Source organism: Idiomarina aquatica (assembly GCF_004362895.1).
Lineage (GTDB): Bacteria > Pseudomonadota > Gammaproteobacteria > Enterobacterales > Alteromonadaceae > Idiomarina.
In genome coordinates this window covers 1-57,671 of the sequence record NZ_SNXI01000012.1, presented here as the reverse complement: position 1 = coordinate 57,671, position 57,671 = coordinate 1, and the positions used below count along the sequence as shown (strand labels likewise).

The window sequence follows — 57,671 nt, the reverse complement described above, 5'->3', positions numbered from 1 at the left end:
CGCTTCTTCGTCATCCTCCTGAGGCGCTTTAGGTAATAGCAAACGACTTTTAATTTCTGCCAGCATTGCCGCCATAACCAAATAATCCGCAGCCAACTCCAGCTTAAGCTCTTTCATCATTTCGACGTATTCGACGTACTGTCGCGTAATAGTCAGTACCGGTATATCGACAATATCCAGTTTTTGCCGACGAATTAAATAAAGCAACAGATCCATGGGCCCGGAAAAGGTTTCCAGGATAACTTCCAGAGCATCCGGTGGAATATAAAGATCCTCCGGTTTTTCAACGACCGGCTCACCACGAACAAAACCCAGCGGCAATGATTGTTGTTCAGCCATGGCTACGCTTAGCGCTCAGGAAGTTAAAAGCTGAAGGGCTCAATGTCACCGGCACCTTCGCGTCGAATAGTGGGTGCACCATCGGATAAATCCACGACGGTAGTCGGATGTTCCGCTTTATTACCGCCATCGATAATCAAATCCACCAATTTTTCTAATTGTTCCCGAATGCGTTGCGGGTCGGCCTCAGCTAACTCGTTATCACCAAGAATTAAACTGGTCGACATCAGCGGCTCATCGAGTTCTTCCAACAAAGCCAACGCAATTTTATTGGTGGGTACACGAATACCGATAGTTTTTCGCTTGGGGTTCAATAATCGCTTAGGTACTTCCTTGGTGCCTTTCAGGATAAAGGTATAAGGCCCCGGCGTATTATTTTTTAACAGTCGAAAAGCATCGTTATCGACTCGCGCATAAATGGATAACTCCGACAAATCACGACACATCAGGGTAAAGTTATGTTCTTTATCGATATCACGGATTTGGCAAATCCTGTCAACGCCCTGTTTGTTGCCTAACTGGCAACCTATCGCGTAACCCGAATCGGTTGGATACACAACCACGCCGCCGCGATGAATAATATCAACGGCTTGTTGCACTAATCGCTTTTGCGGATTATCCGGATGAATGTCAAAGTACTGGCTCATGTAAGCCTCCTGAGTTAGGTGGGCGACCATGCACTCCATATTGGCACACAGTGTTCGGGCAGACAAAGGTTTTTGCCTAAATCGCGCCAGCCATTGGGATGATGAAAATCTGAACCTTGTGATGCTTTTAAATCATAATCGGCGGCAAACTCAGCTAACGCTTTACGATGTCCCTCGGGTTGCTGGCTAATACTCACTTCAATGCCATCCAGCCCCCAGGCTTTGGCTTCCTGACAGAGCTTGCGTAACCACTTATTTGATAGTTTATAAGCATGCGGATGAGCCAGTACCGCACTGCCACCGGCGGCATGGATCGCCGCTATCGCCGTTTCGATATCACACCACTGCGCCTTAACGTAAGCACTATTGCCTTTGCCGATATACCGATCAAAGGCTTGCTGCGGATGCTCGACAATGCCTTTTTCGACCATCGCATCGGCCAGGTGTTTGCGCGTTGGCATACCTGTTATGCGGCATTCTTCTCGGCTTAACATCACTGCACGCTTGGTCAGCTTATCCAGCATTTGTGCAAAGCGCTGTTCGCGCGCCTGCTGTTGCTGTTGCAGCAAGTTATTCAAGCTTGCGTTGTCTAAATCGACGTTTAACGCCACCACGTGAATCTCGAACGCATGCCAACTGCAACTAATTTCGACACCCGTGACCAGTTGCAGAGGCAGCGCATGTTGCTGCAGATATTCAGTCGCAACGCGACTACCACTGAGGGTGTCGTGATCGGTAATAGCGAGCACATCCACCCCCCTCTCAACCGCACGCAACAGCAGTTGCTCAACACTTAACTGGCCATCAGAGTGATTAGTGTGGCAGTGCAAATCGTAGTGTGGCATTACAGCGCAGCAGCCAATTCTGTACCCTGGCGAACCGCACGTTTAGCGTCCAGCTCTGCCGCTACGTCCGCGCCACCAATCAGATGAACCGACTGGCCAGCGTCAACTAACTGCTGTTGCAGATCACGCATTGGCACCTGACCCGCACAAATAACCACGTTATCGACCTCTAGCACCATGGTTTCGCCGTCGCGTTCAATTTCAATGCCATTCTCAACTACGCGTTTGTAACTAACACCATTCCACATATTCACGTTTTTACTCTTTAACTCGGCTCGGTGTACCCAACCCGAAGTTTTACCCAGGCCTTTACCGACTTTGGTTTCTTTGCGTTGTAACAACCACACCTGACGTGCAGACGGTTCCGGCTGCTGCGGTTTTAAGCCACCACGCTGCTGATAATCTTTATCAATACCCCAACGCTCGGACCATTCCTGTTCTGCAACCGTTAGTGACTTATCGGTAGTGAGGTATTCAGACACGTCAAAACCGATTCCGCCGGCGCCAATCACAGCGACTTTTTCGCCGACCGGTTTATGGTCACGCAATACATCTAAGTAGCCCAGTACGTGTGGTAGCTCAATGCCGGGTAAATCCAGTCGTCTTGGCACCACACCGGTTGCCATAACGATCTCGTCGTAGTTACCCGCAACTAATCCGTCGGCCGATTGTGCTTGTCCCAGCTTGACGTTTACACCGGTATCTTTTAAGCGCTCACCAAAGTAGCGTATGGTTTCGTAAAACTCTTCTTTGCCGGGAATTTGTTTCGCATAATTAAACTGCCCGCCAATTTCGCTGGCTTTGTCATAAAGATCGACCTGATGACCGCGTTCAGCGGCGGTACAGGCGAATGCCAAACCCGCTGGACCGGCGCCCACCACGGCAATGCGTTTTTTCTGCTGTGCAGGTTTAACCACTAATTCGGTTTCGAAGCACGCTCGCGGGTTAACCAGGCAGCTTGCACGTTTGTTTTCGAAAACATGATCCAGACAAGCCTGATTACAGGCAATACAGGTATTTATTTTGTCAGCCTGCTGACGCTGTGCTTTGTTAACAAATTCAGGGTCAGCCAATAACGGACGCGCCATCGACACCATATCTGCCTGCCCTGATGACAGAATGGACTCTGCTATTTCCGGTGTATTAATGCGGTTAACCGCCACCACCGGCACCGTCAGTTCTCGCCTAACCCGTTCAGTAATCCAACTGAACGCGGCTCTGGGAACCGAGGTCACAATGGTCGGGACACGCGCTTCATGCCAACCGATACCGGTATTAATAATACTTACACCGGCTTTTTCCAGCGCTTTACCCAACTGCAACACTTCGTCCAGCGTGTGTCCGTCTTCCACCAGATCTAACATCGACAAGCGAAAAACAATAATGAAGTTAGCGCCCACTTTTGCTCTCACTGCGTTGACGATATCCAGCGCAAAGCGCATACGGTTTTCAAAGCTCCCGCCCCAATCATCAGTACGTTGGTTAGTTCGTGGACATAAAAACTGGTTAATCAGGTAACCCTCAGAGCCCATGATTTCGACACCATCATAACCCGCCTTTTGTGCCAGCCGTGCCGCCCGCGCATAGTGCCTAATGGTGGTTTTTATTTGCCCGTCGCTCATGGCCTTAGGCTTAAATGGATTAATCGGTGCCTTTATCGCGCTCGGTGCCAGGCTAAAAGGGTGATAACTATAGCGCCCGGCATGCAGTATTTGCATACAGATTTTTGCACCATGCTGATGGACACGCTCGGTTACCTTGCGGTGCTTCGCTACGTGCCAGGGCTTAGACATTTCGCTGCCAAAGGGCGCTAAGCGGCCGCGCATATTAGGACTAATACCGCCGGTCACGATCAGCCCAACGCCGCCTTTTGCACGTTCTTCATAGAAGGCAGCTAGCTTGTCAAAGCCACCTTTTTCTTCCTCCAGGCCGGTATGCATTGACCCCATTAACACACGGTTGCGAATTTGGGTAAAACCTAAGTCGAGCGGCTCAAAAATATGCGAATACGATGCTTGTGTCACAACAGCCTCTTTTTAAACGGGTGTTTGATTTTATCTACACTTTACGCCGAAAGGCGGGCTCGCTCAAGTTTAAAACGCCAATGCCTCGCGCATCAAAAAACGCGTCAACGCGGGTCCGTCAATCTGAATGTTGTCGGCACCCGATGACTGCCCTTGTCGCCATTGTCGTAACAGCTGTTCGATAATCGGGAAAATGAGCCCATCGACCTGGCCCTCCGTGCTATGTCCCTGATTTAATTCGTTGAGCTCCAGGCTGGGCAGGTGGACGCTGGCAATGGGTTCGCCGCGGTCGAATAAGTTTATGGTGACATCGGTAAAACGTAGCGTCTGTAATTGCCAATCGATTGCATTACCCAGTGATGCCAGTGATGCCGGCTGAAAACGCACCGCCTGCTCTTGTATTTGCTCAATCAGCGTATGCAGGTTTGATTGCCCGGTAGCATAATAAGCCACCGTTAATTGCGCGCCACTCAGGCTGACTTCATTAATGCTGACTTGCCGCTGACCTAACACCTGCCAATTGCCCGACATACGAATGGTATCTGCAATGATCAGCTGATTTAACGGCTCTGACAGAGCCTCCACCCGCGTCGCTAACCTTACGTCATCAGCACTGAGCTCGTCAGTCAATGCGTTTACCTGCAGCTGCCCTAACCATAAATCGGCATTTAACTGCTCTGATGCCGAGCTTTGAAGCTGCTCTGCCAAACGTTGCGATATGCTTTGTTGCGCCGACACCGGCAACGCCCATACCAAAGTCAGGGCCAGCAATAGGTAGACCATGCCCAATAAATTCAAGTTAATTAACCGCATTGCACACTCATTTCCAGCTGTGTTTATTCCACATATCGTAAATCATCCGACAATAATCGCATAATCTTTGACGCCCACCTGTAAAACTTTGTTAATGTTAGACAACAAAAACACAGGAGAAACACCATGAAGACCTCGTTTGCCCTTATTGCCGGGTTGTCTCTGGCCGGTGCCATGTTGACGACGCCCAGCGTTGACGCACAGCAGAATATCAGCGAACACATGCGTCAGATTCCCATTGAAACGACCTCTGTTACCGAACATAGTGTCGAAATTAACGGTGAAACGGTCGATTACACAGCAACGGCCGGAACATTGCCGGTTTGGAATGACGAAGGTCACCCAACCGCGACCCTATTTTATACCTACTATCAACGCGATGATGTTGATAACCGCGAAGAACGTCCAATCGTCTATTCATTTAATGGCGGCCCGGGCTCAGCCTCTGTCTGGATGCACCTGGCCTACACCGGCCCCAAAGTTCTTAACCTTAGCGACGAAGGTTACCCGGTTCAGCCTTACGGCGTGCAGGACAACCCGCACTCTATTCTGGATGTTGCCGACATTGTCTTTATTAACCCGGTCAATACCGGCTACTCACGGGTATTACCTAACGAAGATGGCGAGATGCCCTCTAAAAAACAACAGCAAGAGATGTTTTTTGGCGTTAATGCCGATGTCGAGTACCTGGCAGAATGGATGACGACCTTTACCAGCCGTTACAACCGCTGGCAGTCGCCTAAATTCTTAATTGGCGAAAGTTATGGTACGACCCGTGTTTCGGGGCTGGCCGGTGCTTTGCAAAACCGCCAGTGGATGTATATCAATGGTGTGATTCTGGTATCACCGACAGATATCGGAATTGACCGTGATGGTCCGGTGAAAGAAGCCAATCAATTACCTTATTTTACTGCTGCTGCGTGGTATCACGAGGCGCTGCCGAGCGACTTGCAGGAACGCGAGCTATTAGACGTATTGGCTGAAGTTGAGGACTACACCTTTGACACCTACTTACCGGCACTAGCTCAGGGTACGCGTTTACCGGATGCGGAACGTCAGCAGGTAGCGGCAACGGTTGCCCGCTATTCTGGTTTGTCCGAAGAGGCGGTATTATCCAATAACTTAGCGCCAAGCACCTGGTATTTCTGGAAGGAGCTACTGCGCGACCGTGACCGCACCATTGGTCGCCTGGACTCACGTTACCTCGGTATTGACGCCCGCCGCGCCGGCGACCGCCCAGATTATAATGCAGAGCTAACCTCATGGTTACACTCATTTACACCGGCCATTAATTATTATTTGCGTGAAGAGCTTAACTTTATTACCGACGTTAAATACAACATGTTTGGTCCGGTACATCCCTGGGATCGTTCAAATAACAATACCGGTGAACAGCTACGTGAAGCGATGGCAGCTAACCCATACATGAATGTATTGATTCAGTCGGGCTATTTTGACGGCGCAACCAATTACTTTGATGCCAAATACAATATGTGGCAGTTAGACCGCAGTGGCCTGATGAAAGATCGTATCTCGTTCAAAGGCTATTTTAGTGGCCATATGATGTACCTGCGCCGCGCCGACTTAGAAAAATCCAATGACGACTTGCGTGAGTTCATTGGCAATTCACTGCCGGGTAAAGGCGTACCAGCAGAATATAAGTAAGTGAGACAAATAATCGGCAACACCGACTTGACAAGCCAGCCAGTTCTGGTTAGTTTGTCTTTTATCAAAGGCGCTTAAAGAGCTATACAAGTTTATAGACAAGCGTTGAATTTATTGCAAAACGATGAGAACAACATGTTTACTAAAACTAACGTACAACATTGGTGGTGGCACATCTCGCAAGAGCGGGCTGTGACGTCGTGCGTGTAAAACACTCATCGTAATCGTTCAGAAACCCGCTCCATCGAGCGGGTTTTTTTATGTCTTCTCGATGGTGCGGAATTAATTAAAAGATATAATTTTTCGGGTGGAAGCAAGTTGTGAAGACGATTGATAATTCAAAACTAAGTAACCAAGGCAAAGTCGAAAGTATTCGGGTTCAAATTCCCTATCAAGCCGACACCGACAGCGTGTTTCGCTCGCTGTGCAGGGTCGATGGGCGCCACTTGTTACTCGACTCAGCGGATATCGGCACCAAACGCGCGGTAAAAAGTTTGCTGCTGATTGATTCTGCACTAACCATTACTTGCCGCGGGCAACAGGTGACGGTGCAGGCCGACAGCGATAATGGCCGCCAGTTACTCGATTTTTTAGCGGCTAACCTGCCCGACAGCGTTAACGTGGTCGCTGACACCCAGTCGTTAAACTTGACCTTCACCGCGCCGGCTAACAACTTAACCGAAGATCAGCGCCTTAAAGCCGTATCGAACGTCGAGCCACTGCGCATTTTGCAGCAACGGCTTGGCAAGGATAATGACGAAGCACGCCAGCACCCCTTTGCGGTATTTCTGGGGGGTGTTTTTGGTTACGACTATGTTGCTACTTACGAATCCTTACCTGAGGTACCCGCAGGCGATAACGATTGCCCGGATTACGTTTTTTACCTGGCTGAAACGCTACTGGTTATTGATCACGAACAGCATCGCAGCGAGTTACTCGGCAGCTTTTTTCGTGGCGCCGACGAACAATCCCGCTACCAGCAGTTAACGCAACGTATTGGCGCCATTGCCGCGCAGTGCCAGATGCCGGTCAGAACGGACGCCAGCGAGCGCCCGGCAAGCCAAACCACCGAGTCGGTCGATGCAACGCCGTCGGCACAGCAATTTAAACAACAGGTCGCTCAGCTTAAAGAGCACATTCTGGATGGTGATATTTTTCAGGTGGTACCGTCACGACAATTCAAATTACCGTGCCAGAATGCTGTGGCAGCCTATCAACAACTGAAAGTCAATAACCCGTCCCCCTACATGTTTTTTATGAGTCACCCGGATTTTTGCCTGTTTGGCGCGTCACCCGAGTCAGCGCTTAAATATGAACAGCAAACCAATCAGGTCGAGCTCTATCCGATAGCCGGTACGCGCCCTCGCGGTCGTAACCCCGACGGGTCGATTAACCTGGATATCGACGGACGACTCGAACTGGAGTTGCGGCTGGATCAAAAAGAGCTATCTGAACACTTAATGCTGGTCGATTTAGCCCGTAATGACCTTGCCCGCATTTGTCAGCCCGGCAGCCGCTATGTTGCGGACTTATTAAAAGTCGACCGTTACTCGCAGGTTATGCATTTAGTTTCGCGTGTGGTCGGTCAATTACGCAAAGATTGCGATGCGCTGCATGCTTACCGCGCTTGCATGAATATGGGCACCCTAACCGGCGCCCCAAAAGTCAGTGCAGCCAGCTTGATTCGACAGGTCGAGCAACAAGGTCGCGGCAGTTACGGCGGCGCGGTAGGATACTTAGCCGGCAATGGCGATATGGATACCTGCATTGTGATTCGTTCTGCCTTTGTTAAAAACAATCAGGCCATCGTGCAGGCGGGTGCCGGTGTTGTGTATGACTCCGACCCCGATGCCGAGGTCGCCGAGACCGAGAATAAAGCCAAAGCAGTGATTCTGGCTATTCAACAGACACAAACAGCGGAGGTTGCGTAATGACTGAACTCACTTATGCTCCCCGGATTGTGTTAATCGACAACATTGACTCGTTTTCCTACAACCTGGTCGATGAACTGGCACAGCTTGGCTATGAATTAGTGGTTTATCGCAACACCGTTGCTGCACAAACCATTATTGATGATCTCAGCGCTTACCCGGGCAAACAGGTGGTTTGCCTGTCACCGGGTCCGGGTCACCCGAGTAAGGCCGGTAACCTAATGCAGGTTATTAGCCATTGTCACGGTCGCTACCCAATGCTCGGTATTTGTCTTGGTTTTCAGGCGTTGATTGAATTTAATGGCGGACGAGTGGCGCGTTGTGGCGAAGTCGTGCACGGCAAAACGGCACAAATGACCACCGTTGAGCACCCTATTTTTGATGCCGTCAGCGACAATCACCGTTGTGTTATTGCACGTTATCACTCGCTCAGCGGTTATGACTTACCCGACACCATAGCGGTTATTGGACAGGTCAACCAAATTCCCATGGCAGCCGAATTTAACCAGGGCCAGTCGCTGGGTTTTCAATTTCACCCCGAATCACTGTTAACACCCAAGGGCAAACAGCTTTTGGCCAATAGTATGCAATTTTTGCTGGCGCAGCAGTTACAGGATCAAGCCGTATGAACAGTTTAAATCAACTTTTAGAAGGTAAAACGCTGTCGCAGCAAGACAGCAAAGGTTTCTTTCAACGTCTGGTTAAGGGCGAACTTAACGATACCCAAATCAGTGCTGCGCTGGTAGCGATGAAAATGCGCGGCGAGACGCCGGCAGAGTTGGCAGGCGCCGCCGAAGCTGTGTTGGATGTCTGTAAGCCCTTTAATCGTCCCGACCAGGTCGTTGTTGATAGTTGTGGTACCGGCGGCGACGGTAGTAATACCATCAATATTTCCACCACCGCTGCACTGGTTTCTGCCTCCATGGGCCTGTGTGTCGCTAAACACGGCAACCGCAGCGTGTCATCGCGGTCGGGCTCTGCCGATGTACTGGAAAGCCTGAAGCTACGCACCAATTTGGATCCGCGTGATGCCGCAACTCAACTTGCGGAGAACCATTTTTGCTTTTTGTTCGCACCGCATTATCACCCCGGTATAAAATACGCCATGCCGGTGCGTCAGACGCTGAAAACACGTACACTGTTTAACTTGATAGGACCATTGGTCAACCCGGCTCGACCCGATGCACAGTTGCTGGGTGTTTACAGTCCGGAATGGGTAAGACCGATGGCAGAAACGCTGCAGCGGCTGGGGGTTAAACGCGCCATGGTTGTGCACGGCAGTGGCCTTGACGAATTAGCATTGCATGGCCCCAGCCAGGTTGCCGAACTCGACAACGGTGAGTTAACTGAGTACAGGCTAACGCCGGCCGACTTTGGCTTAAACGAAGCGCCGTTAAGCGAACTTAAAGGCGGTGACGCCGACTGTAATGCGCGCGCGTTGCAACAGGTTTTGCGGGGTAAAGCAAGTCCTGCGCAAACGCAGGCGGTTGCCATGAATGTTGCCGCCATTCTTTACCTGGCCGGCCAGCACAGCGGCCTCAAGTCTGCCACCGAAGCGGCCCTGGCGCACATCCACAGCGGTGTGGCAAGCGAACACCTTGAGCGGGTACAACAGGCACAGGAGACGTATCATGTCTGAGAATGTATTACAGCGTATTGTGGCTGATAAGGCACAGCAAAATGCCGAACTCGCCGCCCGCTATCCGATAGCCAGCTACAAAGACCAATTGCAGCCGAGCGACCGTAGTCTTTATGACGCGCTGTCGCGACCCGAGGCGGGCTTTATTCTGGAATGTAAAAAAGCGTCACCGTCGAAAGGACTGATTCGGCCCGATTTTAACCCGGTCACTCTGGCGCGTGCCTACCAGCCCTATGCCGCTGCTATTTCGGTGTTAACCGAGCCCGACTATTTTCAGGGCAGCCTGGACTATCTGACAGCGGTGCGCGCTTCGGTACATCAACCGGTGTTATGTAAAGACTTTTTCGTTGACGAAGAACAGGTTTATCGGGCCCGTTATTTTGGTGCCGATGCCGTATTATTGATGTTGTCGGTACTCGACGATGCCCGGTATCAGCGCCTGGCAAAGATAGCCGACGCGCTTAACATGGACATTTTGACGGAAGTTGCCAGCGAACAGGAAATGCAACGTGCGGCTAGTTTGGGAGCCAGTATCATCGGTATTAACCACCGCGACCTGACTAACCTGACGATTAATCCGGAACGCAGTGCAGAACTGGCGCCATTGGCACCGGCAAATGCACTGTTAATTGCAGAATCCGGCTTTTCGTCGCATCAGGACATTCGTCACGTTGCACCACACGTGAATGGCTTTTTGGTCGGCAGCGCGCTGAGCGCGCAAAATGACGTTGACGCCGCCTGCCGTTCATTAATTTTTGGCGACAACAAAGTCTGTGGCCTAACCCGTGCCGAAGATGCCTTAAATGCAGCAGCGGCAGGCGCCCGTTATGGTGGCCTGATATTCGCTGAACGCTCGCCACGCTGTGTTGATACGGCGCAGGCGCGGCAGGTGATGGCTGCTACGCAAGACTTGCGGTATGTCGGCGTATTCTCAGATCAACCTTTAAATGAAGTGGCGCAAACAGCGCTGGACTTGCAGCTGTATGCGGTGCAACTACATGGCCACGAAGACATCGACTACATTAGCCAGCTGCGCCAAAAGCTAAAGCTTGCCGGTGCAGAGCACATTCAATTATGGCAGGCCATCCGAGTCGACAGCGCCGCGGATTTGAATCATTTACCTCATGCTGACCGTATTGACAGGTTAGTGCTGGATAACGGCAACGGCGGCACCGGCAAAACCTTTGACTGGTCGGCACTTGAACAACTCGGCCCGGGCCAGCGCCAGCGCTGCTTACTGGCCGGCGGCATCAGTCCGGACAATGTGGCCGGCGCCCTCGTCTGCGGTGTAGCCGGGGTAGACAGTAGTTCAAAATTAGAAGTTCAGGCAGGCGTAAAAGACGCCGCCAGGATTCACCAATTATTTTCCGAAATTCGTCGCTACGGTCGTTTTGCTAGTTCAGAACACCACAACGACACCCTTTTTACCCGTACTCAGGAGGCTGTATGAGTCGCACATTTCCCGCCTATTTTGGCGATTTCGGTGGCCAGTTTGTACCCGAAATTCTGTTGCCTGCATTAGATCAGCTCGAACAGGCCTTTGTGGATGCGTTAGATGACGAAGAGTTTCAGGCTGAATTTCGTGGTCTGCTGAAGAATTACCTCGGCCGGCCGACACCACTGAGCTTATGCCGCAATCTGCCGCTAACGTCGCCAAACAACACAAAAATTTATCTGAAACGCGAAGATTTACTACACGGTGGTGCCCATAAAACTAACCAGGTTCTGGGTCAGGCACTGTTGGCCAAGCGCATGGGTAAAACCCGTATTATCGCCGAAACCGGTGCCGGTCAACATGGTACTGCCACCGCACTTGCCTGTGCGTTGCTTGATCTCGAATGTATTATTTATATGGGCAAAAAAGACGCGGAACGGCAGCAGCCTAACGTTTTCAGAATGGAATTAATGGGCGCTAAAGTGGTGCCCGTTGATACCGGTAGTGGCACCCTCAAAGATGCCGTTAACGAAGCATTGCGTGACTGGACTGCCAGCTACCCAAATACCCATTATTTACTCGGCACCGCTGCCGGCGCACACCCGTTTCCGACTATCGTACGCGAGTTTCACCGTATGATTGGCGAAGAAGCTAAAGCACAAATCATTGAGCAAGCCGGACGTTTGCCGGACGAAGTGATCGCCTGTGTCGGCGGTGGCTCAAATGCCATTGGCATGTTTGCCGACTTTATCGACGAAGAAGACGTCGCCCTGGTTGGCGTCGAGCCTGCCGGTAAAGGCGTAGAAACTGCTCACCACGGCGCTACCCTGACCGCCGGCAAACCAGGTATATTACATGGCTGCATTTCGTTTTTGATGCAGACTGACGAGGGTCAGATCGAGGAGTCTTACTCCGTTTCCGCCGGGCTGGATTACCCCGGCGTCGGCCCACAGCATGCGCATTTAAAGGCTATCGGACGCGCGCGCTATGAATCCGTCACTGATGACGAAGCGCTGGAGGCATTCCAGTTATTGTCTCGCCATGAGGGTATCATCCCGGCACTGGAGTCAGCTCATGCTCTGGCCTACGCACTAAAACGTGCGGCTGAGCCAGATGCACCCGAAATTCTGTTACTTAATTTATCCGGCCGTGGTGATAAAGACATCGACCATGTCCGTAAAATTTTTGCGCAACAGGAGGCGCAGTCATGAGTCGATATGAATCGATGTTTGCCCAACTTAAACAAAACGGCAAAGGCGCATTCGTCCCTTTTGTCACCATTGGCGATCCCAATCCGCAACAAAGTTTGGCGATCATTAAAGCGTTAATCGATGGTGGCGCTGATGCGCTGGAGCTGGGACTGCCGTTTTCTGATCCCGTCGCCGACGGGCCGGTAATCCAGCGCGCCAACCTGCGCGCGTTAGATGCCGGCACCCGATTTGACGACATATTAACGATTTTACGCGAAGTTCGCGCCTACGCACCGGATATCCCAATTGGTTTGTTGGTTTATGCCAACTTAATTTATGCCAAAGGCGCTGAAAATTTTTATACCAAAATGCAGGATGTTGGCGTCGATTCGGTACTGATCGCCGACGTTCCCACCAAAGAAGCCGCTCGTTTTGCCGATATTGCCAAACAGCACCAGATTGATGCGGTGTTTATCTGCCCGCCCGATGCCAGCGACCGATTGCTGCAACAAGTTGCCGAGAATTGTTCGGGCTATGTGTACTTATTAAGTCGTGCAGGGGTAACCGGTGCCGAAACGCAAATGCAGGCACCTGCTTCTGAGCTAATCGATAAACTTGCAGAACATGGCGCACCGCCGGTGTTACTGGGCTTTGGTATTTCACAACCGGAGCATGTGCAAAAGGCGCTGGGCGCAGGTGCCCATGGTGCTATCAGTGGCTCGGCAGTGGTTGCCATTATCGAGAAAAACCTCGACAATGAAGCGCAACAAACCGAACAACTTAAGCAATTTGTCGCGCAGATGAAGTCTGCCACCTAAGTAGTCGTAGGAGAATTAGATGGCCCTGGTATTAGAGTATTTGCCAATCATTGCATTTTTTGTGTTCTATAAATTGGCGGATATTTATGTCGCCACCGGCGTTTTGATGGCCGGTACGGTGCTACAAATACTGGGGCTGAAACTACTGAAACACCCGATGACTACACGACATTGGGTAGCTCCGTTAGTCGTCCTTGGTTTTGGTACCCTAACGCTTGTTTTGCACGATGACTGGTTTATTAAATTAAAGGTCTCGGTTATTTATGGTGCTATTGCACTATTTTTACTCGGAAGCCTCCTATTTAAAAGGAACAACCCAATTCGTTCGCTTCGCGGCAAAGACTTGAACTTACCGGACTTTGTTTGGGCGCGATTGACTCTAGCTTGGATTGCATATTGTGTAACTCTTGCTTGTATAAACCTATATATCGCTCATTATTGGAGCCAAGAAGCCTGGGTTAATTTCAAAGTTTTTGGTATTTTAATAGCAACTTTCTTATTTATTTTGTGTACCGAGCTTTATTTGCACAGGTTTATTAATGCAGAGCAGGATGACCAATCATGATGTGGTTCGTTATTTTTGCCGAAGATCATGAAAACTCACTGGACGCCCGTAAACAAGCGCGACCTGATCACCTGGCCCGGCTTAATGCGTTGCAGCAGGACGGGCGCTTGTTAGTGGCCGGCCCCTGCCCTGCCATTGCCGAGAAAGATCCCGGCTTACTGGGTTTTACCGGCTCAGTCGTGATTGCTGAATTTGAATCGTTGCAACAGGCGCAGCAATGGGCTGACGAGGATCCTTACTGGGCAGCCGGAGTTTATAAAAAAGCCACCGTTAAGCCATTTAATGCTGTTCTACCGAACTAACACCTTCCATGCAAAGTATTGAATTGACGGCCAACGACCGTTATGTGCATTGTGTTCGCTTTGAGCCCCAGTCAACCCCCATAGCAACCGTGGTTATTGCCGCGGCATTGGGTGTTAAGCAACGGTTTTATCAGCCATTAGCCAAGTGGCTGAGCGAACAGGGCTATCGCGTTATTACCTTTGATTATTACGGCATTGGCCAGTCACTGGATAAACCGATACAGCAAATTGATACCGATATCTTTGCCTGGGCAGAACAGGATATTGATGCGGTGTTAGCCTATGCTGCCGAGTGCAAGGGTGAACAACCCTTGTTTTATCTGGCACACAGTTTAGGTGGGCAACTGCTGGCACTGGCAGACAACGCAGCACACATCGACAAAGTCGTCACGGTAGCCAGTGGCACCGGCTATTGGCGTAATGCCAGCAAACAGGTGCGCCGCACGTCCTGGTTGCTGTGGTACTTTGCCGTCCCCATTTCAACGCCTATTGCGGGTTACTTTCCGGGTAAAAAACTCAGAATGGTTGGCGACATGCCCGCTAACGCGATGCGCCAATGGAGCCGCTGGTGTCGCAGTAAAGATTATTTATTCGACCACCTCACCACGGAGCAAGCCAAGCGCTACCGAAACTTCACCGCTCCTATTCAGGCTTTTCACATAAGCGATGACGAGCTTTTAAAGCGCGAAAACATCGAAAACCTGCTGGCTCACTACCCCAATGCCCCTTCGACATTGACTGACCTCACCCCGTCAATGACACCGTTAAAAGGTATTGGCCACTTCAATGCATTTCGGCGTGAATTCCAATCCAGTCTTTGGCAAAACTATTTGCTTCCCGCACTGCACCTCGATTAAAGTCGACTAATACATAGACTCGAACCGCGGTTAAGGACAAACCATGCACTATCAGTTGGAGCTGGCATTATCGTTGCTCGCTGCTTTGGCTATTGGCCTGATGATTGGTATTGAGCGCGGCTGGAGCGGCCGCGATAGTAACGACGGTGACCGCGTTGCCGGTGTACGCACCTTTAGCCTTATAGGCCTGGTTGGCGGCGTCTTTGCGGTGTTGGGGCAAGAGTTTGGTAATGCACTGATCATCACCGGCTTTGTCGTCACTACCTTGTTAATCGCGGCATCCTATCTGGGCCACACCCGAATGTCAGATGACTCCGGCATTACCACTGAGTTTTCGATGCTGATAACCTTTGCGCTGGCGGTGTGGGCAGCCTCTGACAATCCATTACCTGCGCTTAGTGTCGCCGCCGTGGTGGTCGCTTTACTCGGCCATAAACAACGTTTACACGCGCTATTGCGCAAAATTTCACCACAGGCCTTTTACTCCGGCATTACCTTGCTATTAATATCCATCGTTATACTTCCGCTGCTACCCAATCAGGGATACGGCCCATGGCAGGCGTTAAACCCTCACTGGACATGGTGGATGGTGGTTCTTATTTCGGGGCTATCCTTTGTCGGTTATTTGTTTACCCAGCTGTTGGGGCAAAACCGCGGCACTCTCATCACTGCCATTGCCGGTGGCCTGGCGTCATCGACCGCGGTAACCGTTACCATGGCGCGTTTTGCGCAAAAGCAACAAGGCAATACCCTCTACGCCGTCGCTATGCTGTTGGCTTCTGCCATCATGTTCCCGCGGGTATTGATCGAAGTGTTTGTAGTCAATCGCGCTTTGCTGGCAAGTGTTTGGCTACCGGTGGTAGTTATGCTCACCGGCCTATTGCTCGTGTTGCTATGGCTAAAGCGCGAACAGCAAAAAAATGGCCATCACGACGCACCAGAGCTAGAACTTAACAACCCGCTACAGTTATCAACGGCGTTAAAATTCGGCCTGTTTTTAGCACTGATATTGCTGCTGGCTGAAGCCATGAAAGATTGGTTTGGTGATGCGGGGGTTTACAGTTTGGCACTAGTATCCGGCTTGATGGACGTCGATGCCATAACGCTGTCGTTAGCTAAGTCCGCACAAACCGATTTATCGCACAACGTCGCTGCCTTGGCTATCGTGCTTGCCTGTGCCAGTAACACGGTACTAAAGGGAGTGTTATTTGCGAGTATTGCAGGCTTTAAAAATAATGCCCGTATTGCGGTGTTAATGGCGCTGGGCGTATCGCCGGGGATTGTAACTGCACTGATCCAATTAGCGGTTTAAAAAGTAATCAATAAGTGAATGGATTGTTTTTCTCTCTGACTACATGTGGCGTAGTAATTTTGTCACATTGCTGAGGTACTCTTTACCTCGTCAAAGCAATCCACTCCCTGGATTAGACCTATTCGCCCCTCACCTTTTGTGAGGGGCTTTTTTAATGGTCTGGTGTCGTTAGCTGTTACGACTTATTCAAGTCAAAACGGTCTAACTGCATGACCTTAGTCCAGGCCTGAACAAAGTCTTCGACAAACTTCTCTTTACTGTCATCCAGTGCATAGATTTCAGCAACTGCACGCAGTTCGGAGTTTGAACCAAAGATTAAATCGACCGTTGTCGCCGTGTACTTTTGCTCACCGGTATCACGATCGCGTCCAATGAAAATAGACTCATCGTCTTCTGACTTAGACCATTCGGTATCCATGCTTAGCAAGTTAACGAAATAATCATTGGTCAGCGTGCCCGGTTGGTCAGTAAATACACCGTGTTTATGACCTTTGTAGTTTGCGTCTAATGCACGCAACCCACCAACCAACACCGTCATTTCCGGCACAGTCAGATCCAACGTATCCGCCTTATCAACCATCATTTGCGCCGGGTTCAGACGACTTTCTTCACTGTAATAGTTACGGAAAGCATCAGCCGTTGGCTCCAGGAACGAGAACGAGTGCACGTCTGTCATGTCTTGTGTAGTATCGTTACGGCCGACCACAAACGGAACGCTAACATCATGGCCTGCATCAGCAGCTGCTTTTTCGATTGCCGCTGCGCCTGCCAGCACGATCGTATCCGCCAGAGAGACTTGTTTGTCTCCGGATAAATCGTCGTTAAAGTCGGTGCGGATTTCTTTTAGTTCCGCCAATACCCGCTTCAGTTCGTCCGGGTTATTAGCTTCCCAGTTAATTTGTGGCTCTAACGCAATACGCGCGCCATTAGCGCCACCACGTAAATCGGTCGAACGGAAGCTTGATGCTGCGGCCCAGGCCGTACGCACCAACTCTTGCACTGTTAAACCAGAATCCAGGATACGCTCTTTAAGTTCAGCCACGTCATTGTCGTCAATCAGGGTATAGTCGATTTCAGGGATCGGATCCTGCCACATAAAGTCCTGTTGCGGAGCTTCGTCACCCAGGTAAACCGCTTTCGGACCTAAGTCACGGTGGGTCAGTTTAAACCAGGCACGAGCAAAGGCTTGTTCAAATTCTTCCGGGTTTTCTTGGAAGCGTTTTGCAATTTTGCGGTACTCAGGATCAAACTTCAGCGACAAGTCGGTAGTGAACATGATTGGCGCTGAACGTTTGCCTTCGACGTGCGCATCAGGCACCAGCTCAGAAGCCTGACCATCTTTCGGGATCCACTGAATCGCACCTGCCGGGCTGCGCGTTTGCTCCCATTCAAAGTTAAACAGGTTGTTCAGGTACTGCATGGTCCATTGGGTTGGTGCGGCAGACCAGGCGCCTTCTAAACCACTGGTGATGGTATCTTCAGCATTACCCTTACCACAGTTATTTTTCCAGCCCAGTCCTTGTTGTTCAACCGGCGCAGCCGCAGGTTCTGCTTCTAAACACTCTTCGGGGCTGTGCGCGCCATGTGCTTTACCAAAGGTATGGCCACCGGCGATAAGCGCAACCGTTTCTTCGTCATTCATCGCCATACGGGCGAATGTGTCGCGGATATCTTCTGCCGCTAACAACGGATCCGGGTTACCGTTAGGTCCTTCAGGGTTCACATAAATTAGACCCATTTGCACTGCTGCAAGTGGATTCTCTAATTTGCGGTCGCCCTTGTAACGCTTGTCACCCAGCCATTCCGACTCAGGTCCCCAGTAAACAATATCCGGTTCCCAGGCATCAACCCGGCCTCCGGCGAAACCAATAGTTTTAAAGCCCATGCTTTCAAGTGCAACGTTACCGGTTAGGGTCATCAGGTCACCCCAGGAAATCGCACGACCGTACTTTTGCTTAATTGGCCATAACAAACGGCGAGCTTTGTCCAGGCTAACGTTGTCCGGCCAGCTGTTTAACGGTTCAAAACGTTGTTGTCCGCCGGAACCACCGCCGCGACCATCTTGCACACGATAAGTACCGACGCCATGCCACGCCATGCGAATAAAGAACGGTCCATAATGACCCCAGTCGGCCGGCCACCAATCTTGTTCAGTGGTCATCAGCTCTTCGATATCAGCTTTTAACTGTTGCAAATCGATCTGATTAAAGGCCTCGGCGTAGTCAAAGTCTTCGTCTAACGGGTTTGATTCCGGGCTGTGCTGACGCAGTGGCTCCAGGTTGAGTTTATTGGGCCACCAGAAGCTGTTTTCCTTAGCTTCATTCATATTTTTCTGTGTGTGGTACGCATGCTCACCCTGCGCGTTAGCCACGCCTGAGGTCATCGCCATAGAAACCGCCAGCGCAACCGCCGACAGCATTGGTATTTTTGTTTTAATCATGGTTAAAAACCCTTTCGTTAATTGTGTTGATTACAACAACGTTACAGCAGCCGATATACTATAGACGACCTACAAAAATATGAGACATTGGAATTCATTGGAAAAACAGATTGTCTTAATCGAAAGCTCTGGTGAGGTTAATCAAAGTATTAGCAGGGTTAGTCACCATTTTGGATTGCACCGTATCAATTACTTCCAACCAAACAGTAAGTTAGAAGATAATATAGTATAAATAAATCTAAAATATTCTGTTCGACTGCCGATTACCCCACTATAGTTATATGATATAGATCAACGTTAAAGGAACCGTTAGGTGCGCAACAATCAACCGGTAACACAGAACGAATATCGATTTCCCGATCATCAGCGTCTTATTTCATCCACCGATAAACGCGGCCATATTCAGTACGTTAACGAGGCCTTTGCAAAAGTCAGTGGCTTTACTCGCGAAGAACTCATTGGCCAGCCACACAATATTGTTCGTCACCCCGACATGCCACCCGCTGTTTATGAAAATATGTGGCAGACCATTAGTAAAGGCAAACCCTGGATGGGGCTGGTTAAAAATCGTCGCAAAAATGGTGATTTTTATTGGGTCAGTGCCTATGTCACGCCTATTTTTGAAGGCAATGCCATCTGTGGTTATGAGTCTGTTCGTGTGTTGCCGACCGAAGCTCAAAAGCAACGCGCCGATCGCGTCTATCAGCGTTTGCGCAACGGCCATGCGCCGTTTTCTGCACTGCAGTTCGCACAGTACTACGCTAAACAGCTAATGCCGGTCTGGCTGCCTGCGCTGCTTGGCATGCTGGCGGCATTTTTTATCGCCGGCTGGCCGGCCGCGTTAACCCTACTTATTACCGCTTTGGTTATTTGCGTCAGTGCCTGCTGGCATCATGAAGCATCGTTTAAAGAACTCATTGAACTGCGTCCTGATGCGTTTACGAACAAAGTTGTTGCCTACACTTATTCCAAAGATGGCGGTGCTAAGGCGCAGCTCGAAATGATGATTCTGAGTGAAGCGGCCCGTTCCCGTACCGCGATTACCCGGGTAGAAGACTCCGTCGCAACCCTCGACTCTATCGTTCGAGCCACGCGCGAGCAGGCAAACTCCAGTAACGCCTTGATAGAAGAGCAGAACAGCAAGACACAGGACGTGGCTTCTGCGATCAACGAAATGTCCACTTCTATTCAGGAAGTCGCCGATAGCGTTGAAAACAATGCCGAAAAATCGGAAACTGCGGCGCGCAATGTCGACACCGGCGTGGAAGTCGCTGCGCAAGCCTTACAAGCCATCAACCAACTCAACGAGTCGGTGGCTACCATTGCCGAAACGGTCGAAGAACTGTCCGCGTCGACCGATGAGATTGGCAAGGCGGCTGACCTGATTACCGCAATTGCTGAACAGACGAATTTGTTGGCCCTTAATGCTGCCATCGAGGCCGCCCGTGCAGGCGAACATGGCCGCGGCTTTAGCGTGGTTGCCGACGAGGTTCGGACACTGGCAACGCGCACTCGCGACTCAACAGATAGTATTCATAAAATCATCGCAAACTTGATGCAAAAAGCCCAAAATGCCGTGCAAGTTTCGCAACAGGGCGAACAAGCAGCGCAACAAGGCGTGCAAATGGTTGGCAAAACCGAGAGCGCGTTGGAAGAAATTCGCCAGGCGGTTGGTTCTATCAACGACATGACGATTCAAATGTCATCGGCGGTTGAGGAGCAAAGCAATGTCGCTGAGCATATTAATCAGCAGGTGACTGATATTGCCGATAGCTCCCGCACCGCAAGCGAGAACGCTAACGAAACGTCGATTTCCAGCGAACGGTTGCAGTCAACAACGGATGAACTCTATAAACTCATTCAACGTTTTAGCAGCGCTTAAAAAACAGCCAAAGTTTTACTTTTGAGCCGTATCGCTGTATTATCCGCGCGAATTTCGATTTTAACACCTTTTCTGTTTTCTTTTAGCCAGCAAAGGTTTACCAACTAAAGACGCATCAATCATGAGCCAGCAAATTGCTAATAACAATTTGATTACGCCACCCTAGGCGCCCTCTCCTTTTCGCCTCGCGAAATTGTCTCATGCATTTGATTGCGTGGCTCAATGCTACGCGCAAAAACCTGACTAGTTTACTTTCTGATTTTTAATCGAGCTGGAATCCGTCTATCTATGTTTAAGTATTTAAAAGAGCATTGGTTCTTTAACACCAAAAATGACCTCCTATCAGGGATTGTGGTTGCACTGGCCCTGATCCCGGAAGCTATCGCGTTTTCTATTATCGCCGGCGTTGACCCTAAAGTTGGTCTGTATGCCTCGTTTTGTATTGCCGTAATTATCGCTATTGTGGGTGGTCGCCCGGGCATGATTAGCGCTGCAACAGGCGCCATGGCGTTGTTAATGGTTACCCTGGTCCGGGAACACGGGCTGGAGTATCTGCTGGCGGCCACCTTGTTAACCGGTGTGCTGCAAATCGTCGCCGGCTACCTTAAGCTGGGTGAGCTCATGCGTTTTGTCTCGCGCTCGGTTGTTACCGGCTTTGTTAATGCGCTGGCGATTCTGATTTTTATGGCACAGCTACCCGAGCTGACTAACGTAACCTGGCATGTGTATGCCATGACTGCGGCAGGGCTCGGCATTATTTATGGCTTCCCATACCTACCGGTGATCGGCAAAGCCGTACCTTCACCGCTGGTGTGTATCGTTACCTTAACCATTGTTGCCGTTGCACTGGGTCTGGACATCCGCACCGTTGGTGATATGGGTCAATTGCCGGATACATTACCGGTATTCTTGTGGCCGGATGTTCCGCTCAACTTAGAAACACTGTGGATTATTTTGCCCTACTCAATTGGTTTAACCGTAGTTGGTTTGCTTGAATCAATGATGACCGCAACCATCGTTGACGACCTGACTGATACCAGCAGTGACCGCAACAAAGAATGTCGTGGTCAGGGAATTGCCAACATTGGCGCAGGATTATTCGGCGGAATGGCCGGTTGTGCAATGATTGGTCAATCCATTATTAACGTTAAATCCGGTGGCCGTGGTCGCCTGTCAACGCTGACCGCCGGCGTGTTCTTGCTCATTATGATTTTAGTGCTGGACCAATGGCTTAAGATCATTCCGATGGCGGCGCTGGTTGCGGTGATGATTATGGTATCCATTGGTACCTTCAGCTGGGGATCGATTCGCGATCTGAAAAAGCATCCGCTCTCTACCAACATCGTTATGGTCACCACGGTGGTTGTGGTGGTCGCCACCCATAATCTGGCTATTGGCGTTGCTGTAGGAGTATTGCTGGCTGCGCTGTTTTTTGCCAACAAAGTCGGTCATTACATGCACGTCCGCTCAACCATTGATAACGATGGCACCACGCGCCGTTACGACGTTATCGGGCAAGTGTTCTTTAGCTCTTCAGAAAAATTCATCGCTTCATTTGACTTAAAGGAAGCCGTTGATAACGTAGTGATTGATTTAACCCATGCACACTTCTGGGATATTACTGCCGTTGATGCGCTGGATCGGGTGGTGGTTAAATTCCGCCGCGAAGGTGCAGAAGTCGAAGTTATTGGTTTGAATGAAGCCAGTGCCACCATTGTCGATCGCTTTGGTGTACATAATAAAGCCAACGCCGAAGATATTCTTGGCGGCGGTCATTAAAGCACTCGAAACAAGGAGAACACTATGAGTAACGTAATTGCATGTATCGATGGTTCGAGTGCCATGGCAGCGGTCGTTGAGTCGGCAGCCTGGGCTTCGTCACGCTTAACCGCGCCGCTGACGTTATTACACGTTATCGAAGAAGGGCACGCCAGTGCCCGGCAAGACATGACCGGTAATATTGGTCTTGGCAGCCGGGAAAAATTGCTGGAGGAGCTAGCAGAACTGGATGCTAAAAAAGGCAAACTATTGTTAGAGCACGGCCATCAGTTACTTGACGAGGCCAAGCGTCAAGTACTGGAAAAAAGCCAGGTGACTGACGTTGCGATGCGCCAGCGCCATGGCGAATTAGTTGAGTCGCTGTTGGCGTTAGAGCACGAAACACGCTTACTGGTAATGGGCACTCACGGTGAGGATCATGGCGATGGTTCGCATATCGGTAGTCAGCTTGAAACCGTATTGCGCCGTGTGCACAAACCCATTCTGCTGACACCTGATACTTTTGCTGAGCCCCAGTCTGTCATGTTGGCCTATGACGGCAGCGCGTCCACTAAAAAAGGCATCGAACTGCTGGCAAAAAGTCCTTTATTCAGCGGGTTACCGGTACACGTGGTGATGGTGGGAGCTGAGTCGGACACCAATAAAGCGACGTTAGAGTGGGCACGCGATGCGCTACAACAAGGGGGTCATCAAGTTGAAACCGCCATTGTAGCAGGCGACGTCGAACCGGCTTTGCATCAGTATCAGGATAACAACGATATTGGCATGATGGTGATGGGTGCTTACGGCCATTCAAAAATTCGTCAGTTTTTAGTGGGTAGCACCACAACCGCTATGATCGAAGCAAGCAAAACCCCGCTACTCATCTTACGGTAAGGAGTAACGCATGGCGCAAACAGCACTGATTTTAGAAGGCGGCGCCATGCGCGGTATTTTTACCGCGGGTGTGCTCGACGGCTTTATCGAGCAGCATTATAACCCGTTTGATTTCGTCATTGGCGTATCTGCGGGATCAACCAATGGCATTGGCTACCTGTGTGGGCAAAGTGGTCGTAGCCATAAAATCATTACTGAATTTGCCACCAGCGATCGTTTTATCGATATGGTGCGTTGGCTGCGGGGCGGCCATTTTTGTGACGTAGACTGGTTATGGCGGCAATCGTTTGATGACGTCTGGCTGGATCTCGATTACTACGAACACCATCAGGTGCCTTTTTACGTTGTCACCACCAGTATTTTAACCGGTAAGCCTCACTACATCCGCATGACCCGCGATAACATGCATGAAGTGTTTCCGGCATCTTGTGCCATTCCGCTGGCGTACCGGGACTTTCCGCTGGTTGGCGACGAACCGATGGCGGATGGCGGCATTGGTGATTCCATTCCGGTTATTAAGGCCTACCAAATGGGTGCGCGACATATTACTGTGGTGTTATCGCGCCCGTTGGGATACAAGAAAAAGGTAAGCAACAATAGCGTTCTTGTGCGCACATTATTTAAAGACTATCCACAGTTACAAGAAGCGATTATTAAACGCAATCAGGCCTATAACGATGCCCTTGAGTTTATTCGCAACCCGCCCGAGGACTGTCAGTTGCGTGTCATCGCACCTCCTGAAGATTTTAACGTGGGTCGTTTTACTCGTGATCTGGAACGGCTAGAGGCAGGCTATCAGCAGGGTTTAACTATCGGACGCCGCACTGCTGCCGATGCAGGAGCTCAAACCCTAACAACGAAATAGTATCACTCTTCCATTAACGATTTCGTAATCGGCTTGATAGCGTTCCGCCAGCCAATTTATTGTTTGCCGGGAATAAAAACTGACATGAGTTGGATCGTTTTTATAATTCCAGTTTTTAAACGAGGCCGTCGTTTTAAGCTCGTTAAGGGATGTCATTACAGCTAACCAGCTCGCTGGCTTTATCAGGCTAAATAGCTGTTGCCAACTGCGCGCAGGGTGAGCAAAGTGCTCGACGACTTCGCTCGCGGTAACAAAGTCGTAACGCTGCTGTAGTTTTGCCTTATCGGGATAATAATACAAGTCATACAGCTCCACCTGCATGCCCTGCTCCTCCAGCATCAGATTTAATGTTGGCCCGGGACCACAGCCAAAGTCTAAGCCGCGCATGCCTTTTTTAAGCTTTGTTAACAAGGGTTCAGAAAGTTGCGATAAAAATTGACGATAACGCTCATCATACGGGTCATTTTCGTGAAAATCGTAAATGGCTTTTTCGTCCGCTTCGGCAATTAGCGAATCAGGATCAGCAAACACCAAATCGCAAGTCAGACAGCGATAATAGCTGCGTTTGCGATCTGCGCAATAAAGCTCGGAATGCTCGGAACAAAGGGTACACTGCATGGCGCAATACTATGATAATTCCGTTCGTTGCGCTAATTTCATTGCATACATATCACGGTCTGCTTCGGATAGCAGCGTCTCCCGCGTCTTATCACCATCGGCGATCGAGTAGCCAATGCTCAACGACGGATAAATTAACTCGCCCTGGTATTCAAGGGGTGTCCGTTCGATATCAATTTTGAGCTTTTCGACAAAACGTTTAATTGCCGCTTCGTCGCGAACACGACCCAGCACAATAATGAATTCATCACCGCCAATGCGAGCTACAAAATCAGTTGCGCGAACACGCGACAACATATGGTTGGCAATATGTTTCAGCAGTTCGTCACCGGCGTCATGACCTAAGTCGTCATTAACTTTTTTAAAGCGGTTTAAATCCACGTTAACCACGGCAAAACGTGGTGGTTGCCCCCAACGAGTGAGCAAGCCGTCAATATAATTGATTAAAAACCGTCGGTTAGGCAGGTGCGTCAATTCATCATGTAACGCATTTTGGTGCGCAATACGAAAAGAACGAATCAGCATAAATACCGCCAGGTACGCCAGTGATGCCACAATTAAACTGGCTAACCATAGCACCGCAAGCACTTGCTGTTCTGCAGCGTCCAGTGATATTCGATACTGGGCTGCTAGTTGCCAGTGTCCGGTAGGCAGGGTAATGGGTAAGCTAAAGTCAGGCTGTTCAAAAATAGCCGCACTGCCAAAAAATACGCCCTGGGTATTATCGGTGGCATTGTCGTTCTGAATCGCCACATCAACTCGCTGTAGCGAATTAAACCCCGCCTCCGCCATGACTTTATCGTAATCGATGACCACACTTACGATGCCCCAGTAATCCATGGATATCGGATAATCACTAAATATAGGGAAACGTGCGATAAGACCGACGCCACCCTGAACGAGTTGGCGTGGCCCGTCAATCACCAGATTACCGGTACGTTTAGCGGTCATTACCGAGGCAAATTGTTCCGGCCGACTTTGATACTCGAAGCCCATGGCCCTCTCATTACCCGCTAACGGGTAGATAAATTGAATCGTATCGTCAGGCGCCATGGCTACATTGCGAACGTGTGTAGACTGCGCCATGAGTTTAGCCGAGCTCGACTCCCAGTTATCAATGGCGAACTGTGGTTCGATATTAACCACGGTAGCGAGACTGTCAGCCAGATAAATATCTTTAAATATGATCGCTTCGAAAGTTGATTTGGCCAGTGACACCTGTTGGCGGGCTTGTTCCTTTTGGGCATCAAAACGCGAATTAACATATGCCTGGGCAGCGTATTGCGTGACCAGATACCAGGCAATAGCATAAGCGCACGATGCTATGATAATCAGTAATTTCGTGCGTTTAGTCATGGCGTCAGTCACCTCATTGTCGCTTGAATGAATGTTAAGGCAAAATCAACATTTAAGCAACAAACGAGGCGTCGACGCTTTAGGTTTGCCGAGATTTTTTGAACAAACCAAACCAGAAAGCGAGTTCAAACACAGCCCCGGTAATTACAAACCCGAGCGCGCCACTCGCCATGCCTGCAAAATAAAAACCGCCAGCAGCGAGTAGACACAATGCCAGGGGCAGCCAACGTTTAAGCATGAGCGTAATACCCGTGCGATTGTTGCGAATTAAGGTGCTTCATATGTGAATAAATTCGCTGGTAATAAAACACTTCAGCAACCACTGAGAATACAAAACCAAATACGGTTAACTGGTAATGACCCTCACCGTAAGCAATGGTTCGCAAAATAACAACGACCAACCCCAGGATAAAAAACACCGGTATCACCCGCCAAAAAACGACCCACGACAGTGCTAAAAAACGTTCCAGAAACTGCGTGCCCTGCGCCCCGCCGTTAGCCCGATACGCTATAACGGTACCGCCAATAATAATGGCCAACGACGCCCAAAACGAAGCGTAATCCCAACCGTTATCGCCATTGCCGATCCAACCGATGGGTAAGTACCACAATAGCGTCAAACCCAATAAATAAAAGAGCGCATGGGCCTGATTAAACTGCTGTTCGCGCAATTGCTGTTTTAGCGCGTCGATGTTGAAAACATACATACTGATTTTCCCTGTCAGTAAAATCCATCTTTCAGGCTAGTACAACTGCAAAAAAATTACTGCCGACAATTGTAAACATTTGTGACTTTGACTAGACAATAGTGCGCCAACAGGCATGATATGAAACACCAACAATTTCTCGAAAAGGATTTTTATGAGAGCTTTAACCTTGTTTGTTTCGTTGCTGTGTTTAGTAAGTATCAACGCATTTGCCAATCCACAAGAATTTGTCGAAGGGACACATTATGAGGTACTCGATACCCCCAAAACGACACAACCCGAAATCGTCGAGTACTTCTCTCTGTATTGCATGGCCTGCTTTCGTTTTGAGCCCATCGCTAACGATTTAAAATCAGCGTTCCCAAAAAGTTTCCGTAAATCACATATGTCGGGGTTGAGTCCACAAGCCAACATGGGCGAGAAAATGACTCAAGCTTACGCGTTGGCGCGCTTTAAAAACCTGGCTAAGCAATTCAATAACATTGTCTTCAAAACCAACTTTTCAGATCGCAACACGATTGAAACAACAGAGCATCTTATCACTGCGCTGGAAAAAGCAGGTATTAACGCGGAAGATGCGGAAACTGGTTTGAACAGTTTCAGTATTAAAGCTCGCGCACGTCAAATGGATAAAGAAGCGCGCGACCGCAACGTGCGTGGTACTCCCACATTGATCGTCAACGGCAAATACAAAATCAATATTAATGGATTCAGAAACAGTAATAATCTATCCGACGATCTCGTTGCGGCGATCAACATGCTACTCAAAAAATAAAACCGCGGTTTTAGCGCTTGTTCACTGCTATTTTTTCTACAAAATAAACGCTACGGTGCGCCGGATTAGCACTATTTCACCTATCCCTGCTACGCGCGCCCAAAGGTGCAGGTAGCCGCAGCGTTTGGCTGCGCACGCGGCGCCCCTGATATAACAGCAGTGGTCCGATAATAGGCAATAACCAATTATTCATGTGATGAATTGAACCTTTATCTTTTATGTCTCTCTACAGTTTATTACTCTGCAATAACTTAACAACAAGGAAGTCTTTGTATGCGCAACTGTATTAAATTAACCAGCGCTGTATTTTTCGCCATAACCTTAACCGCCTGCTCGTCTAACTCCTTTGGTGACAGTGCCACCACAGCTGGCAAACGAACGCTTGAGAATCAGCAGCAGAATGATCAGAGAGATCATCAGCGGAGCTCTGACATCGACAAGGAAGCAGCCCGCAATGGCGGCATTGCTTTCCTCTGGTGTTGGTTTGGCCTTGCTGATTGTGGCTAAAACCAAGGTTCAGCTGTTAGTATGGGCACATTGTTAGTAAAACCTTATCAGAGATTTCAATGAGCCTGACTTTACCCACCTATAAGGACGTTCAAGCTGCTGCAGCGCGTATCGAACCTTATATTCGACGCACGCCCGTAATGACCTCGCGAACCGCCAATGAGAGCTTAGGTGCTGAACTATTTTTTAAGTGCGAAAACTTCCAGCGCATGGGAGCATTTAAATTTCGCGGTGCCATGAACGCGCTGTTGCAATTTTCTGACGCGCAAAAAGCAGCAGGGGTACTGGCTTTCTCGTCGGGTAACCATGCCCAGGCCATTGCTCTGGCAGCAAAGCAGTTAGGTATTAAAGCTACCATCATCATGCCGGAAGACGCTCCTCAGGCCAAAGTAGAGGCCACACAAGGCTATGGCGCGGATGTTATCCGTTATGATCGCTATACCGAGGACCGTGAACAAATTGGTCGCCAATTGGCGGAAAAGGAAGGTTATACACTCATTCCGCCATACGACCACCCCCATGTGTTAGCCGGTCAGGGCACCGCGGCCGATGAGTTATTTGAGCAGGCAGGTCAACTTGATGCCTTGTTTGTTTGTCTCGGCGGTGGCGGTTTGCTGTCAGGCTGTGCGCTGGCCGCTCGCCACCATAACGCGGCTTGCAAGGTATACGGCGTCGAACCCGAAGCCGGTAATGACGGACAACAATCGTTCCGACGCGGCGAAATTGTTCGTATCGATACGCCAAAAACTATCGCTGATGGCGCTCAGACTCAATATTTAGGGCAATATACCTTCCCCATTATCCGTGACAATGTCGACGATATTTTAACGGCAACGGATAACGAGTTGGTTGACGCGATGCGCTTTTATGCCGAACGGATGAAACTGGTGGTTGAACCAACCGGCTGTTTAAGCCTGGCTGCTGCCGAAAAAATAAAACCTGAATTGGCGGGCAAGCGCGTCGGCATCATTATCAGTGGTGGTAATGTCGATCTAACGCGCTACGCAGAACTACTCCAATCCTGAAGGAACCTCAATGACGCAGATACCCGCCTGGCCGGCCCAACTCGATACCCCCTATTTGTTAATTGACGAGGCAAAACTAAAACGCAATATCGACCGGCTACAATCTCACATAAAAGCACAAGGAAGTCAGTTGCGGCCGCATTTAAAAACTTTGCGTACGCTCGAAGCAGCGGATTACCTGTTGCCCGGAAAAAATGCGCCGGCAACCGTTTCCACATTAGCCGAGGCAGAAGCCTATGCTAACGCCGGTTATACCGACTTACTTTACGCCGTGGGTATCGCTCCTGCAAAGCTTGCCCGGGTAGCTCAATTACGCCAGCAGGGCATCAGTTTACATATTCTGTTAGATACCCCCGAACAGGCTACCGCAGTGGTGAATTTCGCCGAGCTACATCAGCAGGACTTTTCTGTGCTAATCGAAATCGACAGCGACGATCATCGTGGCGGCATAAAGCCTGATGCATCACAGCTTGTAACTATTGCTGCACAACTAGGCAGCCATTTTAGCGGTTTAATGACCCATGCAGGCGGGTCTTATGGTTGTAGCACGCCTGCTGCTTTGCAGACGTTTGCACAACAAGAGTGCGACGCCATCCGACAAGCCAGACAGCGTTTGGCAGAAGCCGGCATAGATTGCCCTATCACCAGTGTCGGCTCCACACCTACTGCGCATTTCGGTACCGACTTTAATGACATCAGTGAAGTGCGGGCAGGTGTTTTCACCACCTTCGACCTGGTGATGAAAAATATCGGCGTATGCACAATGGATGATATTGCGATGTCGGTGGTGACCACCGTTATTGGGTACAATAAAGAAAAACACTGGTTGCTTACCGACAGCGGCTGGATGGCTGTGTCCCGTGACCGCGGCACAGCAAATCAAGCTGTCGACTACAACTACGGACAAGTCTGTCGGCTGGACGGGACTGTTATTAACGGTTTAACGCTGACCGGTACTTCACAGGAACACGGCGTTATTGAACTGCCACAAGACTATGCCGCCGGTGACTTTGCCGTCGATGATTTTGCCATAGGTACACAGCTACGCATTTTGCCTAACCATGCCTGTGCCACGGCCGCCATGCACCCCGTTTACCACATACTTAAAAGCGACAACAGCCATGAGCAATGGCAACGTATAATTGGCTGGTAAGCGGACTAGGTAACGTCTTTTAACGCAGCTCTGATAGTCGGGTAGTTAAATTCAAATCCGTGGTCGCGGAGTTTATCCGGCACCACAGCCTGGCCCTCCAGTAACATAGACGACATTTCCCCCATCGCCGTTTTCAATACCACTGCTGGTACCTTAAAAATATGCGGCCGCTTAAGCACCGACGTTAATGTGCGACTAAATGCTTTATTCGTCACCGGCCCGGGTGCCGTCATATTAACCGGTCCCTGAATGGTATCGTGCTGCAGGATGTACTCTATGGCACGAACCATATCGTCGATATGAATCCACGACATCATTTGTGTGCCGTTACCCAACGGCCCGCCTAAGCCCATTTTGTAGGGCAATATCATTTTAGCCAACGCACCACCTTCGGCTGACAAAACTACGCCTGTACGCAACAGCACGACTCGAGTCTGTTCGCTCGCCGCCAGTGCTTTTTGCTCCCATTGTTGGCAAAGTTCAACCGCAAAATCACGCTGCTTAGGTGTCCCCTCTTCGTTTACCGGTTCGGCATCGCGCGGCCCGTAATAACCAATGGCAGAGCCACTGACAAAAAGCGGCTTTTTGTCAGCGGCCGTGATCATCTCTGCGAGTTTCTCAGTAACCTGCCAACGACTGTTCTGCAACCTTTGTTTTCGCTGGGCACTCCAGCGTTTATCGGCAATACCCGCACCCTGCAAATTAATCACAGCGTCAAAGGCGCTGATATTATTAATCTCATCCACCGATTTGACCACAGTAACCGCGCCGCCTAACTGACGACGCGCTTTGTCCGGTGCACGCGAAGTCACCGTGAACGTGTGCTGGCTGCTGTATTTTTTTATAAAATACGAGCCGATTAAACCAGTTCCACCGGTTAACAATATGTTCATGGAGACCTCCTCATTAACGACAAACGGACTCGCGCAAAATACGCGAGCTACGCCAGTTTACGAATTAATTGTGCGGTGTTTCGACGGATTAACCGCGAGCACGACAGACGACCCAGTACACCCACGACAATAGCGCCGGTTAACGGCCCGACAAGCCATAACCGCCAATGCCAGGTGGCATCCATATTGAAAGCCTGGGTCTGCAATATTAGCAACGAAATATCCATTGCGATGGTCGCAATCAAACCGCTAATTCCCCCAAGTACCAGGAACTCATAGGTAATACTGCGACTTAAAAGCTTACCCGGTGCACCGAGTGTACGCAGAATCACAAGCTCTTTCTGACGTTCTTCCATGCTGGCCTGTACTTGGGCAATTAACACCAGCGCACCGGCGACAATCACTAACACCAGGACAAATAGGATAGCCAGGCTGACCTGAGAAATAACCTCACGAATTTGATCAATAATGGCATCGAGATCGATTAAAGACGCCTCCGGGAAGGGCCGGAAAAGCTCATAAAGTTCGTCTTTGCGATCTTCGTCCAGATGGAAGCTAGTGATATATGTTGCCGGAAAGTCCTGCAATGTATTGGTGTTAAACACCATATAAAAGTTCGGTTGCAAGGTGCTCCAGTCGGCCTCACGCAAACTGGTGACCGGCACCGTAAACTCTTCACCACCGATATTAAAAGTCAGTTCATCGCCAACCTGAATATCTAATCGCTCCGCCGCATTCAACTCGACAGATACTTGCGGTTCTGCGTTATCACCCCACCAGCTGCCCTCAACAATCTCATTGTTTGGTGGCACGGTATCGCGCCAGGTCATCGAGAGTTCACGGCCGAAGCCTTCACGCCCCTCTTCGCGCTCTTCGTCATCACGATCTTCTTTGGTGACTTCGGCTAACAAACGTTCACCGTTGTGATAGGTTACACGCCCCGGCACAATCGGGTACTGGTCTGTCGCTTCGATATTCTCGCGCTCAAACATTGCCTGTAAGTCAGGCACTTTTTCCTCCGCAATATTGAGCGCAAAATAATTCGGCGCATCGTCCGGCAGCTGCCGTTGCCAGTCGGCAAGCAAATCGTTGCGTAGTACGATAACCAATAGCAACAACATAATAGCAGTGGAGAATGCCAACATTTGCACACTATTGGCCGCTGCACGGCGTTGTAATCCTGCCATTGCCAAACGCCAGGCGCTACCTGCCTGCATACCCGCTTTGCGACTGGCATTGATCAATAAGCGCCCGATACCAAGTAGTAACACTGCCGCAAATGCGCCCCCGGCAAACAACGCCGTCGATAGCCACCATTGCTGAGAATAAAGCACCAGTAAGCCGTAAATGGTACCGCCACTTAATATCCATTGCAGCCAACGTACTGCTTGCGCCCCTACCAACTGGCGGTGGAGTACCCGCAGCGGCGGGATCGCAACCAAACGGAACAATGGATAAAGAGTGAACATCACCGCACTAATAATCCCCGTTGCCGCAGCCAGTAAATACGGTTTAACTGTCGCCGCCGGTAACTCCGCATCCAGTTGTTGCGCTACCCAGTCGATTACAAATGACTGGATCAACCAGCCCAGGATCATACCGATACCAACGCTCAATGCCGTTAACAGCAACAAGTGCAGGATAAAAATACGGCGGATCTGCTGGCGACTCGCACCTAAGGTTTTGAAAATAGCCACGACGTCGTAGTTACGCTGACAATAACGCTGCGCAGCAACCGCAACAGCCGTCGCAGCCAGCACCACACCTAACAGACTGGCCAGCATCATAAAGCGCTCGGCACGGTTTAACGAACGCGCTAACGGACTATCACCGTCCTCGATACTGCGCCAGCTGTGTGTATCATCATTCAACTGCGGCAGTAACCATTGCTCGTAGTCCGCCAGCGCATCTTGCGAGCCTGCCATGAGAACGTTGTAGCGCACACGACTGCCGGGCTGGATTAGCCCCGTCTGCTCTAATTGAGAATACGGAATAATGACATTAGGGCTGTCAGTAAACACCGAAAAGCCGACATCGGGCTCATAAGTAACAACCTTAGTCACCTTAAAGGCACTGTTACCGACCTCAATCGAGTCGCCCAAATCGATTTGTAATGCCTGAAATAATGAAGATGCAACCCACGCCTCCCCTGCGGCAGGCAACCCCTTGGCGACCTCACCTTCGACAAACGGCGTATCAGCAATACGCAATTCACCGCGCAACGGATAGCCATCGGATACCGCTTTTACGTCAATTAACTGCAACTTATCGTTAGCAAATGCCATGGAGTTAAAAACCACCCGCCAGGCCGTTTTTATATCGCGCGACTGAGCCTCTTCAAGCCAGTCCTGATTAATATCCCGACGTGAACTCAAGACCCGATCGGCCGCTAAGAACTCACTACTGCGTTCCAGCAATCCCGACTGCAGACGTTCGCTGAATAACGACAATGACAAAACCGCTGTTACCGATAGGATGATGGCCAGCGCCATGATGGTCAGTTCACCCCGTTTCAGCTCCTGCTTTAATAACCGAAACGAAATTTTATGCCACATCGCGCGTTGCCTCCGCCAGCTCACCAGCTTCCATCCGCAGCACACGCTGGCACTTCTCTGCCAACTGATTATCGTGCGTGACCATGATCAAGGTAGTGCCGTAGTCCTTATTCAGGTCAAACAACAACTGCTCAACCTTATCACCGGTATGGGTGTCCAGATTACCGGTCGGTTCATCAGCAAATAAAATCTTTGGCTGGCCAACAAAGGCACGGGCAATCGCCACACGCTGTTGTTCACCGCCGGATAATTGATTGGGATAGTGATGCCAGCGATCTTCCAGACCCACTTTGGCTAGTAGTTCACGCGCTTCCTTTTCGGCGCCTTTATGTCCGGCAAGCTCCGCCGGCAACATAACGTTCTCCAGGGCGCTTAAACTGGGTACCAATAAAAACTGTTGAAAGATAAAGCCAACCTTATCGGCACGGACTTTTGCCCGCTGCTCCTCATCCAATTCGCTAAGTTTTTCGTTATCTATAAGAACTTCACCAGACGTCGCAAGGTCCAATCCGGCAAGTAACGACAATAATGTGGATTTACCCGAGCCTGACGCGCCAACGATGGCGACGGTCTCACCCGCATTGATTGCTACGTTAATAGGTTGCAGAATTTGCAATGGACCTTCTGAGGTCTCGACGATTTTTTCCAGTTGTTGGGCTTGAATGAGCATATGATGAAAAACTTCCTTTTGAAATTAAGTCTTGTAGTCGTTCTGTTACTGTCTATACGTACGGTTTCAGCAAATGTTTCACTTGTTGTTTTAGGCGATAGCTTAAGTGCCGGCTACGGCCTGTCCAGCCAACAAACCTGGGTAGCCGAACTCGACCGCCGCTGGCAGCAAACGCACCCGCAATATGCCATTATCAACGCCAGTATCAGCGGTGAAACCACCACCGGCGGTTTGCGTCGCCTCGAAGGCGTTCTCGAACGCCATAACCCTGATGCATTATTCATTGAACTCGGCGGCAACGACGGCCTGCGCGGTTTTAACCTCAGCACAGTACGCAGCAATTTGGAACAAATGATCGATAAAGCCCAGGCTGAGGGCGTTAAAGTGGCATTAAGCCAAGTCATGGTACCACCCAACTATGGCCAACGTTTTGCCGAACAGTTCACCAGCCTGTATAAAGAAGTCGCTGAACAGAAGAACGTTCCACTGATCCCGTTTTTCATGGAACCCCTAATCGAAGAAAGCACAGACTACGTGCAGAATGACGGCATCCACCCCACCGCCGAAGCACAACCCAAAATCGCCGACTTCCTCGAACCGCACCTAGTCGACCTACTGCAACGCGCACAGTAGCTCGCGCCTCCGGCGCGAGGGGGGTGGCAGTGAATTAAATGACGTTGTGTTGCAAACTCAGAGAAAGCAATGGAATGGCTAATTGCTTTTGGCAGGCAACCGAGGGGCTGTAGCCAGAAACCGCTCCAAGCACGTCCGTGTGGCTTGTTTCCGGCCATCCATGGCCTCCAACATTTCTGGCTACAGCCCCTCGGTACCTACCACGCAATTAACCATCCCATTGCTTTGCTATTTCTGTTAATAACGCCATTTAATCCGCTACCACAAATCCGTAATACGATAACTTTTTGGGGTAGCTTAACCAACAAGACACAGAATAGCGGCCCTTTGGGATGGGCGAGCGTCAGGATTTGCGTCCTCGTTTTCAAAGGGTGTTGGAGGCCATGGATGGCCGGAAACAAGCGTACAGGGATGTACTTGCAGCGTCCCTTTGAAAACGAGGACGTAAAGCCTGATAAAGCTCGTCCGTTCCAAAGTGCAGCTATACCGTCTTGTTGGTTAAGCTATCCCCACCCTCGCGCCAAAGGCGCGAGCTACGGATTTTGGGTACAAAAAAACCGCCTTGGTGGCGGTTTGTGCAGTATGGCGTCCCCTAGGGGATTCGAACCCCTGTTACCGCCGTGAAAGGGCGGTGTCCTAGGCCTCTAGACGAAGGGGACCCGGACTGTGGTTTGATGCGTTACGATTTGGCGTCCCCTAGGGGATTCGAACCCCTGTTACTGCCGTGAAAGGGCAGTGTCCTAGGCCTCTAGACGAAGGGGACGCAATATCGTGTTGCATCGCTGTGATTGAAGTGGCGTCCCCTAGGGGATTCGAACCCCTGTTACCGCCGTGAAAGGGCGGTGTCCTAGGCCTCTAGACGAAGGGGACGCAGTTCATTCACAATTGCTGTTGGACGTTTTGGTGGAGCTAAGCGGGATCGAACCGCTGACCTCTTGCATGCCATGCAAGCGCTCTCCCAGCTGAGCTATAGCCCCTCTACCGAAGCAGTAAAACTGCCCTGACAGCGGGGCGCATTCTATTGCGAGCAGCGTTAATGTGTCAACTGTTTTTTGAAAAATTTCATCCGTTTGGTGAATTTTATCGCAATCTGCACAATTAACGTTCAACTGACTCAGCGGGCGCGTTTCGGCAGATTCTGGTGATACACATGATAGACCTGCTCCAGTCCTTCCCGGCTGGAAACCGACACGTTCATATCGTTAACCAGACCATTGTCCAGCCGATAGACCCAACCATGAATATGCAACTCTTCGCCGCGGTCCCAGGCTTCCTGGACCACATTAGTCTTTGCCAGATTTTTGACCTGCTCGATAACATTTAATTCGCACAAGCGGTCGATACGTGTAGGCTCGTCGAGCTGCTCCAGCTCTGTCGCGTGTTCACGGTAAACGTCACGGATTGGATACAACCAATGGTCGACCAAACCGTGGGGCTGCGATTCAACCGCTGCTTTTACACCTCCGCAACCATAATGCCCGACCACCAGTACGTGTTTAACCTTTAGTGCTTCAATGGCGTATTGGATAACCGATAAACAATTAAAGTCAGTTTGAATAACCTGGTTTGCGACATTACGGTGTACAAACAATTCACCGGGGTCCATCCCGACAATCTGATTTGCCGGCACGCGGCTGTCAGAACAACCAATCCATAAATATTCCGGCGACTGTTGACCCACCAACCGATGAAAAAACTCCGGGTCGCGCTCAGTTTGCTGGCGCGCCCATTCCCGGTTATTGTCGATCAAATGTTTAATTGTTGGCATAAGACCTCGGTTAAGCCAGTGACCTAGCTATTCGCTTCTCGTTCAGCGATAAATTCTAAAGCAAGGTCGATACGCTGCAAGACACTCTGTTGGGGTATTAATTCCAGTGTCACGTCTAACGAAGGAGAGTTACCTCCGCCGGTTGCAGCTACTCGCAATGGCATACCTACTTTGCCCATTCCTACTTCCAGCACGTCAGCTGTTTGATTAATCGCTGCCTGAATATTCTCGGCGTTCCAGTCAGTGACTGCACTCAACAACTCTTTAGCCTTCTGCAGTGGCTCTTTAGCTACCGGGCGTAAATGTTTTTTCGCGGCTTTTTCTTCAAATTCAGTCACTGGTGCAAAGAAATAACGGCTGATATCTGCCATTTCTTTCAGAGTTTTTACGCGGTCTGCCTGTAACTCAACGATTTTTTCTAACGCCGGTCCCGTGCTGGTATCCACATCCAGCTGATCAAACTGCCATTGCAATTGCGGTGCTACCTGCGCTGCAGGCAGTGTTTTCATGTAGTGCTGGTTCAGCCAGTTTAACTTTTCGGTATTAAATGCTGATGCCGCTTTGTTAACGTCATCCAGCTTAAAGTACTTAACCAGTTCATCAACACTAAAGATTTCCTGATCACCGTGCGACCAACCCAGACGGGCTAAGTAGTTAATAACCGCTTCCGGCACATAGCCATCATCGCGATATTGCATGACACTGACAGCACCATGACGTTTTGACAATTTCTTGCCGTCGTCCCCCAGAATCATCGACACGTGTGCATATTGCGGTACCGGGGCACCCAACGCTTTTAATATATTGATTTGACGCGGGGTATTATTGATATGGTCTTCACCGCGCACAACGTGGGTGATTTCCATATCCCAGTCATCAACAACCACGCAGAAGTTGTAGGTCGGCGTGCCGTCAGTCCGGGCAATAATCAAATCATCCAATTCCTGGTTAGAAAATTCGATACGCCCGCGGATGTGATCATCAAATACCACACTACCCTCTTGTGGATTACGGAAACGAATCACGTATTTGTCGCCGCCCACATTGGGATTGTCGCGGCAATGGCCGTCGTAGCGCGGCTTTTGCCCGGCTGCCATTTGCTCTTCACGCATTTTTTCTAAGCGCTCAGCAGAGCAATAGCATTTATACGCTTTGTCTTCGTCCAGCAATTTGTCGATAAGCTGTTGGTAGCGGTCAAAGCGCTGGGTTTGGTAAAACGGTCCTTTATCCCAGTTTAAACCTAACCACTGCATGCCTTCTAAGATGGCGTCGATTGCAGGCTGGGTTGAGCGTTCACGGTCGGTGTCTTCAATACGCAGCACAAATTCGCCGCCCTGCGCTTTAGCCACTAACCACGAATACAGGGCAGTCCGAGCACCACCAACATGCAAATACCCAGTAGGACTGGGTGCGAAACGCGTTACCACACTCATGCTTTGTTCCTTTACAATGAATTCATTCAGATAGGCCGGACGCGATGTCCGTTATTGGCGCGAAGTGTAGCAAGAACTCCGCCTTTTCGCATCTGCTACAACCGCAACAACGTACAGAAATTAGCAAAAGCGGTTATTTTCTCAGCAGTTAAACAAAACTTTCAATTTTTTGTTTGACAGTTTGATTCATCGCCCTATAATGCCACCTCGCAACGACGCAGAAGTGTCACAGTGAGAATGGTTGCTTAGCTCAGTTGGGAGAGCATCGCCCTTACAAGGCGAGGGTCACTGGTTCGAGCCCAGTAGCAACCACCACTCTCTTCTATCCCCTTCGTTGTAACCTTTGAGTGGTTGCTTAGCTCAGTTGGGAGAGCATCGCCCTTACAAGGCGAGGGTCACTGGTTCGAGCCCAGTAGCAACCACCATTTCTTTTTTTATCCCAGTTTTTCAATTAAAAAATCTAACAATACCCTGACCTTTGGTATTTGCTGCCGGCTTTCCGGATATAGCGCCCAAATTCCGTCATCGTCCTGTCGATAAGCTGCCAGCACTTCTTCAAGCTCGCCCTTGGCAAGCGCTTCGCTAACATAGTAATCCGGTAACATCGCCAGCCCCAGGCCTCTGATTGCGGCATCTCGTAATGCCAGGCCATTATTACAATGAATAAAACTTTCCGGTACCAGCGACTGAGTTTTGCCCTGTTGTTGAAAGCGCCACTGCCGCACAGTTCCGGTAAAGCAGCGGTGTTGTGCTAAATCGTCGATAGTTTGCGGCTGGCCATAGCGTCTAAAATAGTGTGGCGAACCAACGATATAATGGCGCCGGCTGCCCAGTCTACGCGCACGCAAACGTGGGTTACCCAAATGCCCCAGTCGTATTGCTAAATCATAACTGCCCTCGATCAAATCTAAGGTGTCGTTAGTTAAATTAAGATCCAGGCGCAGGTCATCGTAGCGTTGTAAAAATTGATTAAGTAACGGCGCGATAATTTGCTCGCCATAGTACACCGGTGCGGTTACCCGAATCAGACCCTGTGGTTGTTCATTACGTTGCTGAATGAGCTGATTAGCTTCGCGCAGTGACGCAACCAGATGCTGGCAATGGGGTAAATACAACTTTCCCTCTCCGGTTAAACTGACACTGCGGGTTGAACGGTACAGCAGCTGCATTTTTAATCGGCTCTCTAATGCTGCGACATTACGACTGACTTGTGCCACCGACATATCCAGCCGCTCAGCTGCGGCAGAAAAGCTATTAGTTTCTGCCGTCGCGACAAATTCACTGATCCCCTGCCACTCTTTCATTATCCCTCTTGATTATTTCATTAATGCAAAAGTAATTTGTATAAACCCAGATTACCTTTAAATGAGAAAAAGTTAAACTTTCGCTATCATTACACGTATTAGACATTATTGATTAAACAAACGGAGTCATCATGGAAACGATTAAGTCTCGCGCAATGGTAGCCTGGGGTCCAGGCGAACCTTTAAAAGAAGAAATTATTGATGTTGCACCACCTAAAAAAGGTGAGGTGCGCGTACGTATCGTGGCTACCGGTGTATGCCATACCGATGCTTACACACTGTCCGGTAAAGATCCCGAAGGTATCTTCCCATCAGTGCTGGGTCATGAGGGCGGTGGTATTGTCGAAGCGGTCGGTGAAGGGGTCACCTCGTTGGAGGTTGGCGATCACGTGATACCACTCTACACCGCCGAATGTGGTGAGTGTAAATTCTGCACATCGGGTAAAACCAATTTATGCCAAGCCGTTCGTGCAACTCAAGGCAAAGGCTTGATGCCTGATGGTACCAGCCGCTTCTCTAAAGACGGTGAAACAATTTATCATTACATGGGCACCTCGACCTTCTCTGAATACACGGTGCTGCCGGAGATTTCTTTGGCAAAAATTCCTAAAGAAGCGCCGCTTGAAAAAGTCTGTTTGCTGGGTTGTGGCGTGACCACAGGCATGGGCGCGGTTAAAAACACCGCTAAAGTAAACGAAGGCGATACCGTTGCGGTATTTGGACTCGGCGGTATTGGTCTGGCGGTCATCATTGGTGCCGTACAAGCCAAGGCGTCACGCATTATTGCGGTGGACGTTAACGAAGATAAATTCGAAATCGCTAAAGAATTGGGCGCCACTGATTTTGTTAACCCGAGCAAACACGACAAGCCCATCCAGGAAGTCATTGTCGATATGACCGACGGCGGTGTCGACTTCTCATTTGAATGCATCGGTAATGTTGATGTTATGCGTGCTGCACTCGAGTGTTGCCATAAGGGCTGGGGCGAATCCGTTATCATCGGTGTCGCCGGTGCCGGCGAAGAAATCAGCACTCGACCGTTCCAGCTGGTAACCGGACGTGTATGGCGTGGCAGCGCCTTTGGCGGCGTTAAAGGCCGTACCGAACTGCCGGACTACGTAAAACAATACATGGACGGTAAGTTCGACCTGGATACCTTTATCACGCATACCATGCCATTAGAGGACATCAATAAGGCATTTGATTTGATGCACGAAGGTAAATCGATACGTTCCGTGATTCATTATTAATCCGCTAACAACGGAGCCGAACATGAAAAAGATAAGTGAAGTTCGCAGTTTTGGCGGTCGCCAACTGCGTTACGAACACGACTCAAAAGTACTGAACTGCGTTATGCAGTTCAGTGTTTTTCTACCCCAGGCGGCAGCAAAGCAATCAGTACCTGCGGTCTATTTTTTGTCCGGGCTAACTTGCACCGATGAAAACTTTTCTACTAAAGCAGGCGCACAGCGCGTAGCAAATGAATTAGGTCTGGCACTAGTAATACCCGATACCAGCCCGCGCGGTGACGATGTTCCCGATGATCCCGAAGGTGCCTACGATTTTGGTAAAGGCGCCGGCTTTTACCTGAATGCAACGCAAAGCCCCTGGTCAACTCACTATCACATGTATGATTACATCGTTGACGAGTTACCCGCTCTGGTCGAGCAGGAATTACCGCTAACCGCGCAACGCGCTATTGCCGGTCACTCGATGGGCGGCCATGGTGCGTTGGTCATTGGCCTCCGCAACCCTGAACGTTACACCAGTATTTCGGCGTTTTCACCGATCACAAACCCGACCGATTGTCCGTGGGGGCACAAAGCCTTTTCTAACTATTTGGGTGATGATAAAGACAGCTGGAAACAGTACGATGCGGTAGAAATTATCAACGCTAATGGTCAGTCATTACCGATTCGCGTTGATCAGGGCTTAGCTGATGGCTTCTTAGAAGAGCAGTTAAAACCCGAGGCTTTAAAATCGGCAATTACTGCGGCTAACGGTGATGGCGAAGTGCATTTGCATGAAGGCTATGATCATAGCTACTACTTTATCGCTAGTTTTATCGAAGCGCAGCTGCGTTTTCACGCCAAGCACCTTAACTAGCCAACTGTCGTTACTTTTGTCAGTAACTTTTGGCGTCTTTTTCAGGCGCTTCACGAGTAGCCAGGTGGTTACGGTAGAAGCGCCAGTGACGCGACTTAACCAAATACCATAAGGTAATAAACCAGCCCATAACAATGGCAGCGCGGCCAAACGAAAAGTGCCCCTGATGTTCAATAAACAGCCAGAAGATCAGGAATGCATCGAGAAACAGCGAGAATAACAGCAACGGCTGCGCAATCACCATCATCCGATTGCCCAGGTTACGATCATCTTCTGCTGCGAAGGTCGAGCTCAATAAGACAATTAACGAGGGTAAACCGACCAGCAACATCAAACCAAACTGCTCGGTATTACTGTAAAAAAGGTTAAGCAGGCGGGTGCGATCTTCCGAGAATGTCAGCGACACAATGCCGGCAAGGTAACCGCGCATCTGAAAGAAGATAACCAGCATTAAAGCGAGCGGGACACTTGCCCGCCCCTCTTTATCCAGATAACGCACTTTCTCCACGAACGCTGTTGCGCTGCCAGATTTTTTCATGGAAATAATAACCTACTGTATTTGCTAACGGTTCAATTAAAGCAATTGCGCCACCTAAAACCATGTCTCCCGTCATCAACCAGACAACGCCGAACGCGATGGTAAAGTGCATAAGCGCAAAAGAAAATGTTTTTTTCATGGTTCTGTTCCCTCTTCAGATACCTGTCTAGGGAACAGTATTAACGATTAATATTTGCTTATCTAATTAGTATTTTAGATTAACCTATTCGATACGCTAAACGGCGCGCTTTAACTGCTCACGCAGTTTAGCGACATCGTCACGCAGCTGTGCGGCTTTTTCGAATTCTAAATTCTGTGCGGCCTCGTACATGGCTTTTTCTTTGCTTTCCAGCTCTTTGGTCAGGGCTTTCACGTCTTTAACTACAGTAACCCGCGGATCATAACCCGCTGCGACCTCGGCAATTGCATCCGCTGATTTAGATTTACGCGCAGGCCCCTGGCCTAAATCCATCACATCGGTAATCGATTTATTCAGCCCTTTCGGCGTAATGCCATGCTCTTTGTTAAAGGCAATTTGCTTTTCGCGGCGCCGATCGGTTTCGTCAATCGCCCGTTGCATCGAGCCAGTAATACGGTCAGCATATAAAATAGCTTGTCCGTTAACGTTACGCGCGGCGCGGCCAATAGTCTGTATCAACGAGCGGTCAGAGCGCAAGAAGCCTTCTTTGTCCGCGTCCAGTATCGCCACCAGAGACACCTCCGGCATATCCAGGCCCTCACGCAGTAAGTTGATGCCAACCAGCACGTCAAACTTACCTAAGCGCAAATCACGAATAATCTCCATTCGCTCAACGGTATCAATATCCGAGTGTAAATAGCGGACTTTTAGGCCATGTTCGTCCAGGTAGTCACTTAAGTCTTCCGCCATTTTCTTAGTCAGTGTGGTGGCCAGTACCCGCTCACCCTTTTCAACACGAATGCGCACTTCTGACATCAGGTCATCAACCTGTGTTGCCACCGGCCTAACCTCAATGGTTGGGTCAACCAAACCTGTGGGCCTGACCACTTGCTCGATAACCTCACCGCTGCTGCGTTCGAGCTCATACTTGCCGGGAGTTGCCGACACGTACAACGTTTGTGGTGCAATCGCCTCAAACTCATCGAACTTTAACGGTCGGTTATCTAACGCCGAAGGCAGTCGAAAACCATACTCGACCAAATTCTCTTTACGCGAACGGTCGCCTTTATACATGGCACCAACCTGCGATACCGTCACGTGCGACTCATCAATAACCAGTAACGCATCGTCCGGTAAATAATCCATCAACGTTGGTGGTGGCTCGCCCGGTGCGCGCCGTGACAGATAGCGCGAGTAGTTTTCAATGCCCGAGCAGTAACCTAATTCCAGCATCATTTCGATATCAAACTGAGTACGCTGGGCAATACGTTGTTCTTCGATCAGCTTGTTTTGCTTAAGCAGAATATCGCGGCGGTCTTTTAATTCTTCCTTGATGTGTTCAATCGCGTCCAGCAACACTTCCCGCGGCGTAACATAGTGTGTTTTTGGGTAAATCGTCGTACGAGCCACGTCGGCATCCGTTACCTTGCCGGTTAACGGCTCAAAATAACTGATACGATCGATTTCGTTATCAAATAACTCAACCCGCACCGCCATGGCTTCAGATTCAGCCGGGAAAATATCGATAACTTCGCCGCGCACGCGGTAAGTCGCCCGTTCAAACGCCGCATCATTACGTTTATATTGTAACTGCGCAAGACGCCGTAAGATGTCGCGCTGGTCGATAATATCGCCCCGACGCAGGTGCAACATCATTTTCATATAGGATTCAGGATCACCAAGACCGTAAATTGCTGATACTGACGCCACCAATACCACGTCACGACGTTCCATCAGTGCTTTAGTCGCTGATAACCGCATTTGTTCGATATGATCGTTGATGGAAGCATCTTTTTCGATAAATGTATCGGTGGTCGGTACGTAGGCTTCGGGCTGGTAATAGTCGTAGTACGAGACGAAGTATTCCACCGAGTTATTCGGAAAATACTCTTTCATTTCGCCATAGAGCTGCGCTGCCAGCGTTTTGTTGTGCGCCAGAATTAAGGTCGGTCGCTGTGATTTCGCAATCACGTTAGCCATGGTAAACGTTTTACCTGACCCCGTAACACCCAACAACGTTTGATGAGCTAAGCCGGCATCCAGGTTATCTAATATTTTTTCGATCGCCGCTGGCTGATCACCGGCCGGCTGATACTTCGAAACAAGTTCAAACGCCTTGCTCATCGAACCTCCTTAACTCACGCGAGAACCAAAAATAGGCAATTGCCGCGGTAATAAAATTGGCAACCACGCCGCCAATAAACAGCCCGGTTAAATCCGCCATCAAACTGCCTAAGTAAGACAAGGGTACGAAAAATACAAACAAGCGGATGATGCTGAGCCATAACGCATGCATCGGCTGATGGATAGCGTTAAAGCTGGAGTTACTCAAAATAATCCACCCCTGTAGCCCATAACCCAGCGGCATAATGTAGATAAACAGCTCAACAATTTCTGCAACCTTTTCCTCTTCAGCAAATGCAGAAGCTATCCACGGAGCAGTTAATACCATCAATAGGTAGATGCCCGCCTGAATAATTAATACCGCCTTTAACGCGGTATTGTAGGCATAACGCACGCGCTGGATTTTGTCGGCACCAAAATTCTGGCTAATCAACGGCGGTAGCGACATCGATAACGCCAGAATAATAATACTCGCCAACGATTCCAGCCGCGTGCCGACCCCGAAGGCGGCGACTGCGGGCGCACCGTAAGCGGCGATAATCGCTGTCATCACCGACATGGCTAGTGGCGTTAACATGTTGGCGCCTGCCGCCGGCGTGCCTATTTTTAATACTTCACGGGACGACTTTACCCAGGCTTTTGCGAAGCCGAGTCCATTGGCGGGCCTGAACGACACCAGTTGTTTACGCTTTAATAACCAGAAAATCAGGATCAGGCCACTCGCCCACGAAATAACGCTGGCCAATGCCGCGCCCTCGACCCCCATCGCAGGAATCGGGCCCCAGCCAAAAATTAAAATGGGATCAAAAATCGCGTTAGCCAAGCCCCCGGACGCCATAATAATGGAGGGCGTACGGGTATCGCCTGAAGCTCGCAGAACGGCATTGCCGACCATGGGTGTAACCAGCATCACACAACCGGCGAACCACAATGTCATGTACTCGCGGATTAACGGCAGTAATCGGTCGTGTGCCTGCAACAGCAGGAAAATAGGGTCCATCAACAAGTAGCCGATCAATGCCAACACTAACACCAGCAAAGCCGACACGGATAATGCCCCAAAGGCATCAAAATGCGCTTCTTCCGGCCTGTCGCTGCCGTACTTTCGGGCAATCACAGCGGATGTTCCTATGCCCAGGCCAATGGTTAGCGAGACTACCGTAAAGGTTACAGGAAACGTGAAGCTTACCGCCGCCAGTGGATCGGTGCCCAGCAGACTGATAAAGAAGGTATCGACCACGTTAAAGCTAATCAGCGTGGCAACGCCGAAGATAACAGGCCATGTCATTTCCCACAGGGTTTTACCAACCGGCGCATGAATCAAACTGCGTGAAGCGTCGGCTGATGACATGGATACCTCCTCTTAAATAAAGAGGGTTAGTGTACCGCATTAGCCCCTGGCTTGGCTATTGAGGCGTTAACTCAAATAGACTTTCCGGCGCTGCATCCGTATCATAAACAGCTATTATAAACCGACACTAAATAAGGGATTTGCCGTGGACTATCAACTGTCGGATCGCGTCAATTCGATCCAACCCTCGCCTACGCTGGCGGTAACGCAAAAGGCCAATGAACTGAAACAGCAAGGCCATGACGTCATTGGTTTGGGTGTTGGTGAGCCTGACTTTGATACGCCGCAATTTATCAAAGATGCTGCGATTAAAGCGATTAATGAGGGGCATACCAAATATACCGCTGTCGATGGCATCGCTGAACTTAAACAAGCAGTTATTGCTAAATTCAAGCGCGATAACCAACTCGACTATCAAGCCGATGAAATTATTGTTTCGGCAGGTGGCAAACACAGTATCTTTAACTTGCTAAGTGCTTGGCTTAACCCGGGCGACGATGTCATCATTCCGGCACCTTATTGGGTATCCTACCCGGATATGACCAAGTTAGTCGGCGCCAATCCCATTATTGTCAGTGCAGGCATCGATCAGCGTTTTAAAATTACTGCAGAGCAATTGCGTAAGGCGATAACACCAAAAACCCGATTGATGTTTATTAACAGCCCGTCCAACCCCAGCGGCACCGCATATACCGCTGAAGAGTTAAGCGCGCTGGCCGAGGTGCTACGTGACTACCCGAATGTATTGATCGCGACCGATGACATGTATGAGCATATTCTTTGGCCGGGTAAAGCATTTGCTAACCTGGCCATGGTAGCGCCTGATCTTAAAGATCGTATTGTTATCCTATCCGGTGTCTCTAAAGCATACGCCATGACAGGCTGGCGTATTGGTTACGCTGCAGGACCTAAAACAATTATTGCAGCAATGAAAAAAATTCAGTCACAAAGTACCTCCAATCCGGCCAGTATTAGTCAGTATGCTGCCGCCGCAGCTCTCGATGGTGATCAGTCCTGCATTGATACCATGATTACTGAGTTCAAAAAGCGCCATGACTATCTTGTTGATGCGCTGAATGCCATTGACGGTATTGAGTGTGTCGCTGGTGACGGGACATTTTATGCATTCGCACATATTGATGTTTTAATGCAAAAAGCCGGCGTTAGCACTGATGTTGAGTTGTGCGAGAAATTATTAACAGAAGCGAAGGTGGCGTTAGTACCTGGATCAGCCTTTGGCGCAGACGGCTACTGCCGTTTATCATTTGCAACTAGCATGGATGTATTACAACAAGCGATAAAACGCATCAGCGAATTCGCTGCATCACAGCACTAGCAAACGGTAGAAAAGTTGAGAAAATAACGATAGCGGGCTTGTTTTGTCATCAACAGCCCGCTTTTTTATTGTTGATTGATCATTAAAGCTCAAATCCAATGCTTTTACCCACTTTTTGTTCGCGACATTTTTATTACAAATCGAAACAGATCAACTGCTCCTAACACCGATCCCTTGGCTACGCAATACTTTATCGACAGATAACATGAGTGCAAAAAACGCGCCTATAAACCCACCAATTCTGCTAAGAAATACACAAGTTGCTGAAACTTCATGCAAACTTGGCTGAATTGCTCTACTGTCAACCCCGGCAAAGTCATTTATTTTATAAATTATTGATTTTATTAATTATTTTTTAAATTAGCCAAATTATAACCAATAGCAAATTAACCCGCAAAACCGCACCATTAAGGCAATTGCACAGACTTAAACACAGGGTTATCCACAGATTCCGTGGATAAGATCGTGTAGGCTTTAACAGACAAAGGATGTAGCCGACTGTGGATAATCAGCTAAAACTTTTTGTATATCATTTGATATAAATACAATTATGACAAGTTATTGACATTGTCTGTGATACGGAGTAGCGACCTATTAGCCTGACAAGTCACTAAAATAAACAAGTAGATAGCAACCGCACTGGCCGATGTTTCGACAAAATGGATAAATTATCAGCGATTAAACCTGCAAGCTAAAAAAATCCGAGCCTAACAGTTGACACCCCCGCCCAACCTCTTTAATATTCGCGGTCGTTAAGCGCTGTTCCCCAGTAGCTCAGTTGGTTAGAGCGGTGGACTGTTAATCCATGTGTCGTTGGTTCGAATCCAACCTGGGGAGCCAACTAACGCTTAACAGCATACAACCTCAATTCCCCAGTAGCTCAGTTGGTTAGAGCGGTGGACTGTTAATCCATGTGTCGTTGGTTCGAATCCAACCTGGGGAGCCATTCCAAAGGCTGTTCCTTAATTCATCTTTTGTTTGTCTGCAACCGTCCACTAACCATTGTGCTATTGGCTCTGCCGCGTTTGACCAACGTAATGGCGCCGGCCGTTCGCCACTCAATCCATTAGCTAACCAATACCCAATGTCGTGTTCATTTATCGATGGTAATACCGCTGCACGCTGTTCCTGAGCTAATAATTTTGCATTCCAGTGTTGTTCGAACTGTCCGGCTAACGGTTTTACCGCCAGGTGCTTGGCCTGATTCAATGCCTCGCAGGTGGTCTCGAACCCGGCATTAGCGATAACGCCGTCCGCCAGCGCCAACTGCTCAGCGAATGCATGACGGGACGGTGGTAACCCCAAAACATGATCGCTGGCAAAATACTTAGCACGATTAATAGCAGGATGGAAAATGGTGAAAGAGAACCCGCTAAAGGGTAATAACGCATCAACAATGTTGTATAGGTTCTCAAATGGCAGGTATACCAACACCTGTTTCGACGACAGTGCGCCAACCTGGTGCTCTCTGACAACCGGCGGCAGGCAACCCGACAGGGGTTGCCAATGCATACCCAGCCACTCGTCGGCAGGGGCAAAACGGTCAATAATAAATCGCTGCCAACGTGATAGCCTGGAATAAAGCGCGGCATCTTTAAACGCATATTGTCGGCCAATGCCGATACAGCGCTTACCAGCAAGCTTAGCCGCCCAGGCAGTTACTGGCTCGAAATCGGAAACCACCAGGTCATAACCGCTCACATCTAACTCCCGTACTTCACGCACGAAGCCAGGCAACGAGTTTTTGGCTAATGTTTTGATTGGCCGGACGCGACCGTTTTCGGTGATAAATGTAAGCCCCGATTTGGTTTGATAGTTGCCAAAGACAGCCGTATCAAAAAGTTGGTTCGGGCGACGCCCGGAAATAACATAGTCTACCTGTACCGGTAGCTTAGCCAGTTCACTGGCTATACGGTAACAGCGACTCAAATGCCCGTTACCGGTGCCCTGAATGCCAAAAAGAATTCGCATGCACCATCCTCTGTACGGTTAGATTAAATAACAATAAACAGCACTAATTCAGCTAGCGCCATGCCAAGGCATGCGCCGGCAATAACATCAGTAGGGTAATGAACACCTATCGCCACGCGAGAAATACCAACGCCACAGGCCCAGAGCCACAACACAATGTTTAACGAGGGAAAATAGAAAATTGAAATCGCGGCAAATAAATATGCGGCACAGGTATGGCCGGAAGGAAAGCTAAACTTGTCGTGAGCTTTTAATAACGCATCGATGGTAACCCAGGAGCCACTGGGCCGGTCACGCCTAAAACTATTTTTTAAAATCCAATATACCGGCCGTTCGATAGCAAAAGCCAGCGCCAGCGTGTAAAAGTAACTCCATGGTAACCCCAGGCTAAAGGTCGCTACCAGAGCGGTTAATGCATACCAGTAGCCATCACCGGATGCGGACACTAACCGCATGGCCAGTGCGAATAGTGGTCTGGTTCGCCATCTTGACAAGCGTCGATAGAGTTGCCGATCCCACTGTGTAAGCCGCTGCTGAAAGGCCAAAAGCATCCCTTGATCCTTGCGCTGATTGCATGCCCGCTTAGCTACTATGGCCAACTGATATTGCAGTCGCGCGACAGTTAATTGACAAAATGGTGACAAATCCTCGTAATTAGCCGTAAAAATCTACAAACCCCTACCCTCTGTCTGTTGTTTATCGATGCTAAAACACCGATAATACGCACTGCTTTTTTAACGCACGGAAGGAGCCATGACGGACTATTTACTGCTGTTGGTCGGTACCGTACTTGTCAATAACTTCGTCTTAGTGAAGTTTCTGGGCTTGTGCCCGTTTATGGGCGTGTCTAACAAACTAGACACCGCTATTGGCATGTCTGCGGCAACCACTTTTGTGCTGACGCTGGCATCCGTGTGTAGTTATTTGGTCAACCAGTATCTGCTGGAACCGCTGGGACTGATGGCATTGCAGACCCTGAGTTTTATTTTAGTCATTGCTGTGGTGGTGCAATTTACCGAGATGGTGGTGCACAAAACCAGCCCCACGCTTTATCGTCTGCTGGGTATTTTTCTGCCCTTGATTACCACCAACTGCGCAGTACTCGGTGTGGCGTTGCTTAACATCAACGAGCAACATAATTTTGTTCAGTCTATTGTGTATGGGTTTGGTGCCGCGCTCGGTTTTTCATTGGTATTAATTTTATTTTCTGCCCTGCGCGAACGACTTGCCGCAGCCGACGTACCACAGGTGTTTAAAGGCTCAGCCATTGCGATGGTTACCGCGGGACTGATGTCGTTGGCGTTTATGGGCTTTAGCGGTTTGGTGACAAGTTAATGAGTATTGTTGTTGGACTTATTGCCATTGGGGTTTTAGCGCTGATTTTTGGCGTTATTCTCGGCTTTGCAGCGGTCAAGTTTAAGGTCGAAAGTGATCCCATTGTCGAGCAAATCGATGAAATTTTACCGCAAACACAATGCGGTCAATGTGGTTACCCCGGTTGCCGCCCTTATGCTGAAGCTATCGCTAATGGTGATGAAATTAATAAATGCCCACCGGGCGGTGAAGCTACCATTAAACAGCTTGCTGATCTGATGGGGGTTGAAGCAAAACCTTTAGACTCAGCTCATGGCGAAGAAGACGTTAAAAAAGTCGCGATAATTCGCGAAGACGAATGCATTGGTTGTACCAAGTGTATTCAGGCATGTCCGGTCGATGCGATACTCGGTGCGGCAAAACAAATGCACACAGTGATTGAGCACGAATGCACCGGCTGTGACCTATGCGTTGAGCCATGCCCCGTCGACTGCATTGACATGGTGCCGGTTAAAGCCAAACCAGAAACCTGGCAATGGGATTTAACCAGTATCAAACAAAATGTCGCTCAGGCGAAAAATATTTCGTCTGCTGACACTATTCCGATCAAGGTGGTGGAATAAATGCGGGATATTAAGTCATTTGTCGACGCAGGCGTCATCGGCCACTTCCCCGGCGGAATTCATCCGCCGGAACGTAAGTCGCCGGCAAACACGGTGGCGCTGCGCCGCCCTCCACTGCCGTCGGAACTGATTCTGCCATTACGACAGCACATAGGACCGTCCGGACAATGTACGGTCGAAGTTGGCGATAAAGTCTTAAAAGGGCAACAACTTACCGAAGCTCAACTAAGCCAGGGTCTGCCTTTGCATGCCCCAACGTCCGGCACCGTCAGTGCCATAGAAGAACGACCGATGGCACATGCATCAGGCTTGCCTGAGTTAGCCATTGTCATCCAGCCCGATGGCGAGGATCGCTGGATAACACGTCAGCCCTTGCCTAACTATCGCGACTGTGACCGTGCAACGCTGATAGAAACGATTCAAAAAGCAGGTATTGCCGGGCTCGGCGGCGCAGGCTTCCCTACAGCACAAAAGCTTGCTTCACAAAAACCGATACAATACCTGATCATTAACGGCGTAGAATGCGAACCCTATATTTGTGCAGACGACCGTTTAATGCGTGAACATGCCATCGACATTGTAGCCGGTATTGAAATCCTGCAGTTTATTAGTAATGCCGGGCAGGTATTATTAGCGATTGAAGATAACAAGCCGGAAGCGATAGCTGCGATGCGGGAAGCCATTGACGGCTCAGACAGCATTAAACTGCGGGTCATACCCACTAAATATCCATCCGGCGGCGAAAAACAACTGATTGAATTGCTAACCGGGCAACAGGTGCCACAAGGGCAACTACCGCTGGATATCGGCTTATTAATGCAAAATACCGGCACCGCGTATGCCGTTAAACGCGCGGTAATTGATGGCGAGCCGTTATTAGAGCGCGTGGTGACGCTAACCGGAGACCTCATGTCACAGCCCGGCAATGTCTGGGCTTTATTAGGTACCCCCATCGCTCACCTGTTAGCTGAAGGCGGCTTTAACGCAGATGGTGACGCGCGCGTTATCATGGGTGGCCCGATGATGGGCTTTACCTTGCCGTTAACCGACGTTCCGGTTATCAAGACCACTAATTGTATTTTAACGCCGAGTTTGCAAGAGCTACCGCCGGCTGCCGACGAAATGGCCTGTATTCGCTGCGGTGCATGCGCTGATGTCTGCCCGGCGACATTACAGCCACAACAGTTGCAATGGTTGGCTAAAGCTAAAGATTACGACGCACTTGAGAGCAACGATTTATTTGATTGTATCGAGTGCGGTGCCTGCGCTTACGTTTGCCCTAGTGAAATTCCGTTAGTGCATTACTATCGCAAGGCCAAAGCAGAGATCCGCAATATCGCTCGCGAAAAAGCTAAAGCCGAATTGGCACGGCAACGTTTTGAACGCCGTCAGGAACGTCTGGAACGCGAAAAACAAGAGCGCTTAGAACGTCACCGCAAGGCCGCCGAGGCGCGCAAAAAAATGCAGCAGGAAAAAGCCGCGACGGAAACCTCAGACGCAGCTTCCGCTGCCAACAAGCCGGCACAGGACAAGTCCAGTGCTGTAGCAGCAGCTATTGCCAGAGCTAAGGCTAAAAAAGCGGCACAGCAAGCGGCCAATAACACCAGTGATGAGGAAAACAGCTAATGACTTTTCGCGTTGCAGCAGCCCCGCACGGGCATAGTCAGCAAAATACCGCGGATATGATGCGCTGGGTTTGCTATGCGTTGATACCGGGCGTGTTGGTGCAAAGTTATTTTTTCGGCGCCGGTGTCTACTTTCAGCTGTTTTTAGCCATTGTTACCGCTTACGCGGCTGAGAGTTTATGTATGCTGGCCCGCAATCGCAATGCGAGATCAGCGTTACGTGATAATACTGCCTTAGTTACTGCGGTGTTGTTGGCAATTTCTATTCCGTCGTTGGCACCCTGGTGGATCATAGTGATCGGCACGGCATTTTCTATTGTCGTGGTTAAACAAATCTATGGCGGTATGGGGCAAAACCTGTTTAATCCGGCAATGGCTGGTTATGTTTTGCTGTTGGTTTCGTTCCCGGTACAAATGACCAACTGGCTGCCTCCATCAACGTTGGCCAACTATGAATTAAGCCTGTGGCAAACCCTGCATACCATATTATTCGAATATACTCCTGCCGGTTACAGCGTCGAACAACTGCGTACAACCGTTGACGGGGTTACCATGGCGACGCCGTTAGACACCATTAAAACCGCGTTGTCGCAAGGTTATACTGTGGCCGAGGCCTACCAGCAACCGGTATTGTCAGCCATTGCCGGTGTCGGCTGGCAATGGGTTAACCTGGCGTTCTTGTTAGGTGGTTTTATTTTATTGCAGCGCCGCATCATTAGCTGGCATATCCCGGTTGGCTTGTTAGCTGGTCTATTAATTCCAGCGTTAGTCGCCAATCTGTTTGCTCCGTCAGTTATGCCGGGACCGGTATTTCACGCACTCAGCGGCGCCACCATGCTCGGGGCTTTCTTTATTGCCACCGATCCGGTCTCTGCTGCAACATCGCCCCGAGGCCGGTTGATATTCGGTTTGCTTATTGGTTTTCTGGTATGGGTGATTCGTAGCTGGGGCGGCTATCCCGATGCCGTCGCCTTCGCGGTGCTACTGGCTAACTTGAGCGTACCATTAATCGATCGCTATACACGCCCTAGCGTTTATGGCCATTCGCGCAGTCACGGAGGTGGTGATGGCCAATAAAAGTATGCAGAAAAACGGCCTGTTACTGGCATTATTCGCGATTATCGCAACCTTTTTGGTGTTAGCGGTAGAAGCGCTAACCGCCGACCGTATTAAACAACAGTTGCGTGAACAGACGCTGCGTAGCCTTAACGAAATCGTAGCGCCGGAATTGCATGACAACGACCTGTATCAGTCTTGTCGTTTGCTACAGGCCGACGCTTTGGGCAGTAGCCAGCCGCAGCCACTGTATCGCGCTTTTGTTAATCAACAGCCCAGTGCGCTTGCCGCAGAAATCGTAGCTCCCAATGGTTATTCGGGTGCGATCCGACTGTTAGTTGCGATTAAGCCTGACGGCGAAGTGCTCGGTGTGCGGACACTCGAGCACAAAGAAACACCGGGCTTAGGTGACAAAATAGAAACCAACAAAAGCGACTGGATATATTCTTTTGCCGGCAAAGTAGTCCGCTCCGAAGAAGATGACCGCTGGGCGGTGCAACGCGACGGCGGTATGTTTGATCAATTTACCGGCGCTACCATCACTCCCCGGGCAGTGGTGCAGGCAGTAAAACGCGCCACGCTGTATTTAAACGAGCACAGCGAACGTCTGTTTACCCAAGCGTTGCCGCAGTGCCAGGCCACTGCCGAAAATAATGCGACGGAGGCTAATTATGAGTGAATTTAAAGAACTCACGCGCCAGGGACTATGGGAAAATAACCCGGCATTAGTACAACTGTTGGGACTCTGTCCGCTATTGGCGGTAACTGCCTCAGTTACCAATGCGCTGGGCCTGGGTCTGGCTACATTATTTGTGCTGATGGGCTCTAACATTACCGTGTCACTGGTCAGACAATGGGTGCCGTCAGAAATACGTATTCCCGTGTTTGTCATGGTAATAGCGACCTTTGTAACCATTATTCAATTACTCATGAACGCCTACGTCTATGAGCTATACCAATCACTCGGCATTTTTATTCCGTTAATTGTAACTAACTGCGCCATCATTGGCCGCGCCGAGGCGTACGCCTCTAAAAACCCCTGGCAGAAGGCCGCCTTTGATGGCTTTATGATGGGCTTAGGCTTTGCCTTGGTGTTAGTACTGCTGGGCGGTATGCGCGAGGTTATCGGTAACGGCACACTGTTCGACGGCGCCGAGTTACTATTGGGTGACTGGGCCGCACAGTTACGGATTGAGTTATTCGAGGTCAATTACCCGTTGTTACTTGCCATTTTGCCTCCCGGTGCCTTTATTGGCTTAGGTTTTATTATCGCCGGCAAAAACTGGATTGATGCTAAACGCGCAGCCAAGGCAGAAAAAGTCGAAAAAACAGTAACGCGCGCACGCGTCACTGCCGAATCCTAACCAATTAGCATAGTTAACGATGAATAAAGAAAAACGTTACCAAATACTCAGCCGATTACGCCAACACAATCCAAATCCCACCACCGAGTTGGAGTACGGCAGTCCGTTTCAGTTATTGATCGCGGTACTGCTGTCGGCACAAGCGACCGACGTCGGCGTAAACAAAGCCACGCGTAAGTTATTCCCGGCAGCACCAACAGCCGAAAAAATGCTGGCATTGGGCGTTGATGGTATCAAGGACTACATTAAAACCATCGGGCTATTTAACTCCAAAGCAGAAAACGCCTATAAAACCTGCAAAATTCTGGTAGAGAACTATGCCGGCGAAGTACCGCAAGATCGCGCTGCATTAGAAGCGCTGCCCGGGGTCGGCCGCAAAACCGCCAACGTGGTATTAAATACCGCTTTTGGCTGGCCGACTATTGCCGTCGACACGCATATATTCCGGGTTTCGAACCGAACAAAGCTGGCACCGGGAAAGAACGTTAAAGAAGTCGAGGAAAAGCTCATTAAGGTGGTGCCAAAAGAATTTAAAGTCGATGTACACCACTGGCTTATCCTACATGGACGTTATACCTGTGTCGCACGAAAGCCGCGTTGCGGCTCTTGTGTTATCGAAGACTTGTGTGAGTTTAAAGACAAAACCAGCGACTAGAGCTGAATACCCGACGGCTTGGATAAACGCACCACGACGCGGCGGTTTTTAGCACGATCAAGTTCGTTAGCGTTGCCGGCAATCGGGCGATCTTCGCCATGACCCACGGTTTCGATACGATCTTCGGTAATACCGCGTTCGACAAAAAAGTTTTTAATCTCGTCAGCGCGTTGTTCCGATAATTGCTGGTTGGGTTCGCGGGCACCCAACGCATCGGTATAGGCGTTAACCAACACCAATTCGAGATCGCTGTCTACTGCCAGATACTGGCTAATTTGTTCCAGTTTACGCTGCGACGCAGTGGTTAGCTTTTCGCTGTCTGCCTGGTGATTAATGACCGTATAGGCAATGTCGTCAAAACTAAACGGCAGCAACGCATTCACACAACCACGGAAGGCATCGTAAGCGGAGCGAAAGTTAACCGATGATAGCGCCACCGCTACCGTGTCCGTTGCGTTATACCAGTCTTGATAATAAAAGGTAGGGTAACGGCCTTTTTCAAGTTCGCCTAACAACCGCCACGCCATCTGTTTTTGCAGCTCGCCGTCGAATTGCTTATAAAATTGCATATCGCCCAGTGCGTATGTAGCCTGGCCTGGTTGCCAGCGGGGCGCTACCGATTCAATTTTGGCCACGCCGTAGCCGTCGGGTAATTGGTGCATGTCTAATTGCATGCGGAGGTTGAGCTCTTTACTCGCCTCGCTATGGAACTCGACCTTGCCGTAGCGCGGAATGGTATGTTCAAGACCACATTCCAGCCGCGAATTTTCTGCCAGGTGCCACATTGAATTGTCTAGATTGGCACTGTAATGACGCACTGAGTTAGCCTCAACTGCCGGGCTAAGTGCACTAACAGCAATACCCAACAACGCGCTGGTAATTAAGGTCAGCTTGAATCGCTGACTCACCTGTTGGTGTGTATCGATAGGCATAACTTCCCCTAAGTGGCTGCTAAGAACAACGTTGTACGCTTAATCTATCGGCATTTTTATTGAATCCTTTAGCGCTTAAGGCGACAACCGGCAGTGATTTTTGGCATACTGTAGCTTAATTCAGGAAAACGTTATGGAGTACCCATGGCTGACTCGAGCGAGTCTTTAATGAAACAGCGTTTTCGTGGCTATTTGCCCGTTGTCATAGACGTTGAAACCGGTGGTTTTGATGCTAACCGCGATGCCCTGTTAGAAATTGCAGCTGTGCTGGTGGATTTTGATGACGACGGCTTGCTCAAGCCCACCGAAACCCTGCATTACCATGTTGAACCTTTCGAGGGTGCCAATATAGAACAGGCGGCGATTGACTTTAATGGTATTGATCCCAGTTCACCGTTGCGCGGCGCCGTAAGTGAAGATGTTGCGCTGAAAGAAATGTTTAAACCCATCCGTAAAGCGCAAAAAGCTGCCGGTTGTCAGCGCAGTGTATTGGTTGGTCACAATGCCAACTTCGACCATAGCTTTATGATGGCCGCAGCCGGGCGTGCACAGCTCAAGCGCAATCCATTTCATCCATTTGTGAGCTTTGATACGACTTCTCTGGCTGCCCTGACCCTGGGTCAAACGGTACTGATTAAAGCCTGTCAGGCCGCTGGTATCGCGTTTGATCAACAACAGGCGCACTCGGCTATATACGATACGGAGCGAACCGCGGAGCTGTTTTGCTGGATGGTTAACGAGTGGCAGGTTTTGGGCGGTTGGCCGCGAAATAAAGAATAGCTGCCCCTAACGAGCAATAAAAAAACGCCGCTGTGACAGCGTAATGCTTGTCAGTTAAGCTAATGGCTAGCGGCTTTATAAGGCGACCGCATCGGATAACGTTGCGGTCGCCTTTTTATTGCACGAGGATAATGCC

At 49.7% G+C, this 57,671-nt stretch carries 52 protein-coding genes, 8 tRNA genes and 1 pseudogene (1 of these 61 running past the window's edge); 35 read left to right on the top strand and 26 right to left on the bottom strand.

Annotation, left to right across the window (positions count from 1 at the left end):
- The 5 genes from DEU29_RS09425 to DEU29_RS09405 form a co-directional block, all read right to left on the bottom strand.
- Window positions 1-339, bottom strand: the beginning of a protein-coding gene (locus DEU29_RS09425) for a segregation and condensation protein A (RefSeq protein WP_133540108.1). It extends 474 nt beyond the left edge of the window; the window shows 339 of its 813 coding nt (coding positions 1-339); the start codon lies at window positions 337-339; its stop codon lies beyond the left edge, outside the window.
- A gap of 23 nt (window positions 340-362) precedes the next feature.
- On the bottom strand, window positions 363-986 hold the full coding sequence (locus DEU29_RS09420) for an L-threonylcarbamoyladenylate synthase (RefSeq protein ID WP_133540107.1): 624 nt from the start codon (window positions 984-986) through the stop codon (window positions 363-365).
- 14 nt (window positions 987-1,000) lie between these two features.
- A complete protein-coding gene (locus tag DEU29_RS09415) occupies window positions 1,001-1,831 on the bottom strand; it encodes a PHP domain-containing protein (RefSeq protein WP_133540106.1) in 831 nt (276 codons plus the stop codon).
- Window positions 1,831-3,855, bottom strand: a complete 2,025-nt coding sequence (locus tag DEU29_RS09410; RefSeq protein WP_133540105.1) for an NADPH-dependent 2,4-dienoyl-CoA reductase — start codon at window positions 3,853-3,855, stop codon at window positions 1,831-1,833. Before DEU29_RS09410 ends, DEU29_RS09415 begins: the two co-directional genes overlap by 1 nt.
- Before the next feature lie 69 nt (window positions 3,856-3,924).
- The gene (locus tag DEU29_RS09405) at window positions 3,925-4,668 is read right to left on the bottom strand and encodes a hypothetical protein (protein ID WP_243734541.1); all 744 of its coding nucleotides are present in this window, start codon (window positions 4,666-4,668) and stop codon (window positions 3,925-3,927) included.
- Window positions 4,669-4,794: 126 nt separating this feature from the next.
- Here DEU29_RS09405 and DEU29_RS09400 point away from each other — a divergent pair, with 126 nt between their 5' ends.
- The 11 genes from DEU29_RS09400 (at window position 4,795) to DEU29_RS09350 (ending at window position 16,382) form a co-directional block, all read left to right on the top strand.
- Window positions 4,795-6,333, top strand: a complete 1,539-nt coding sequence (locus DEU29_RS09400; protein ID WP_133540104.1) for a S10 family peptidase — start codon at window positions 4,795-4,797, stop codon at window positions 6,331-6,333.
- A 329-nt stretch (window positions 6,334-6,662) separates the two neighbouring features.
- Window positions 6,663-8,264, top strand: a complete 1,602-nt coding sequence (locus DEU29_RS09395) for an anthranilate synthase component 1 (RefSeq protein WP_133540124.1) — start codon at window positions 6,663-6,665, stop codon at window positions 8,262-8,264.
- Complete coding sequence (locus DEU29_RS09390) at window positions 8,264-8,893, top strand: glutamine amidotransferase-related protein (RefSeq protein ID WP_133540103.1); 630 nt, start codon at window positions 8,264-8,266, stop codon at window positions 8,891-8,893. Before DEU29_RS09395 ends, DEU29_RS09390 begins: the two co-directional genes overlap by 1 nt.
- On the top strand, window positions 8,890-9,903 hold the full coding sequence (gene trpD / locus DEU29_RS09385) for an anthranilate phosphoribosyltransferase (RefSeq protein WP_133540102.1): 1,014 nt from the start codon (window positions 8,890-8,892) through the stop codon (window positions 9,901-9,903). The genes DEU29_RS09390 and trpD overlap by 4 nt, the downstream gene beginning before the upstream one ends.
- Complete coding sequence (trpCF, locus tag DEU29_RS09380) at window positions 9,896-11,353, top strand: bifunctional indole-3-glycerol-phosphate synthase TrpC/phosphoribosylanthranilate isomerase TrpF (protein ID WP_133540101.1); 1,458 nt, start codon at window positions 9,896-9,898, stop codon at window positions 11,351-11,353. The genes trpD and trpCF overlap by 8 nt, the downstream gene beginning before the upstream one ends.
- The gene (trpB, locus tag DEU29_RS09375) at window positions 11,350-12,549 is read left to right on the top strand and encodes a tryptophan synthase subunit beta (protein ID WP_133540100.1); all 1,200 of its coding nucleotides are present in this window, start codon (window positions 11,350-11,352) and stop codon (window positions 12,547-12,549) included. Before trpCF ends, trpB begins: the two co-directional genes overlap by 4 nt.
- The gene (gene trpA / locus DEU29_RS09370; RefSeq protein ID WP_133540099.1) at window positions 12,546-13,346 is read left to right on the top strand and encodes a tryptophan synthase subunit alpha; all 801 of its coding nucleotides are present in this window, start codon (window positions 12,546-12,548) and stop codon (window positions 13,344-13,346) included. Before trpB ends, trpA begins: the two co-directional genes overlap by 4 nt.
- Window positions 13,347-13,365: 19 nt before the next feature.
- On the top strand, window positions 13,366-13,911 hold the full coding sequence (locus tag DEU29_RS09365) for an inner membrane-spanning protein YciB (protein ID WP_133540098.1): 546 nt from the start codon (window positions 13,366-13,368) through the stop codon (window positions 13,909-13,911).
- Window positions 13,911-14,213: a YciI family protein gene (locus DEU29_RS09360; RefSeq protein ID WP_133540123.1), complete on the top strand. Its 303-nt coding sequence runs from the start codon at window positions 13,911-13,913 to the stop codon at window positions 14,211-14,213. Before DEU29_RS09365 ends, DEU29_RS09360 begins: the two co-directional genes overlap by 1 nt.
- A gap of 8 nt (window positions 14,214-14,221) precedes the next feature.
- Window positions 14,222-15,070, top strand: coding sequence for an alpha/beta hydrolase family protein (locus DEU29_RS09355; RefSeq protein ID WP_133540097.1), 849 nt, complete (start codon window positions 14,222-14,224; stop codon window positions 15,068-15,070).
- Between the two features lie 43 nt (window positions 15,071-15,113).
- Entirely contained in the window at window positions 15,114-16,382 is a 1,269-nt protein-coding gene (locus tag DEU29_RS09350; protein ID WP_133540096.1) for an MgtC/SapB family protein, read from the top strand.
- A gap of 175 nt (window positions 16,383-16,557) precedes the next feature.
- On the opposite strand, the gene katG is transcribed toward DEU29_RS09350, so the two are convergent.
- Window positions 16,558-18,822, bottom strand: coding sequence for a catalase/peroxidase HPI (gene katG, locus DEU29_RS09345; protein WP_133540095.1), 2,265 nt, complete (start codon window positions 18,820-18,822; stop codon window positions 16,558-16,560).
- Between the two features lie 313 nt (window positions 18,823-19,135).
- Here katG and DEU29_RS09340 point away from each other — a divergent pair, with 313 nt between their 5' ends.
- The 4 genes from DEU29_RS09340 to DEU29_RS09325 all read left to right on the top strand — a co-directional run bounded on the left by DEU29_RS09340 (window position 19,136) and on the right by DEU29_RS09325 (window position 24,224).
- Window positions 19,136-20,704 carry a methyl-accepting chemotaxis protein gene (locus DEU29_RS09340; protein WP_133540094.1) on the top strand — a complete coding sequence of 523 codons (1,569 nt, stop codon included), beginning with the start codon at window positions 19,136-19,138 and terminating at the stop codon, window positions 20,702-20,704.
- Window positions 20,705-20,992: 288 nt separating this feature from the next.
- A complete protein-coding gene (locus DEU29_RS09335) occupies window positions 20,993-22,483 on the top strand; it encodes a SulP family inorganic anion transporter (protein WP_133540093.1) in 1,491 nt (496 codons plus the stop codon).
- Between the two features lie 24 nt (window positions 22,484-22,507).
- On the top strand, window positions 22,508-23,359 hold the full coding sequence (locus DEU29_RS09330; protein ID WP_133540092.1) for a universal stress protein: 852 nt from the start codon (window positions 22,508-22,510) through the stop codon (window positions 23,357-23,359).
- 10 nt (window positions 23,360-23,369) lie between these two features.
- On the top strand, window positions 23,370-24,224 hold the full coding sequence (locus tag DEU29_RS09325) for a patatin-like phospholipase family protein (RefSeq protein WP_133540091.1): 855 nt from the start codon (window positions 23,370-23,372) through the stop codon (window positions 24,222-24,224).
- On the opposite strand, the gene DEU29_RS09320 is transcribed toward DEU29_RS09325, so the two are convergent.
- From DEU29_RS09320 to DEU29_RS09310, 3 genes are all read right to left on the bottom strand, one after another.
- Complete coding sequence (locus tag DEU29_RS09320) at window positions 24,210-24,842, bottom strand: class I SAM-dependent methyltransferase (protein ID WP_133540090.1); 633 nt, start codon at window positions 24,840-24,842, stop codon at window positions 24,210-24,212. The genes DEU29_RS09325 and DEU29_RS09320 overlap by 15 nt on opposite strands.
- Window positions 24,843-24,851: 9 nt before the next feature.
- Complete coding sequence (locus DEU29_RS09315) at window positions 24,852-26,198, bottom strand: diguanylate cyclase domain-containing protein (RefSeq protein WP_133540089.1); 1,347 nt, start codon at window positions 26,196-26,198, stop codon at window positions 24,852-24,854.
- 230 nt (window positions 26,199-26,428) lie between these two features.
- On the bottom strand, window positions 26,429-26,905 hold the full coding sequence (locus tag DEU29_RS09310) for a hypothetical protein (protein WP_133540088.1): 477 nt from the start codon (window positions 26,903-26,905) through the stop codon (window positions 26,429-26,431).
- Window positions 26,906-27,059: 154 nt separating this feature from the next.
- Between DEU29_RS09310 and DEU29_RS09305 the strand changes: the two genes are divergently transcribed.
- The 4 genes from DEU29_RS09305 to DEU29_RS09290 all read left to right on the top strand — a co-directional run bounded on the left by DEU29_RS09305 (window position 27,060) and on the right by DEU29_RS09290 (window position 30,365).
- Window positions 27,060-27,680 (top strand): thiol:disulfide interchange protein DsbA/DsbL, encoded by a 621-nt coding sequence (locus tag DEU29_RS09305; protein WP_133540087.1) that lies wholly within the window; start codon window positions 27,060-27,062, stop codon window positions 27,678-27,680.
- A 273-nt stretch (window positions 27,681-27,953) separates the two neighbouring features.
- The gene (locus DEU29_RS09300; RefSeq protein WP_133540086.1) at window positions 27,954-28,187 is read left to right on the top strand and encodes a hypothetical protein; all 234 of its coding nucleotides are present in this window, start codon (window positions 27,954-27,956) and stop codon (window positions 28,185-28,187) included.
- Between the two features lie 59 nt (window positions 28,188-28,246).
- Window positions 28,247-29,212 (top strand): threo-3-hydroxy-L-aspartate ammonia-lyase, encoded by a 966-nt coding sequence (locus DEU29_RS09295; protein ID WP_133540085.1) that lies wholly within the window; start codon window positions 28,247-28,249, stop codon window positions 29,210-29,212.
- Between the two features lie 10 nt (window positions 29,213-29,222).
- Complete coding sequence (locus DEU29_RS09290) at window positions 29,223-30,365, top strand: DSD1 family PLP-dependent enzyme (RefSeq protein WP_133540084.1); 1,143 nt, start codon at window positions 29,223-29,225, stop codon at window positions 30,363-30,365.
- 5 nt (window positions 30,366-30,370) lie between these two features.
- On the opposite strand, the gene DEU29_RS09285 is transcribed toward DEU29_RS09290, so the two are convergent.
- Genes DEU29_RS09285 through DEU29_RS09275 form a run of 3 tightly spaced genes read right to left on the bottom strand, consistent with a single transcriptional unit; the run spans window position 30,371 to window position 34,483 of the window.
- The gene (locus DEU29_RS09285; protein WP_133540083.1) at window positions 30,371-31,258 is read right to left on the bottom strand and encodes a TIGR01777 family oxidoreductase; all 888 of its coding nucleotides are present in this window, start codon (window positions 31,256-31,258) and stop codon (window positions 30,371-30,373) included.
- A 47-nt stretch (window positions 31,259-31,305) separates the two neighbouring features.
- Window positions 31,306-33,813 (bottom strand): ABC transporter permease, encoded by a 2,508-nt coding sequence (locus tag DEU29_RS09280; protein ID WP_133540082.1) that lies wholly within the window; start codon window positions 33,811-33,813, stop codon window positions 31,306-31,308.
- Window positions 33,803-34,483 (bottom strand): ABC transporter ATP-binding protein, encoded by a 681-nt coding sequence (locus tag DEU29_RS09275; RefSeq protein ID WP_133540081.1) that lies wholly within the window; start codon window positions 34,481-34,483, stop codon window positions 33,803-33,805. The genes DEU29_RS09280 and DEU29_RS09275 overlap by 11 nt, the downstream gene beginning before the upstream one ends.
- Window positions 34,484-34,501: 18 nt before the next feature.
- Here DEU29_RS09275 and DEU29_RS09270 point away from each other — a divergent pair, with 18 nt between their 5' ends.
- Window positions 34,502-35,116: an arylesterase gene (locus DEU29_RS09270; RefSeq protein ID WP_243734539.1), complete on the top strand. Its 615-nt coding sequence runs from the start codon at window positions 34,502-34,504 to the stop codon at window positions 35,114-35,116.
- A gap of 583 nt (window positions 35,117-35,699) precedes the next feature.
- Here DEU29_RS09270 and DEU29_RS09265 read toward each other — a convergent pair.
- The 6 genes from DEU29_RS09265 to gltX all read right to left on the bottom strand — a co-directional run bounded on the left by DEU29_RS09265 (window position 35,700) and on the right by gltX (window position 38,317).
- Window positions 35,700-35,775: transfer RNA gene (locus tag DEU29_RS09265), tRNA-Glu, on the bottom strand.
- A 28-nt stretch (window positions 35,776-35,803) separates the two neighbouring features.
- A tRNA-Glu gene (locus tag DEU29_RS09260) sits at window positions 35,804-35,879 on the bottom strand.
- Between the two features lie 31 nt (window positions 35,880-35,910).
- Window positions 35,911-35,986: transfer RNA gene (locus tag DEU29_RS09255), tRNA-Glu, on the bottom strand.
- Between the two features lie 31 nt (window positions 35,987-36,017).
- Window positions 36,018-36,093: transfer RNA gene (locus DEU29_RS09250), tRNA-Ala, on the bottom strand.
- Window positions 36,094-36,230: 137 nt separating this feature from the next.
- The gene (gene can / locus DEU29_RS09245) at window positions 36,231-36,884 is read right to left on the bottom strand and encodes a carbonate dehydratase (protein WP_133540079.1); all 654 of its coding nucleotides are present in this window, start codon (window positions 36,882-36,884) and stop codon (window positions 36,231-36,233) included.
- 23 nt (window positions 36,885-36,907) lie between these two features.
- The gene (gene gltX / locus DEU29_RS09240) at window positions 36,908-38,317 is read right to left on the bottom strand and encodes a glutamate--tRNA ligase (RefSeq protein WP_133540078.1); all 1,410 of its coding nucleotides are present in this window, start codon (window positions 38,315-38,317) and stop codon (window positions 36,908-36,910) included.
- A gap of 239 nt (window positions 38,318-38,556) precedes the next feature.
- Between gltX and DEU29_RS09235 the strand changes: the two genes are divergently transcribed.
- Together DEU29_RS09235 and DEU29_RS09230 are read left to right on the top strand one after the other, a co-directional pair.
- Window positions 38,557-38,632, top strand: a tRNA-Val gene (locus DEU29_RS09235).
- A 34-nt stretch (window positions 38,633-38,666) separates the two neighbouring features.
- Window positions 38,667-38,742 (top strand) — tRNA-Val (locus DEU29_RS09230).
- 9 nt (window positions 38,743-38,751) lie between these two features.
- On the opposite strand, the gene DEU29_RS09225 is transcribed toward DEU29_RS09230, so the two are convergent.
- Window positions 38,752-39,621 (bottom strand): LysR family transcriptional regulator, encoded by an 870-nt coding sequence (locus DEU29_RS09225; protein WP_133540077.1) that lies wholly within the window; start codon window positions 39,619-39,621, stop codon window positions 38,752-38,754.
- A 131-nt stretch (window positions 39,622-39,752) separates the two neighbouring features.
- Between DEU29_RS09225 and DEU29_RS09220 the strand changes: the two genes are divergently transcribed.
- Both DEU29_RS09220 and fghA read left to right on the top strand, forming a co-directional pair.
- Window positions 39,753-40,871 carry an S-(hydroxymethyl)glutathione dehydrogenase/class III alcohol dehydrogenase gene (locus DEU29_RS09220; protein WP_133540076.1) on the top strand — a complete coding sequence of 373 codons (1,119 nt, stop codon included), beginning with the start codon at window positions 39,753-39,755 and terminating at the stop codon, window positions 40,869-40,871.
- Window positions 40,872-40,893: 22 nt separating this feature from the next.
- Window positions 40,894-41,727 (top strand): S-formylglutathione hydrolase, encoded by an 834-nt coding sequence (gene fghA, locus DEU29_RS09215; protein ID WP_133540075.1) that lies wholly within the window; start codon window positions 40,894-40,896, stop codon window positions 41,725-41,727.
- Between the two features lie 19 nt (window positions 41,728-41,746).
- On the opposite strand, the gene DEU29_RS09210 is transcribed toward fghA, so the two are convergent.
- The 4 genes from DEU29_RS09210 to DEU29_RS09195 all read right to left on the bottom strand — a co-directional run bounded on the left by DEU29_RS09210 (window position 41,747) and on the right by DEU29_RS09195 (window position 45,879).
- Window positions 41,747-42,265, bottom strand: coding sequence for a DUF2919 family protein (locus tag DEU29_RS09210; RefSeq protein ID WP_133540074.1), 519 nt, complete (start codon window positions 42,263-42,265; stop codon window positions 41,747-41,749).
- Window positions 42,210-42,404: a DUF2061 domain-containing protein gene (locus tag DEU29_RS09205; RefSeq protein ID WP_133540073.1), complete on the bottom strand. Its 195-nt coding sequence runs from the start codon at window positions 42,402-42,404 to the stop codon at window positions 42,210-42,212. Before DEU29_RS09205 ends, DEU29_RS09210 begins: the two co-directional genes overlap by 56 nt.
- A 96-nt stretch (window positions 42,405-42,500) precedes the next feature.
- Window positions 42,501-44,528, bottom strand: coding sequence for an excinuclease ABC subunit UvrB (gene uvrB / locus DEU29_RS09200; RefSeq protein WP_133540072.1), 2,028 nt, complete (start codon window positions 44,526-44,528; stop codon window positions 42,501-42,503).
- Window positions 44,512-45,879 carry an MATE family efflux transporter gene (locus DEU29_RS09195; RefSeq protein ID WP_133540071.1) on the bottom strand — a complete coding sequence of 456 codons (1,368 nt, stop codon included), beginning with the start codon at window positions 45,877-45,879 and terminating at the stop codon, window positions 44,512-44,514. Before DEU29_RS09195 ends, uvrB begins: the two co-directional genes overlap by 17 nt.
- Before the next feature lie 145 nt (window positions 45,880-46,024).
- Between DEU29_RS09195 and DEU29_RS09190 the strand changes: the two genes are divergently transcribed.
- From DEU29_RS09190 to DEU29_RS09180, 3 genes are all read left to right on the top strand, one after another.
- A complete protein-coding gene (locus DEU29_RS09190) occupies window positions 46,025-47,215 on the top strand; it encodes a pyridoxal phosphate-dependent aminotransferase (RefSeq protein WP_133540070.1) in 1,191 nt (396 codons plus the stop codon).
- Between the two features lie 763 nt (window positions 47,216-47,978).
- Window positions 47,979-48,055: transfer RNA gene (locus tag DEU29_RS09185), tRNA-Asn, on the top strand.
- A gap of 29 nt (window positions 48,056-48,084) precedes the next feature.
- Window positions 48,085-48,161 (top strand) — tRNA-Asn (locus tag DEU29_RS09180).
- 137 nt (window positions 48,162-48,298) lie between these two features.
- Here the strand turns inward: DEU29_RS09180 and DEU29_RS09175 are convergent.
- A pseudogene (locus tag DEU29_RS09175) lies at window positions 48,299-49,186 on the bottom strand (glycosyltransferase family protein); the annotation flags it as partial.
- Between the two features lie 23 nt (window positions 49,187-49,209).
- Window positions 49,210-49,737, bottom strand: coding sequence for a phosphatase PAP2 family protein (locus DEU29_RS09170; RefSeq protein ID WP_133540069.1), 528 nt, complete (start codon window positions 49,735-49,737; stop codon window positions 49,210-49,212).
- 202 nt (window positions 49,738-49,939) lie between these two features.
- Here DEU29_RS09170 and rsxA point away from each other — a divergent pair, with 202 nt between their 5' ends.
- The 7 genes from rsxA to nth are packed head-to-tail and all read left to right on the top strand — an operon-like array spanning window position 49,940 to window position 55,823.
- On the top strand, window positions 49,940-50,521 hold the full coding sequence (gene rsxA, locus DEU29_RS09165; RefSeq protein WP_133540068.1) for an electron transport complex subunit RsxA: 582 nt from the start codon (window positions 49,940-49,942) through the stop codon (window positions 50,519-50,521).
- The gene (gene rsxB / locus DEU29_RS09160; protein ID WP_133540067.1) at window positions 50,521-51,123 is read left to right on the top strand and encodes an electron transport complex subunit RsxB; all 603 of its coding nucleotides are present in this window, start codon (window positions 50,521-50,523) and stop codon (window positions 51,121-51,123) included. Before rsxA ends, rsxB begins: the two co-directional genes overlap by 1 nt.
- Window positions 51,124-52,749 (top strand): electron transport complex subunit RsxC, encoded by a 1,626-nt coding sequence (gene rsxC / locus DEU29_RS09155; RefSeq protein ID WP_133540066.1) that lies wholly within the window; start codon window positions 51,124-51,126, stop codon window positions 52,747-52,749.
- The gene (rsxD, locus tag DEU29_RS09150) at window positions 52,749-53,825 is read left to right on the top strand and encodes an electron transport complex subunit RsxD (RefSeq protein ID WP_133540065.1); all 1,077 of its coding nucleotides are present in this window, start codon (window positions 52,749-52,751) and stop codon (window positions 53,823-53,825) included. The genes rsxC and rsxD overlap by 1 nt, the downstream gene beginning before the upstream one ends.
- Window positions 53,815-54,483 (top strand): electron transport complex subunit RsxG, encoded by a 669-nt coding sequence (gene rsxG, locus DEU29_RS09145; protein WP_133540064.1) that lies wholly within the window; start codon window positions 53,815-53,817, stop codon window positions 54,481-54,483. The genes rsxD and rsxG overlap by 11 nt, the downstream gene beginning before the upstream one ends.
- Entirely contained in the window at window positions 54,476-55,168 is a 693-nt protein-coding gene (locus DEU29_RS09140) for an electron transport complex subunit E (RefSeq protein ID WP_133540063.1), read from the top strand. Before rsxG ends, DEU29_RS09140 begins: the two co-directional genes overlap by 8 nt.
- 19 nt (window positions 55,169-55,187) lie before the next feature.
- Window positions 55,188-55,823 carry an endonuclease III gene (gene nth, locus DEU29_RS09135; RefSeq protein WP_133540062.1) on the top strand — a complete coding sequence of 212 codons (636 nt, stop codon included), beginning with the start codon at window positions 55,188-55,190 and terminating at the stop codon, window positions 55,821-55,823.
- On the opposite strand, the gene DEU29_RS09130 is transcribed toward nth, so the two are convergent.
- Complete coding sequence (locus DEU29_RS09130) at window positions 55,820-56,755, bottom strand: OmpA family protein (RefSeq protein WP_133540061.1); 936 nt, start codon at window positions 56,753-56,755, stop codon at window positions 55,820-55,822. The genes nth and DEU29_RS09130 overlap by 4 nt on opposite strands.
- Before the next feature lie 144 nt (window positions 56,756-56,899).
- Here DEU29_RS09130 and rnt point away from each other — a divergent pair, with 144 nt between their 5' ends.
- On the top strand, window positions 56,900-57,535 hold the full coding sequence (gene rnt / locus DEU29_RS09125) for a ribonuclease T (RefSeq protein ID WP_133540060.1): 636 nt from the start codon (window positions 56,900-56,902) through the stop codon (window positions 57,533-57,535).
- Window positions 57,536-57,671 lie beyond the last annotated feature (136 nt).

Coding starts and splice junctions, on each gene's coding strand:
- DEU29_RS09420 (WP_133540107.1), bottom strand. CDS start 986: ATGAGCCAGTACTTTGACATTCATCCGGATAATCCGCAAAAGCGATTA.
- DEU29_RS09415 (WP_133540106.1), bottom strand. CDS start 1,831: ATGCCACACTACGATTTGCACTGCCACACTAATCACTCTGATGGCCAG.
- DEU29_RS09405 (WP_243734541.1), bottom strand. CDS start 4,668: ATGCGGTTAATTAACTTGAATTTATTGGGCATGGTCTACCTATTGCTG.
- DEU29_RS09400 (WP_133540104.1), top strand. CDS start 4,795: ATGAAGACCTCGTTTGCCCTTATTGCCGGGTTGTCTCTGGCCGGTGCC.
- DEU29_RS09390 (WP_133540103.1), top strand. CDS start 8,264: ATGACTGAACTCACTTATGCTCCCCGGATTGTGTTAATCGACAACATT.
- trpD (WP_133540102.1), top strand. CDS start 8,890: ATGAACAGTTTAAATCAACTTTTAGAAGGTAAAACGCTGTCGCAGCAA.
- trpCF (WP_133540101.1), top strand. CDS start 9,896: ATGTCTGAGAATGTATTACAGCGTATTGTGGCTGATAAGGCACAGCAA.
- trpB (WP_133540100.1), top strand. CDS start 11,350: ATGAGTCGCACATTTCCCGCCTATTTTGGCGATTTCGGTGGCCAGTTT.
- trpA (WP_133540099.1), top strand. CDS start 12,546: ATGAGTCGATATGAATCGATGTTTGCCCAACTTAAACAAAACGGCAAA.
- DEU29_RS09365 (WP_133540098.1), top strand. CDS start 13,366: ATGGCCCTGGTATTAGAGTATTTGCCAATCATTGCATTTTTTGTGTTC.
- DEU29_RS09360 (WP_133540123.1), top strand. CDS start 13,911: ATGTGGTTCGTTATTTTTGCCGAAGATCATGAAAACTCACTGGACGCC.
- DEU29_RS09355 (WP_133540097.1), top strand. CDS start 14,222: ATGCAAAGTATTGAATTGACGGCCAACGACCGTTATGTGCATTGTGTT.
- DEU29_RS09350 (WP_133540096.1), top strand. CDS start 15,114: ATGCACTATCAGTTGGAGCTGGCATTATCGTTGCTCGCTGCTTTGGCT.
- katG (WP_133540095.1), bottom strand. CDS start 18,822: ATGATTAAAACAAAAATACCAATGCTGTCGGCGGTTGCGCTGGCGGTT.
- DEU29_RS09335 (WP_133540093.1), top strand. CDS start 20,993: ATGTTTAAGTATTTAAAAGAGCATTGGTTCTTTAACACCAAAAATGAC.
- DEU29_RS09330 (WP_133540092.1), top strand. CDS start 22,508: ATGAGTAACGTAATTGCATGTATCGATGGTTCGAGTGCCATGGCAGCG.
- DEU29_RS09325 (WP_133540091.1), top strand. CDS start 23,370: ATGGCGCAAACAGCACTGATTTTAGAAGGCGGCGCCATGCGCGGTATT.
- DEU29_RS09320 (WP_133540090.1), bottom strand. CDS start 24,842: ATGCAGTGTACCCTTTGTTCCGAGCATTCCGAGCTTTATTGCGCAGAT.
- DEU29_RS09315 (WP_133540089.1), bottom strand. CDS start 26,198: ATGACTAAACGCACGAAATTACTGATTATCATAGCATCGTGCGCTTAT.
- DEU29_RS09310 (WP_133540088.1), bottom strand. CDS start 26,905: ATGTATGTTTTCAACATCGACGCGCTAAAACAGCAATTGCGCGAACAG.
- DEU29_RS09305 (WP_133540087.1), top strand. CDS start 27,060: ATGAGAGCTTTAACCTTGTTTGTTTCGTTGCTGTGTTTAGTAAGTATC.
- DEU29_RS09300 (WP_133540086.1), top strand. CDS start 27,954: ATGCGCAACTGTATTAAATTAACCAGCGCTGTATTTTTCGCCATAACC.
- DEU29_RS09295 (WP_133540085.1), top strand. CDS start 28,247: ATGAGCCTGACTTTACCCACCTATAAGGACGTTCAAGCTGCTGCAGCG.
- DEU29_RS09290 (WP_133540084.1), top strand. CDS start 29,223: ATGACGCAGATACCCGCCTGGCCGGCCCAACTCGATACCCCCTATTTG.
- DEU29_RS09285 (WP_133540083.1), bottom strand. CDS start 31,258: ATGAACATATTGTTAACCGGTGGAACTGGTTTAATCGGCTCGTATTTT.
- DEU29_RS09280 (WP_133540082.1), bottom strand. CDS start 33,813: ATGTGGCATAAAATTTCGTTTCGGTTATTAAAGCAGGAGCTGAAACGG.
- DEU29_RS09275 (WP_133540081.1), bottom strand. CDS start 34,483: ATGCTCATTCAAGCCCAACAACTGGAAAAAATCGTCGAGACCTCAGAA.
- can (WP_133540079.1), bottom strand. CDS start 36,884: ATGCCAACAATTAAACATTTGATCGACAATAACCGGGAATGGGCGCGC.
- gltX (WP_133540078.1), bottom strand. CDS start 38,317: ATGAGTGTGGTAACGCGTTTCGCACCCAGTCCTACTGGGTATTTGCAT.
- DEU29_RS09225 (WP_133540077.1), bottom strand. CDS start 39,621: ATGAAAGAGTGGCAGGGGATCAGTGAATTTGTCGCGACGGCAGAAACT.
- DEU29_RS09220 (WP_133540076.1), top strand. CDS start 39,753: ATGGAAACGATTAAGTCTCGCGCAATGGTAGCCTGGGGTCCAGGCGAA.
- fghA (WP_133540075.1), top strand. CDS start 40,894: ATGAAAAAGATAAGTGAAGTTCGCAGTTTTGGCGGTCGCCAACTGCGT.
- DEU29_RS09210 (WP_133540074.1), bottom strand. CDS start 42,265: ATGAAAAAATCTGGCAGCGCAACAGCGTTCGTGGAGAAAGTGCGTTAT.
- DEU29_RS09205 (WP_133540073.1), bottom strand. CDS start 42,404: ATGAAAAAAACATTTTCTTTTGCGCTTATGCACTTTACCATCGCGTTC.
- uvrB (WP_133540072.1), bottom strand. CDS start 44,528: ATGAGCAAGGCGTTTGAACTTGTTTCGAAGTATCAGCCGGCCGGTGAT.
- DEU29_RS09195 (WP_133540071.1), bottom strand. CDS start 45,879: ATGTCATCAGCCGACGCTTCACGCAGTTTGATTCATGCGCCGGTTGGT.
- DEU29_RS09170 (WP_133540069.1), bottom strand. CDS start 49,737: ATGCTTTTGGCCTTTCAGCAGCGGCTTACACAGTGGGATCGGCAACTC.
- rsxA (WP_133540068.1), top strand. CDS start 49,940: ATGACGGACTATTTACTGCTGTTGGTCGGTACCGTACTTGTCAATAAC.
- rsxB (WP_133540067.1), top strand. CDS start 50,521: ATGAGTATTGTTGTTGGACTTATTGCCATTGGGGTTTTAGCGCTGATT.
- rsxC (WP_133540066.1), top strand. CDS start 51,124: ATGCGGGATATTAAGTCATTTGTCGACGCAGGCGTCATCGGCCACTTC.
- rsxD (WP_133540065.1), top strand. CDS start 52,749: ATGACTTTTCGCGTTGCAGCAGCCCCGCACGGGCATAGTCAGCAAAAT.
- rsxG (WP_133540064.1), top strand. CDS start 53,815: ATGGCCAATAAAAGTATGCAGAAAAACGGCCTGTTACTGGCATTATTC.
- DEU29_RS09140 (WP_133540063.1), top strand. CDS start 54,476: ATGAGTGAATTTAAAGAACTCACGCGCCAGGGACTATGGGAAAATAAC.
- nth (WP_133540062.1), top strand. CDS start 55,188: ATGAATAAAGAAAAACGTTACCAAATACTCAGCCGATTACGCCAACAC.
- DEU29_RS09130 (WP_133540061.1), bottom strand. CDS start 56,755: ATGCCTATCGATACACACCAACAGGTGAGTCAGCGATTCAAGCTGACC.
- rnt (WP_133540060.1), top strand. CDS start 56,900: ATGGCTGACTCGAGCGAGTCTTTAATGAAACAGCGTTTTCGTGGCTAT.